A 57,671-nucleotide genomic window follows, 5' to 3' on the forward strand; every position below is an offset into this window, starting at 1 on the left:
TAGCTCAGATTGGTTTCCGCAATGTAGTAGTAAGCCATAATCGTCGTAAATGCGAAGAAAAGCAGTGCGATTGACACAAATCCGCTTCCTAATGCAGGAAAATGCGCATTGATGGCCTGCTGCGTAAATTCAGATCCGATTGCCATGCCTTTTACATTCTCGACCAGAAATCCGCCATTTGGATTTACCACATTGAACTTGCCTGTAAAAAGGATCATTAACGCAGTGGCCGTACACACAAATAAAGTGTCGACATAAACAGAAAATGCCTGAACCAAGCCCTGTTTTACGGGATGGCTAGCTTCTGCTGCAGCCGCCGCGTGGGGTGCTGTGCCCTGGCCTGCCTCATTGGAATAAATGCCTCGCTTAACACCCCAGGAAACCGCCATACCAAATATCCCGGCAAATGCTGGTTCCATGTCAAAGGCTGAACGGATGATCAGGGCAAAAACGGCCGGCACTTGCGTGATATTGATAGCGATAATGACCAGCGCCATGAGAATGTACGCACCCGCCATAAACGGGACAACCAGTTCTGCCACCTTGCCGATCCGCTTTACTCCGCCAAAAATGATCAGCCCAAGCAATATTGTGATGGCCGCTCCCGTCATTTCAACCGGAATGTCAAAGGCAGTTTTCGCACTTGTGGCAATGCTGTTGCTCTGCACGCCTGGCAAAAACAATGCAGTGCTGGCAATGGTGGCAATCGCAAACAATGTTGCGTACCACTTCACGCCTAAACCTTTTTCAATGTAGAATGCCGGGCCGCCGCGATATTGTCCGTCTTTGACCTGCTTGTAAATTTGTCCGAGTGTGGCTTCGACATAAGCAGATGCCGCGCCCAGAAATGCAATGGCCCACATCCAGAAAACTGCCCCGGGCCCTCCCATTGCGATGGCCGTCGCTACACCTGCAATGTTGCCGGTTCCGACCCTTCCCGATATTGCTATGGCAAAAGCCTGAAATGATGAAACCCCTTTTTCTGATGCCTTATTGCCAAAAAGCAGTGTGACCATATCTTTCAAAAACCGCACTTGCAGGAAGCGTGTTACAACTGAAAAATAAATCCCTGTTCCCAGGCAGAGTGCAATGAGCGCATTGCTCCAAATGACACCATTAATTGAATTGACGATCTGCTCCATGTAAGGGGTTTAGAGAGGGTTAGTTAGAATGTTTTGGATCTGCTGCCTAAATAAAACTAAAATTTACGACTCCCGGCTACGGTGACAATGTAATGTTTTAAACAGCAAGGTTGTAATTACGGTCTAAATGGCTGAAAGCGTGCCGTTCTGGTAGGATCTGGTAAATGAAGTTTTGACATTAATGTTGATCGCAACCAATGCGGACTTCGCCCAAGTATTTCCAAACCCCGCAATGGCAAGCGGCATCTACATCCTAAAATTCGCTGACGGAACGTAGGAAAGGTTTGTGAAAGAATGATAGGACCCGGTGCATGATGAAATGAATATTACTTAAGCATATTGTCAGTAACTATTAAAGTGTTATCAACTTGCTGGCAACCAAAGTCAGGATCACTTTCATTGTGCTTGCGTTTTACCCAAAGGGCATTTTGAACGGGATTTTGTTGGTAAACCAATGTCTTTTTACCATCTGCCAGCTTGTATAACTTAAAGCTCTTAAATGTTTCACTCGGGCGGGGAATTGATCCGAAACTTGCGTCTTGCCCGATCAATTTCAGCTGCCCCGGATTAATGACCATTGCTGTGTCAATTTGCTGGTTAAGTTTTGGATCACCAAAATCAACAAGCAGGCTGGCTGTACTCTGATTATCCAGATAGTAAAAGCTCGCGCCAACGCATTCATCAATCAGGTAATCATTTGTTTCTTCTTTACAGCCCACAGTCGCCAGACCGAGAAAGAGCATTACGACAAGATAATTTTTCATAAAAGAGACTATGCATGTTTACCTGTTGACCCAATTTAGATATTCAAGGTTGTAATGACTGCCCGGATAAAAAAAATGCCTCATCAAAAATTAATTGATGGGGCATTTTGCAACTCCTTATATATTATTATAATGCGTTGGTTAATAACGCATCCACCCGATTCAGACACATACCAAATGGCTCCCTGAGCCAAAACGATTGTTGATAAACTAAACAAGCAGAAAAATGCAATGAGAAAAGTCGATAGCCGAAGTGAAGACACAAATAGAGAAGACTTTACATTTGAAGAAAATAAACGTTGAACCATGTAGTACTGAAAGTGGAATTGGAATGATTTTGCAAATAACTACTTTCAGTATGACATTAACCAAACGTATATCCTTGTTATTGAAGACCTTATAAAACTTAAATCTGCTATTTTCAGATCTTAGAGCTTATCGTTTTAAAGGATTGGCTAGCAACCAAATTACTTGTATGCGCTCATCATTTACAGATGACAGCGTGTCGTATAATGACGTTAAAAATGTAAAGTTTATGGGAGTCTTCCCGATCGGTTAATTGGCCCTGCTGTTCTCCGGTTGCGCTTGTCTTGGCTGTTGCGCTGCTGGCGCTGTGCCGCCAAATCTGTACGTTGCAGTCAGCTTAAAGTAGTTATTGCCAAACCGTCTGTTATAATAAACCTGCGTTTTTCCGACATTGTAATCACCTTCGGCTATCGACCGGTTAAAAATATCGTTTGGCACTCAGAGTTCAATTTCAGTCTATTACTGACAAATGACTTCTCGATCCCAGCCGTAACGAGCGATCGCCGGGCATCACGACGGATGCCATAATAACGCTCACCAAGGTGCCAGGCGAGCAACTGCATTTTAATGCCGTGTGTTAAACTGAATGTGTTGCTTGTATAAAAGTAAGCCTGAGGCGTTACTTTTCCGGTCGCATAATCATATTGATCGTCAAAGGACCGTCCGTACGTAACACTGACCGTGTTGATGGATTGCCACCATTTACCGATCGAGAAAGGTCTTGTTAATGATGCAAGAAACGTACGGTCACTGCTTCTGTTGATCGATTTGAGCACATAACTCTCGGGAGTGTTTCCCCGCAAAGCCGCCCCTGAAAGCGGGTCAATGGTGTAAGTGTAACCAATCTTAAATTCCGTTTTTTCCAGATTCAAACCGATTTCAAATGCATGTGCTTTTTCCGGAACAAGATTGGGATTCCCTTCAATGGTGGTAAAAGCGTCCTGATAAATGACAAATGGGTTCAGGGCCTGATATCTCGGACGGGTGATCCTCGCATTGTAGGAGGCCCTGATATTACTGCCATTTTCGAACGGATATGCCAGTTGCAGATTCGGAAAAATGTTCAGATAGTCTTTTCCAAAATCCTGCCCATCACCTGCCGTCGTGCTCAACTTATAAGTCGTCCACTCCGCCCGCACACCGACATTGGCACTCAGCTTCCCGACATTCCCCGAAAAACTGGCGTAAGCCGCTCCGATCGTCTCTTTATAATCAAACAGACTTGACAACTTTGAATCCGGTACATAAGGTCCGTCAGCATTGTTTCCAACCAAAAAACGGGTGTCTGAATTGTTTCCCACATGGCTAAATCTGAGACCAGACTCCAATTTCATGTCTTTTTTAAAATATTTTGAATGATCAGCCTGAATGGCAGCAATGTTCAGATCTTGTGAAAAAGCATTCCACAGGTAACGCAGTGCAGACCCGCCAAACTCTGAAATCACATCCTCATTGCCCGTCCTGAAAGTCGAATACTGGGCGCTTAGGAACACTTGCGAACCAAGTGTATCGGTGGTTTTGGTAAAGTCGGCCAGGATCGTATTGTTTTGTCTGAGTTCGTCTCTTACAATGCTGCTGCCATAATTATTGTCAGTCGTCAGCGAGGTGATCCGGTTGCGGCTCTCAACGGTTCCGCCCAGTTGATCCCTGTTTCCATTATAGGAAATGGATAATACAGAAGCAGGTGAAAAGTGGTAGCTGACACCCATGCCATAGGTCGCATAAACATTGAAATCCCGTTTCCAATCCGTTGTGAGAGCAGAATTTAGATATTCGGAGGAATCCGGACGATTTCTGACGGTGTAAAGCAGTTCCCTTCCACTGCCTTTAAGTAAGGCAACATTGGCAGAAATTGAAATTTTGTTTTTTGCAAAAGCCAGATCGGCAAAGGTGTTGGCATTGGTGCCGGCAAAATCCGATGCGGTCAGGTGCTGGCTAAGTCTGCCGCTCAATCCGTTCCGATCCGGAGCTTTCGTAATAATGTTGATCACGGCCCGCCCGCCGGCATCATAACGTGCAGAAGGATTTGCAATAACCTCAATACGGACAATCTGCGAAGTTGAAATACTCGCCAGGCGCTCGGCGGGAATTAAAGTCCCGTTCAGATAAATGATCGCGTCACCCTTTCCCTGAAAGAGAAATCACGCCCTCATTGACCGTAAGCCCCGGCGTCCGTGAAAGTATCTCGGTGACAGAGCTGCTGCTGGCCAGCACGGTTCCAGCCACATTAACTTCCATGTTGCCATTTTCGCCATAATGCATTAACGGAGCCGAAGCAGTAATAGTGACTTGCCCCAGGTCGGTCGCACTTTCCTGCATGACAATTGTGCCCAGATCTACATCGGCTGTTTGTGCAAAGACCATGTTAATTGTGGTGTCTTTGAAAATAAGCGAGCTCAGCGTCAGCCTGAGATGCACATTGTTCAGGCCAGCAATTGCAACACTTCCGCTAAAAGGACTGTTTTGAATCACCTTTCCAATAGTGTCGGTCAGCAACAAATTGCCGTCAACGGAAACACCCGCTGCGTCGGTAACCTTTGCTGAAATGCTTCGGATTTGCGCGGAAACGGGCAGGCTTAATAAAATTGAAATGACTAGAAGAATGATAGATTTCATGACTTTGGATTAAATGTCCAAAGCTAGTCTGCTTGAAAAACAGGAAGGTTTTGAAGTCGGGAATTCGGAGTTCGGATTTATAATTCCGTACTGACCGCATCAATTAAGTGGTTGATAATCCTTCTCTAAACAGGCTGGGCGTGGTTCCGCGGTATTTTTTAAATGCGGTGAAAAACGTAGACTTTGCATTAAAGCCAACCTCGTAACCGATCTCTTCGAGCTTGATTCCGTTGTTGCTTGCGATCAGCTCACAAGCTCTGGTAACGCGATATTCATTGATATAAACGTTGAAACTTTTGCCCAGATTGTCGTTAAGCAGCTGCGAAAGCTGATGCCCGGAAATGTTAACCGCCTTGGCCAGATCATTCAATTTCAGGTCAGGATTTTTGTAAAGTTCCTGTTCTGTGATGACTTTATGAATCTTGTCCGTAAGGCTGGATGCATGATCTTCGGAGATTTTCTTTTTGGCATAACGCTCCGGTTCGGCATAACCCAGGAATGTTGTATTTGACTTTTTTCGGCTTAGAAACAGAGGAATATTCAGGTAAAGCAGCAATGAAAAGAATATGGCGCCGGTAATGTATACGCTGCTGAATGACCAGAAAAAGACAATGAGATAGGCGATCAAAATAACCGCATTTCCGAAAAAGATAGAAAGGATCGGCTTCTCCGTGGGCGAGAGATTTTCGGTTTTATCAAACAGCTTTGCGATCCGCTTTCTGAGCATCCATCCGGTCAGAACAAAATAGGCGACCCATTGTGCGTAGATGATATGAACAATGTAATGGTTCCAATCCCAGGGATGGCTTTCATAAGGAATTGTTATGCCTAAAATAGTGATTCCCGCCAGCCAGGCACAATAAATATACTTCCAGCGAAGTGGTGTTTTAACCGTGTTTTCAAGCGCCGCCCTTGTGAAATAATAAAGCGAAGGGCCAATTAAAAAGCAGCCAGAAAGTCCGATTTGAAGATAGATCCGGGGGAGATCGGGGTAAAAATAATTGAAAACGGCCTTGGTGATCCGCATGGTAAGAGCCAGCAGCAGCAACCCCAGAAAGTATGATGCAGGCGCTTTAGGCTTTTTGAAAATCAGCAGATAGCAACTTATAATCAGCCCGTTAAACGCGCCCAGTGCGCTAAAAAAGAAAAGGATCTGCTGACCTGGGTTCATGCATTTGACTTGTAAGTAAGAACATCTCAAAACGGGTTTGTAAAAGTAATAATATTAAAGTCTGAAAATAATAATGACCGCTTCCACACAAACAACAAAGCTGAGGTTAACACTTCTTGCCATAATCGCCGTCTTCTGCTTGCAGACATCATCCTTGTTCGCACAGCGTTCTCTGCAGGTGACCAAAATGGATCAGTTCTTGCAAGCAATGTTGGAGAAAAGCAGCATTCCAGGCTTTGCCATTGCGGTTGTGACAAAGGATTCGGTGGTTTTTATGAAAGGCTACGGCGTAAATGCTAATGGTAAGCCTGTGACTGCGGAAACTCCATTTGCCATTGCGTCGCTAAGCAAAGCTTTCACGGCCATGTCGGTCATGCAGCTGGTGGCGTCCCAAAAAGTGGATCTGGATGCTGCTGCACAAAGTTACATTCCCGGTTTCAAACTGGACGATCCGCGATCTCACCAGATGACGGTTAACCATCTGCTGCACCAGACGAGCGGTCTGAATGACAAAGTTTTTCCAGAAATGACTTTCAATCAGCAGCCGTCTTCTTTGGATGCCGCCATTTTCCGCATGAATAGCGTCAGGCTTGGCACTGATCCCGGAAAGCGATATGCATATCACAACCCCAATTATCAGATCCTGGCAAAAGTGGTAGAAAATGCTGCGCACCAACCATTCCAAGATTATTTAAAACAACACATTTTCGAGCCACTTGGGATGGTCAAAACGCATGACTTTGCATTAACAAAATCGTTTTACAATGCGTCTTCGCAGTTTCAGAACGGGCATATTTTCGCGTTAGGCATGCCCATTCGGGTTAAGGAGCCGAACTGGTTTGTAGAAGGTGCCGCAGGAGTTGTGTCAGATGTCGCAGATCTATCAAACTGGCTTCGATTGCAGATGAACAATGGGCGTTGGAACGGAACGACAATACTCGATAGCATCCATCTGAAAGCAATGCATACGGGCTCAAAAACGTCATCTTACGGCATGGGATGGTTTGTTAATCAAGACAAAACGATATCCCACAGCGGCATTCTCTGGACTTACACTTCCGAGCAAATGGTTACTAAAAACGGCTACGGAATTGTGATCCTGTTCAACAGTGGCTTCACTCCTTTTGAAGACTATCACGCATTCATTGAGGGAGTTGCACAAATTCTCAACAACAAAAACCCGGAAACACCTGCATTATCCAGCAGGACATATTCTATCCTTATCAATTTAACCATTATACTTTTCATTATCCTGGCAATAAGGCAATTACTAAGACTCGATCAATGGCGCAAAAAAGCCGTCAACCGCCCTGCCTGGAAAATGCTAATGTTTTCGGTTGCCAGATTACTCCCGATTCTCTTCCTCCTCTGCATCCCCATTTTAGTGACAGCCATCAGCGGCCGCGTCTTAAATTGGAAACGAATTTTCCTAACCGCCCCGGATATCGTAACCGGACTAGCGATCCTTGCATTCATAAACACATTGATCCTTGGCGGGAGGTTGTATTTGTCGATGCGCGGGAGGTCGGTGAAGTGAGAGTCGCCATTGGCTCCCCACTATCAGTCGATTACATAATGTATTTAAAACATCTTATGACCAAAAAAAACCTTAAAACCACCCTTTACATTTCCTCTTTTATTTTGATCGTTTACACAACCTCAAAACTATCTAAAAGCAATTCCGCGGAGGTCAGATATACGGCTGTGAAAACTGATAGTGTTGGCAGCATTGGTGGAGATGTTCCCGCTGTCAAGGAGCTTAATGTGCTTGTCCAGGAGAATTTCCTTGCAAGAAGTTATTATGAAGCAAGCGCTTTCGAAACGACCTCATGGAATAGGTTGTATGCAAACTACAACACAAAGCATCAGGCACTTTTTATTGGTGATGCCGATGGCTGGTCATATGCTTTTTACGCTACGCCCAAGGAGTTGCAGATGATTGCGGATCATGAAATACCAGCATATAAAATTCACCAGTTCCTCAAACCCTTTCCAGAGAGAAACTGGCTGAAATACCAACAAGATCCAGGAGCTATTTTTTTATCTTTTGATTGAATAAGCCTGGTTTTTTAACTTTTTCAATGTGCTATGAAATATGGCTATCAGCCAGCGCTACATTCAATCTTCGCCATAAAACCCTTCTCAATTCCTATGATTATTCTTGAAAAAGATTTGCAAAAGTGTGAGGACTTTGCTGCCGTTGTTGATCGGGAGATCGGGGTTGTCGATAAATGGGAGCTGCTCTCTGAGTTCCTGCATGTTGCGGGTGCTGGGCGTGCTGTAACCCATGGCCCATTTTTCAAACGACCGGCGGGGCACATCGCCCTGAAAAAGGGGAATGACGTGGGCGTGACGGTGATCGCGCTGGATTTTTACAAACAACGACCTGACCACTTCCTTTTCTCCTTCCAGCACCTGAATAATGTTTCCGTTGCAGGAGAGCAAGGCTCCCGTAATGTTGGACGTGGCATTGTTGCTGCGGCTTTGCTCGATGATCTGCTCCAGTTCAGTATCGTCGGGCAGAATTCTGGATGAACTTAAATAAACGATTGAGTACACCATTTTTGATAATCAATTAATCGATTGGGGTTAGATATGGTTAAGACTTAATTTCGTCGGCATTAGCTTGCGTGTAGCCCAGTTGCAATGCAGCTTTTATCTCTTCGAGCCGCAGCGGTTTGGATAAATAATGGTTCATTCCTGCCTGCAAGCAAGCTTCCTTGTCTTCGCGCATGGCATTGGCGGTCATCGCAATGATGAAGGGCTGGCTGATATCTGCGTCCCGGATTTTTCGGGTGGCTTCAAGTCCATCGAGCACCGGCATTTGCACATCCATAAAGACAATGTCAAAAGTGGCCGAAATTGCTTCCTGATATGCCTCGGCTCCGTTGCGGGCAATTGCAGGATTATAACCCAGTTTTTTCAGAATGCTTACAAAAAGCTTTTCATTGATCGCATTATCTTCGGCCAGCAAAATATGCAATGGATAAAGCTGTGCGAACTCAGTGCTCAGGTCCAATGTATTTTGCTGCTCGGGAACGGATTTTAATTTTTGTCCGGATTTCAAAATTAACTGAACCGTTTTTTCGAGATGCGCATGCTTAACCGGCTTGGTAAGCACCTGCGTAAACAGCGCCTTTTCATTTTTGCCGGCATCATCGCCCATGGAGCTTAACAATATGATGGGCAGATCAGGATGCTGTTCCCTGATTTGCATCGCCAGCTCAATGCCGTCCATTCCGGGCATCTGCTGATCCGTGATCACCATATCAAAATGTTTTCCGGCTTGCAAATACGACAGCGCCTGCAAGGCGGATGAGGCCAGCGTCGAGGCCAGTTTCCATTGCTGCATCTGCATTTCGAGAATCCGGAGATTAGTCACGTTGTCATCAACAATCAGCACCGATTTTCCTTCATTCCCTGCCGGGCTCAGCACCACATATTGCCGGGTCGACTGCTTGGGCATGCCCGCCGCGATGGTAAAATAGAAACATGACCCTTGCCCCGGAAGGCTTTCCACCCAGATGTTCCCACCCATTAAACCGATCAGCCGCTGACAAATGATCAGGCCCAAACCTGTGCCTCCATATTTGCGGGTGTGGGAAGAATCGACTTGTGAAAATGCGACAAAGAGCTTGCTGAGCTTGTCTTCCGGAATGCCTATGCCGGTGTCCCGAATGCTAAATTGCAATTCAACCGCGTCGTCGGCTACTTGTTTCGACTGCTTAACGATCAAAAGTATTTCTCCCGACGCCGTAAACTTGATCGCGTTTCCGACCAGATTGATCAGCACCTGCCTCAGCCGGTGACTGTCGGCCGTGATCTGCGAAGGCGTTCCCAACTCAATATCATAAACCAGGTCCAGGCCAATGGCAGCCGCTTTGGAAGCAAACAGGTCGAGCACGCTTTCAATGCATTCCCGAAGGTCGAAATCCAACGATTCGAGCTCCATATTGCCGGATTCTATTTTGGAGAAATCCAGAATGTCGTTGATAACCGTCAGCAGACTTTCACCGCTTTTAATGATCGTGTCCGTATATTCAGCTTGCTCGCTGGTCTGGGCTGTTTGCGAAAGCAGCATCGCCATGCCCATTACGCCATTCATTGGCGTGCGGATCTCGTGGCTCATCGTTGCCAGGAAAACACTTTTTGCAACATTGGCCTTTTCAGCTTCCTGGCGGGCGATTTGCTCCTGCTGGTTCTGGATTTGCAGCTGCGTATTCAGCTCCTGCAAGCGGTGTGATTGATTCAGAATTTCCTGTTTTTGCCAGTTGATTTCTTTGGTCCTGTGCATCGACCTGCAAAACAAGCGCGGCTTGCTGTGATTTGATCACACGCATCCGAAGTCCATATAAGACAAGCAGGAATGCTATGGCCAGCAACGCACAGAGCATTTTAAACCATAATGTTTGCCAGAAAGCAGCCGCAACATGCACCTTCACTTTGGCACCATCTTCGTTCCAGACGCCATCATTGTTGGCCGCTTTGACATGGAAAGTATAGTCTCCCGGATCAAGATTTGTATAGGTTGCTTTGCGCGCCGTTCCGCTCCATGTCCAATCCTTATCAAAGCCTTCGAGCCTGTAAGCGTATTTATTTTGCTCAGGCATGGTGTAGTTCAATGCTGCAAATTCAAATGCTAGCACCGACTGCTCGTAAGTAAGATTAATTTGAGTGGCTTGAATGACCGCTTTTGCCAGAGGCGAGTGCTCACCGGCTGTCACAGGCTTGTTAAACAGCAAAAACTCCGTGATATAAACGGGCGGCACATGCGTGTTATCGGTCAGTTTATCGGGATAGAAAGATGTAAAACCTCTTACCCCACCAAAAAACATTTCCCCGTCTGGCGTCTGAAAAAAGGAGTTGCTTTTGAACTCGTTGCCCTGCAAGCCGTCAGCAAGTCCGAAATTTCTGAACGTTTTATTTTTTGGATCAAAATCACTCAGACCGTTATTGGTGCTCAACCAGAGATGGCCTTTTTTATCTTCCAAAATCCCATAGATCACATTGCTGGCCAGGCCCTGTTTTTCTGTAAAAGCGGTAAACTGATTTTTTTCCGGATCAAAATGATCTAAACCTCCGCCCAAGGTGCCTATCCAAAGGCTGCCATCACGCGACTCCTGGATGGTCTGGATTTTATTATTGGATAAAGAACTTAACTTATTATCATTGGCCTGATAGCGCTTAAAGCTATCGGTTTTGCGGTCCAGCAAGTTGAGCCCCTGAAACGTCCCTACCCAGATTCTGCCAAGTTTATCTTCAAAGACTTTGGTTACAATGTCACTGCTAAGGCTTGCATTATTGGCCGGATCGTGCTGATAATGCCTGATCTGACCCATTTTTGGATCGAAGTAATTAAGCCCGCCATTCCATGTTCCCAGCCAGACCCCACCCTGCCGGTCCGTAAAAATGTTGTTGACATCCGCCGTACTCAGACTATTTGCATTTTCCGGCTCGGGTAAATGATGGGTGAAAGTGTTGGTTCGCGTATCAAAAAAGTCAAAGCCGCCCATGTGGTAGGCCAGCCCAAGAACGTCGTCGGAAATGCGCGTAATGGAAATTACATAATCATTACTTAATGAATTTTTGTTGGCAGGATCGTGCCGGAATGTTGTAAACTTTTTGGTTTTTCGGTCAAACAGGTTTAGTCCTCCGCCATCGGTTCCAATCCAGATTTTATCCGGATTCTTATCGCCGCAAATGCTTAAAACCAAATTATTGCTCAATGTATTGCTGAGGGAATTGGTCTTGCGGTAAGTCGAAAACTTCTTTCGCGAACGCGATAAAAAGTTAACGCCTCCTGAATAAGTGCCTAACCACAAGTTATTGACCCGGTCGCGGTAAATGCAGTAAACAGAATTGTCGCTCAGCGCTGTAAAATCGCCTTCGATGTGGCTAATCCTTTGAAATACGCCCGTTGTCTGGTTAAAAATGCTGATGCCGCCATTTTCTGTTCCGATCCACAGCTTGCCGTCGAAATCCTCGGCAATAGAAAGGATGTCATTATGCGAAATACTCAGGCTGTCGGCAGGATTATGCAGGTAACTTTTGAATGTTTTGCCGCCCGCTTTCAGCACTGAAAGACCGCTTCCGCGCGTGCCCACCCAAATGTTATCCTTTTTATCCCGGTATAGAACCTTGATCCAATCAGAATCCAGTTTGTTACTGCCTTTGTGCTCGACATACGCGCTGTAACGCCTCGTTACGGGATCGAACATATAGAGTCCCACCTTGGTCCCGATCCAGAACTTTCCCGTTGCATCTTCAACAATGCATGTCAGATCCAGCGGCTTTTTAAATGGTCGGCGGCCAGTATCGGCAGGCAAAAACACCCGCGCTTTGTCCCTATCCGCATCCATCAGCACGAGACCCTGATCCGTGCAAAGCCACAGTTTTTCCAGCTTTGTCTTCAAAGATTTTATTGACTGACCGCACACCAGAAATGCCCGTGTAGCGCACAAAACGGTCATTATCGAAATCGTAGCGATTTAATCCGCTGGACGTCGCCACCCAAAGCCGGCCTTTCCGGTCTTCCAGCAGGTCATGAATATAACTGTCATTAATGCTGCCGGGATTGCTTTGGTCGTGCTTATAATGTTTGAAAGTAATGCCGTCAAACCGGTTCAGACCGTCATCGGTGCCAAACCACATGAAGCCCTTTTTGTCCATTAAAATGGAGGCAACGTGACTCTGAGAAAGACCACGGCTCGTTGTGAGCTGCCGAAATCCCATTCCCTGACCAGCAACCGCCAATGGAAGCAGCACAAACGCCAGCAAGCAGATTAAAAAGTTCGAACTTCTTAGAAATGAGTACAATTCAATTTCGATAACGTTGAGGGTATATGCATGTAATATTACAAAAATTCGTAGTATTAATTACTTGTTATCAAATATACGCTTATTAGGTTGGCTGGTTTTGAATGCTAATTTGAAATGTCAGCCAGAAATGTACGCCCTTCCCCTCCCCCCATCTTACAAAATTCACATTAACATAACATTCAACTTCCATTGACTTAACACGAGAAGGCTAATTTGCGGCCTTATTTGGGCTTTTTTTGTGTTTGAACCTGCGAGAAGCCTGAGCCCATATCTTGTAAAAATCAAATTTATAATCAGTTTATGAAAAAACTACTTTTACCCATTGTTCCTGTGGTAATCGCTGGTTCTTTGGTTTTCAGCGCGTTTGGCCCGGCATGGGCGGCGCGGCCAGAGGCACTTGTGTCAACCATTCATGCCGGGACGCATGCACCCAAAATCCGGGTCACCGGGCGAGTGCTTGACGACAATGGCGACCCGCTGCTGGGGGTTACGGTGATTGAGAAAGGAAACAACAGCCACGGCGCCGTGACCGATGTGAACGGGGAGTTCGTGATCGAGGCTGCGGCGGGATCAACGCTCGTATTTTCGTTCGTCGGATTTCTGGCTCAGGAAGTGGTAGTGTCGGATGAAAAGCCCCTGAACGTGCAGTTGAAGCAGGATGCGATGATGCTGGATGAGGTGGTGGCCGTGGGTTACCAGACGCTCCGGAAAAGTGATTTGACCGGCGCGGTTTCCAGCGTAAAAGCGAAGGAACTGAACCTGACAACGCCCACGGTTGGCCAGGCTTTGGTTGGAAAAGTGGCTGGTGTGCAGATTTCACAAGTGAGCGGTGCACCTTATGTCGGCACAAAAATCCGGGTTCGTGGCGTTGGTTCTATCAACGCAAGTTCCGATCCGCTATATGTGATTGATGGCTATCCGGCTGGTAATGATGTATTTATCAATCCCAACGACATTGAATCGATTGATATACTGAAAGATGCGGCATCTGCGGCCATTTACGGTTCCCGAGCGGCGGGCGGTGTGGTTTTGATCACCACAAAACGTGGGAAAGAAGGAAAGGGAAAGCTGGAATATGACTATCAGTTTGGTGTGCATCAGCTGGCTAAAAAGGTTGATATGCTCAATTCTTCGGAATTTGCACAGTTGCTGATCGACGGCCGCAACAACACTTACCGCGACCTGATGGTGAATGGCGGCAAGCCCTGGAATGACGCCATGTTTTCGGACGATAATGCGACGCGTATCAAAAATCTGGGCGGCAGCGCGGGTTCGGTGAGCATTCCTACGGACATTTATGATTTTGCTAATCAACGGCTTATCACACCCAAATACAACACCGACTGGCAGGACGAGCTTTACCGGAATGCGCCCGTGAGCCGTCATAACATTAGTTTCAGTGGCGGGCAAAAAGGGCTTCGTTACGCCATCAGCGGCGGGCATCTTACTCAGCAAGGCATCATTTTGAGCACCAAACAGGAACGCACCAATTTCCGGGCGAACATTGATGCGGATGTAAACAAGAAATTGAAAGTGGGCGCGAACCTGGCCTACACTTACAACACGAACCGCGAGGTGCAGGAAGGCCGGTTCAATCAGGGACCGATATTGGGAGCGCTGGTGTATATGCCTATTTACAAGGCTTATAATGACGACGGGTCGCTTGCCAAGAATGAGGCTGCTGCTGCAAGCGCCGGATTTGGTTTGCAATCCATCGAAAACCCTGTTGCACTCGCCACAGAAACGCACATTAACCGGTCTGGCCAGCGCGGGACTTATAATGGATTTGCAATATTTGAGATCGTCAAGGACCTGAATTTTAAGGTAAATCTTGGTTTGCAGACTTACAATGAGAAGTACGAATATTACTTGCCAACCAGCCTGAGCAGCGGCGCCAACCCGCCGGGATCACCGCAGGCCATTGCAGCTGCCAATGCCGTTTCGCGAAACATTAGTTTCATGGACAAGCTTGCTGAATTTACCCTGAATTACAAAAAGACGTGGGGCAAGCATAATTTCGATGGTTTGCTCGGGTATACTGCACAGCAAAATAACCGCGATGTGATTTCGGTAACCGCACGCGGATTCCAGAATGACCGGATTGAAGAAATTACCGGAAAAGGCGCAGATGCCATTTACTTTGGACTGAATACGGGCAATCCGGAAAGTGACGGAACGGGGAAAACCGACTGGACATTACTTTCCTATCTGGCCCGTGCGGTTTATAATTTTGACAATAAATATTACCTGACGGCATCTTTCCGCACCGATGGCTCCTCGCGTTTCGGCCCTAACAACCGCTGGGGAAGTTTTCCGTCCGTCTCGGCAGGCTGGAATATCTCGAACGAGCCATTCTACAACGACTTGCTGGGCAAGGCTTCCACGATGAAGCTCCGCGCCAGCTGGGGATTGAGCGGCAATAACAACATTGGTAACTACAACTTCCTGCAAACGATGGCCGCTCCGGGCGGTGTTGTTTTTGGGAACGGAACGGTTAATACGGCACTTTGGGCAGAAGGCATTAAAGATCAGAATCTGGGCTGGGAATCCACTTCACAATACAATGTGGGGCTGGATCTGGGGTTGTTTGAAGACAGGCTTTCGATCATTGCCAATTATTATCTGAGCCGTTCTTACAACCTGCTTTTCAACCAGCCGCTTTCAGCCATCTCGGGTTCCTCAACCATTCTGACAAACCTCAGAAACTCGAAAGTACAGAACACCGGATTTGATATCCAGGCTGACGCACGCGTGATTTCGAAGCGCGATTTTAACCTGAACATTAGTGGAAACTTCTCACTCAACCGCAACAAAGTGCTGGATATGGGTGGCGCGAACACGATCCTTTCGACGGGTGCGGAACGCTCTTACATTACGCACATTACCCAGCAGGGACAGCCCATAGGGATGTTTTATGGTTTTAAAGTAAAAGGCATGGTGCGTGAGTCGGATATGGAAAATCTGGCGGCAGACAATGCAGTTTACAATGCTTCGACTCAGAAATTCCCTGAGGGTTATAAGCTGAAAGGCCCGGCGCGTTCAACGGCTTCAACGAACCCGCTTCGTCCGGGTGATCTTTATTTTGAAGATATCAATGGTGATGGTGTGGTCAACGATTCGGACAAGCAGGTGATCGGCACGCCGCATCCGAAATTCACGTATGGTTTTGCGATTTCGGCGAGCTACAAGAATTTGGATTTCAGTTCGTCGTTCAATGGCATTTATGGCAACCAGGTGCTCGATGGCCAGGATTATTACATTTACAACATGGAGGGTTCGGGTAACCAGTACTCCAAGGTCCTGAACCGTTACCGTTCTGAAGCCCAGCCGGGCGATGGCAAAGTGTATCGCGCTGCACGCGGAGGCACGCAGAGCAACAGCACGCGCCTTTCCACATTTTATCTGCAAGACGGCTCATTCCTTAGATGCACCAATCTGACATTGGCGTATAACTTCCCTCAAATAGCCCAGATCAGCAAAAATGCGATCAGTAACCTGCGCATTTATGTAGGCGTTGACAATGCCTTTACATTCACCAAATATCTGGGCTATAACCCGGAAGTGGACTACAACAATGGCTCCAACCTGACGCCGGGTGTAGATTATGGTAAATATCCGCTTGCCCGTGCCTACAACATTGGCGCACGCATCACCTTTTAATTTAGCAGCTATGTTTGACAAAAAATATAAATTAACCCATATCATTACAGCGTTCGCGCTTTGCGTGCTCAGCTCCTGCTCCACTGATTTCATTGACCTGGAAGATCCAAATGCAGTTTCCAATGCATCTTTTTATCAATCGCCCGGCGAGGTGGAAGCTGCTGTAAATGGCATTTATCAATCCTTGCGCAATGGCAACGGAATCGGTGAAACGAGTGCACTTTACAGTGAAGAGCGCTCGGACAACACGGGCAGGAACGATAACCAGTCCAATGCCGGCGAGCCGTTTCAGTTCAATGACTTTTCGCTTTTGCCGAGTAATACATATCTGAAAAGCCACTGGCTGGCTCTATACCAGACGATTACGCGTTCTAATCAGGTTTTGGAAGGAATTGAAAAGGTCAACTTTACCGACGCTGAACTGAAAGAAAAATACAAGGCCGAAGCCAAATTCATGCGTGCGCTGATTTACTTTCATCTTGTGCGCAGATGGGGCGACGTTCCCCTGATCACCAGGCCATTGACTTTTGCAGAAGTTCAGCAAAACACATTCCGTGAGAAGCAGGATGTTGTTTACCAGCAAATTGTCACCGACCTCACCGAAGCCGTAAACAGCCCGCTGCCTAATGTGCAGACAACCGCATTAAAAGGAAAAGTGACCAAAGCTGCGGCAAATGCATTGCTCGGACAAGTCTACCTGACGATGGCGACGACATTGGACCAAGCCAACCGGACAGCAAACTTAACGCAAGCGAAAAACTATCTAACGGCCTGTTACGACTTGCGCACATTCGGGACGCTGAAAGAGATCCCATATGCCGATGTTTTTGATGTTGCCAAAAAATCAACCGTTCCCGAAATCATTTTCCAGGTCGTGAACAAGCAGGGCGACATTAACTTTTCGTCTGCCATTGCGCGAAACAACCAGGCGAAAGGTGAAACGATCAATTCGCTGATCACATCGACCGGCGCAGGCGGCAATGTTACGCCAGACCTCGTTTTGGATTTTGAAGAAGCCGACGTCAGGAAGGAATTCAGCATTAAGTTTGCCAACGACCCGATCGTCCGCGATTATTTTATTACCAAATTCCGCGATGCAAGTCCTGCGGCAACGAACCAGGGTTTTGGCGGAAATGACTGGATATTGATCCGTTATGCCGACGTGATTTTGATGCTGGCCGAAGTCAATATGCACCTGGGAAATGAAGCCGCCGCGATTGGTTTTCTGGATCAGGTAAGAGAGCGCGCCGGCCTGCCATTATATGCTGTGTCCATCCGCAACACAACTTACCGCGCCAAGTATCCAACATTAAAGCTGGCGATCCTGCACGAGCGCCGCACGGAGCTTGCGTTTGAAAATCACCGCTGGTTTGACCTGCTCCGTTTCTTCACAACCGACGAGCTGGTTACCTATTTCAAAGCAAAAAGTCAGGACAGTTTCGGGCTCGCCAAGCTCTCAAACTTCGGCGCCAAAGACCGCTACTATCCCATCCCATTCGACGAGTACAAGCTCGACCCAGCAAGAATGTATCAGAATCCGGGATATTGATTTTGGTAAAATAAAACCGCAAGAAAGGCGTCTCAAACATGAATGAGACGCCTTTTCTTTGGTTATGATGCGCTGCGATACAGAATATTGGAGTGCTACTCCGATTTAACTAAGGTAATGCTGATGTTTGACATGACTATTTAAATTTTCTTGCATCAATGCGAGAGGCAATTAGTCAAAGGTGCATTATCGATTCCTTGTACGATTCGCCTATTGGAATTACTGCGTTTTCGATGAATATTCGCTGGCGTTCGATGAAATGGATCTTGTTGACTGCTACTAAATAGGATTTGTGTACACGCATGAAAAATGGTGTGGGCAGTGCTTCCTGGAATTTTGCCAGAGAAGTGAGACTTAGCAGCTTTTCTGTTCGGGTAAACACTGTCGTGTAATCCTTTCCGCCCTGTAAATAGAATATATCATCATGATTCACCTTGACGAGTTTGTATTCCGTTTTTACAAAAATCACCCCTGGTGCGGACGATGCGGAGCGTAATCCTTTGTGGTCGGTAAAAACCGGTTGTCGTGACTGGAACAGGCGTTGCACTTTTCGAAATGATTGGAAGAAACGATCAAATGATATCGGTTTGAGCAAATAATCAATGACGTCGCTTTCGTAACCCTGCAATGCATATTGCGGATATGCTGTGGTAAGGATCACTTTTGTTTTATCCCTGAGCTGTTTAAGCAATTGGAATCCAGTGAGATCGGGCATTTGGACATCCAGAAAAATAATGTCAACCTGATGCTGCAAAGCAAATTCCAACCCCTGGACTGCACTGGTAAACGTTTGCACCAAATCAAGCTGACTGATCTTTTGAGCATGTGTTTCGATGACGCGCAACGCGATCGGTTCGTCGTCGATGGCAATGGCTTTTAAGTTTCTGGAACGGTTCATCGGCTCGTCAATTGGATTGATTTACATTAATTTCCAGGCTTACGCGAAACGTATCCTGTTCCTGCCACACCCGCAAAGTGTGTTGGCCGGGATAAAGCAGTGACAATCGTCTGCGGACATTTTTCAGGCCGATCCCTCTCGAATCATCTTGTTGTTGAATCACTAACTGGTTTTCCGTTTCAAAATGCAACATTCCCTTCACAACTGAAAGTCTGATCTTCACCGGGCACTTGCCGTCGTGCAGCTGTCCATGTTTAAACCCGTTTTCGACAAATGAGATCAGCAGCAGTGGCGCTATCAAAACACCATTCACATTCCCGTCCACTGTAAAGTCTACATGCGTTTGCTGAGCATAACGCAGCTTTTCCAGCTCAATAAACCCATTTATATAGTCAATTTCCCTCGTCAGCAACACAAGTGTTTCGTTAGATTCGTAGAGCATGTAACGCATCATTTCGCCCAACCGAAGCACCACATCCGGCGTGCGGGCTGGTTCAGTAAGCGACAAACCATACAAATTATTCATGGTGTTGAATAAAAAATGCGGATTGAGCTGGGCTTTCAGATAGGCCAGCTCCATGGTTAGCTTTTCATGCCGCAAAGTTTCCTGATGAAAGAAATCGTTTATTGTTTTTAATAAAAAACACAGAAAAATACCCAAAGCACTAAAAAAGACAGTTTCTCCAAAATAGGCCCATATCCCGATGCCGGCAGGATATTGCCAAATGCCAAATGCTGGTCCAAGGAAAAGCTGTTCGATGCAATATCTTAAAAGAACATCCAGCGCAACTAATCCGAGTAACACGATCACGGCCAGTCCATAATGATGCTGGCGGAGCAAACGGTCGAATAGCCAAAGGCTCAGATAGCACATCAAAATGGTCCGCGCATAACCGATTGGTGTTAGCGGATCGACGAGGTCTGACCAAAACAAGGGGAATGTGACACGCATCTGGTTATGCGATGCCACATTGAAAATAACGCCAAAGAAAATGAACATGGTCCAGAAAAGGCCATGTATGCGCAAAACCGGGCTGCTTCTGAAACGCGACAACATGCTGCAAATAACACCGATTTTAATTTCAGTAACCAAGATAATCCGCCAACAGGCAAAAATCTCCCGCCTCATCTCAATAATGTCCGCCAAGCCGAATTGACATTCCGTAATGCAAAACGGTCTCGCGGATAAGAATCCGGCATTCGCAGATTTGATTGTTCCGACCGCTTAGAGTGACTGCATATTTGATCAAAAATTGATCGATATGTTTGCTCGAAAATTCACTTTGCTTTTAATCGTCTGTTATCTCTTTTACGGAAATGTACAGGCTTGCACCATTTTTACGGCTTCTGATGGTAAAACAGTGCTCGTTGGAAATAATGAAGACCAATCGCCGTCCCTGAAAAGTTATTTATGGTTCAACCCCGCCCGGCGGCAAAAACATGGTTTTGTGACATGGGGTGCAGAAAGAAAATTCCCCGAAGGCGGCATGAATGAAAAAGGGTTGTTTTGGGACGCGGCCGCACTTCCGGAAGAAATTCCGATCACACGCGACGCCTCAAAGCCGGATTACAAAGGATATTTTGTAAATAAAGCCTTGTCTGAATGTGCGACTGTCGACGAAGTTGTGCGGTTGGTTAAGCAATATAACCTGGTCTGGCAGGAGCGCGCGCAGATATTCGTAGCCGACGCGACCGGTGATTATGCGATTATCCATGCCAATTACATTATTCGCAAGTCAGACCAGATGAAACCTTACCAGGCTGTTGCCAATTTTAGTTTGAGCAATAATGAGCTTGTGACAAACAGCTGTCATCGTTACCGCGCCGCGGAAGCAATGCTGGACGGACAGCCTGTAACAGAAGCACTTTTCAAAGCGATTCTTATCAAAACTGCTCAGCACGCTGTCGACAATGCGACGATCTATTCGCAGATTGCTGATTTAAAACAACGTAAAATTACCCTTTTCCAGCGCGATCGCTTCGAGCAGCAGGTGACAATTGTTTTGACGGATGAATTAAAGAAAGGTGCGCACCGGGTGGAGATGAAGAGGCTTTTTCCGATCAGCATTAAAGAAAAGCTGGAAGCTGTTTTGGCAAAGCAAGGCACCAAAAAAGCCGTTACATTATACTGGTCTTTAAGGGAAACGGACCCTGGTCGCTACAATTTTGGCGAAAACGAATTGGATGAACTCGGATTCACCCTTTTGAACTCGGGTAAAGCGGCTCAGGCAATTGAGATATTTGCGTTAAACGAATCCGCATATCCTGAATCAGACCGCGCACTGAGCAGTCTCGCCCAAGCGAATCTCGTGCTGGGAAACCGGGATATGGCCGCACAATTATTCGCGCGCGCCTTGTCGATCAACCCAAATAATCTGTTGGCCACGCTGTTCAACAACCAGCCCGATGGCAATGTCACTTTCCGAATCGGTTCGCTGGAATACGCGGAGACAGTCAGCCTCGTCGGCTCTTTTAATGACTGGGATATTCATGCAAATTCTTTTATAAAAACTGCCGACGGGCAATGGGAATGCAAGCTAAGCCTGAAACCAGGCACTTATGAATATGTTTTTTTAGCAGGAAAAAACAATTGGATGACGGACCCCGGCAACAGGTTAGCAAGCAAGCCGGGTCAGTACTGGCGGTCGGTGGTTATTGTTCACTAATGCTAGGTTACATGCTCAAAACTTAAAAAGCATCTTTCAAATAATCTTAATGCGGACCGGGCCTTTGATATGCTCGACATCAACCGGAATTCCCTTTTGTGTTATTGCTACGCGACCTTCGTTGTGCAAATCAATTGCCACATTAAGCACCTCCTTCATATGGTCACGCCAGACGTCCGGAAAGAGCATGCGTGCAATTTCAGACGGACAAGTGCTTTTCTGAGCGCCGCGATGAATGGCTGTTTCCAGGATCTTTTCGGCTATTTTTTCGTAATGCTGCATGCGTAATTAATGGAACAGGTTTTCGAAAATACGTGGCTAATTGTTCATTTACATGCTGCTCCGTATTTTCTGCAAAAATCCAGATAAGTAAAAATTAATTTCCGCCTCATATCAGCCTTATCTGGCCGCCCTACCTTCGATTCGAAAATAAAACGAATCATTTCAACAAAAGAAAATCATGAAAAAATTAGCATTGGCTGCATTGTTTATTTCCGCATTAACTGCTGGCTCAAACGTTTTCGCGCAAATCCCAGCTCCCGCCGACGGACCCAAATTAGCGGGACCCATTGAAAAAGGCCCCAAACACCGGCCACCACATGCAGGGCAGCCGGCACCTGGCGAAAAAGTACTTCGCGTCGTGAGCACCGTAACCGGAAAAGTTGTCAAAATCCGGGGAAATAACGACTTCGTTTTTGACGGCTTTTATATGATCACCGGAAACGACAGTTTACTCGTAAAATTCCCTGCACACATGGGTTCGCAGATTGCGCCATTGGCCAAGCCGGGCAGTCCGGTTTCGGTGTCAGGAGTTTCGGATACTTTGGCGGGCACGACCAAAGAAATGAGAATGGTGAGCATTACAGCAGGTGGTAAAACGCTGACAGACAGCACACCCATTGCGCCGGCAACCGCGCCACAGGAAACCGCTGTGACCGGAAGCAGCAAGGTTACTGCTTTGCAAACAGATCGTGAGGGACGGGTTAGCGGTGTTTTTATAGATAGCAAAACCATTCTGCGTTTGCCGCCGCACGTTCTGGAACAATTGGGAAATAAAATAGCAACGGGCACGGCAATCGCTTACTCAGGAAGTCAGAAAAACAAGGATCAGGGAGAAGTGGTGCTGGAAGACTATAAGGTGATACATTGCAGGACGATTACAGTGAACGGTCAGCAATATCTGGTTCGATAATTTCTATATAAAACAGGCAGCAAAGACGCTGCCTGTTTTATCACTTTTCCAAATGAGCAAATACATTTCAACCATCGGACTTTTGGTTCTTTCCAACGTCTTTATGACACTGGCCTGGTATGGGCACCTTAAATTTTTCAGCAAAGAAAGTGGTCACAGCTCAACATCACTCTGGATGATCATATTGCTGAGCTGGGGCCTGGCATTTTTTGAGTATTGCTTTCAGGTTCCTGCAAATCGAATTGGCTCCTCGGAAACAGGCGGTCCTTTTTCACTGGTGCAGCTGAAAATCATTCAGGAAGTCATCACCCTGATCGTATTCATGGTATTTTCTGTAACATTTTTCAAAAACACACAATTTACCTACAATCACCTGATCGGCTTTGCCTTACTGGTAGGAGCCGTATATTTCATATTTAAAGCATAATGAGTGACCCCAAATCCCAATTGGCATTTGCCTTTTTTTATAAGGAAACACTCGAACTTGACTCACAGTGAGCAAAATATCGTCAAAATCCTGGATATTAATCCTGCTGCTGGTAATGCTGGCGGCAGGATTTTTCTGGTTCAAATCCCGGAGAGAGGATAAAAATCCGGAAGAAACGCAACATTGTCATGTAAATCATGGCCAACAAAAGCAGTTTAAAATCAGTGGAAAAGTGATTGAATACGGGAGCAATCGCGAAGGCGACATTGACAAATTGCTGCTGCTATCCGATGAAAAAACGATTTGGCTGCATTTTCCCCCACATACTGCACGCCAGGTAACATCAGTCGCGGTGATTAATGCGCAGCTTGATGTTTTGGTAAATCAAAAAGGACCGCATTCCCCGGAACATAAGGAAGAATCTTACGCGCTTCAATCTTTGACAAACAGCGTTTTACAAACGAAAGCCGATCTTGCCAACATTCCGCCACCGATGCCCCGAAAGGGAATTGAAATTGAAATCAAAGGAAAACCTTCGTTCGATCTAAACGCAAACGCCTTTATGCTTGCAGGAAGAATAGTCACATTACCACCGCATATGGCGCACGAATTGTTCCCAATGATCAATCAGAAAAAGACAATTACTGTGAAAGGCTTTATGCGTGACACGACCGATGGTTTTTTGTCAGCATCGCGCCTGCCGGTTGTAAAACCCAATTTGGTGATCATTGACAGTGTGACTTACAAAATACGTTAACCCAATCCCTCACACTATATGAAAATATTAGTTGTTGAAGATGAGCAGAAACTGGCCGGATTTATACACCACGGACTGCAACAGGCCGGATATCAGGTGCAAATTTCAAACAATGGTTCCGAGGCGCTTAATAAGGTGGCTTCGGAAACTTTTGACCTGATATTACTGGACCTGATGCTGCCGGGAATGACGGGCATCGAGATGCTCAAAAACATGAGAGCCTTCAACATTTCCAGTCCCGTTATCATTCTGAGCGCGCTCAGCGGCACCTCACAGGTTGTAGAAGCCCTGGATCTTGGCGCGGTCGACTACATTAAAAAACCTTTTGAATGGGATGAGCTTCTAGCCCGGATCCGGATTTTGCAACGCAAGATCTTTGCCAGCGAAAGCACCAAAATCCGGATCAATGATCTGACGATTGACCTGCTCGCAAGGCTGGTAACGCGTTCTGAAAAGCAAATTATACTCACCGCAAAGGAGTTCGCGCTGCTGGAATATCTGGTGCGGAATCTCAACCGGGTGGTGAGTAAAAATCAGATTCTCGAAAACGTCTGGAATATGGATTTTGATCCCGAAAGCAACATTGTGGAAGTGTATATGCATCAGCTGCGCAGGAAGATCGATAAAGGTTTTGACCAACCGCTTATTCAAACGGTTGTCGGAGTAGGGTATAAACTAACCGGCTCAAAATCATCGCTGTGAAAACGCCCGACTCCTACCCTTTTTACGCCAGCCTCAGGTTCCGGTTCGGACTTATTTTCGGATTTGTCTTTCTATGTTTTCTGCTGGGAACGGGCTTCATTCTTTACACAAACGTAAAAAGTCAGTTTGAAAAAAGCTTCGCCGCGCGTTTGCAAACCCAGGGAAATCTGATAATTCAGGAAACTGAAATCAACCCGCTAACCGTTCCCCTGCCCGCATCGGGAGAATATTTCCGGCTGATTTACGACGCAAATGATAAACATGACACGCTATTTAATAACCTGCCCAAATCATTAAAAACAAATTCAAAACAAACGGATTTATCCCTATGGCGAACGCAGGAGCTTAGCTCAAATTTCGATACGGGTGGGAAAATACGGCTGTTGTATGTGCTTGCTGCGGATGAATTGAATCAAGACATTAACAGCCTCAAAATCATCCTTTTCATTTATTTTCCAATGTCATTTCTAGCCGCATTGATCGCCGGGTTTTTCTTGTCTGGATATCTTTTGCGTCCGATTGAAAATATTGTAAATAAAGCCAATGATGTCAGTTTGCAGAACCAGATTATTTTGCTGGAAGAGCCAGCTGTGCACGACGAGATTCACAAACTGACGATTTCCCTGAATCAAATGCTCGCCAGAATTCAGCAGCAGGCTCAGTATCAAAACGCTTTTTTCGCATCCGCTTCACATGAGCTCAGAACGCCGCTGAGCGTCATGCTGACCGAGTTGCAAACTTTACAAAACGAGCAGACACCAACCGCCTTCAAACCCGTAATCGGCAGTCAGATTGCCGAAGTGCAGCGTCTGAGTAAATTGGTAAATGATTTTCTGTTAATGAGTCAGCTTAGGTCGGGCATGCTGATTTTTACCAAAAGCGAGGTAAATCTTCCGGAAATCACAATGGAAGTTTTGGAACGAATGATATCCAAAGCAATGCTTAAAGACCAGCATTTCAAAATTGAAATCACTCCCGAAGATGGTCAATTCCTGATCAACACGGACCGCTCACACCTGACAACTATCCTGATAAATTTACTGGAAAACGCGATCAAACATGGCAAAACGGACACCACAATCATTGTTGAAATCAGCCATTCAATAAAGGAAATAATGCTGACCATCCGGAACATTTCAAACGCTCCCATTTCAAATGTTCCGCTATTAAGCCAGGAATTCAATCAACAGGATTTTACAAATGATGGCTTTGGCCTGGGTCTCTGGATCATCAGCCGACTTGCCGAAACGGTTGGCGCTGGTTTTGAGGTTCAATTTGTGGAACCGGAATTTGTAGCGAGGCTGTCTTTTAGCGTGAATGCAACATTAGCCCGGCCATAGCAGTAGATCTGTGAAGCAGTTCTGCATTAATCTCAGCAACTTCGCAATGTAACGAAATACTTTTTTGGACTTGTTAACCCGTTCTCAAAGACGATCCACGCACAATCAGCTCGGTTTTTAATATTTTTTCGGTTGGAAGCGAAATGTCACTTTCTGCGTCCACCATCTGCAAAATCCATTGCGCCGTTATTGCTCCGATTTCCATCGTCGGCTGGCGGATCGTTGTGAGGCCGGGGCCAATGTAAGCGGATTCCGGATTGTCGCTGAAACCCACCACGCCGAGTTCCTCGGGGATTCTGATTCCTTTTTCCATGGCCATCAACATGATTTCAATGGCTGCTGAATCATTTACAGCAAAAATGGCATCGGGGCGATTTTCCAATTCCAGTAAATATTTACCATAAATCCTGGCTTTCTGCTGAGAGAACATGCCCTGAATGATCATATTTTCTTCAATACTTTTGCCATACTTCTCCAATGCTGCCCGATAACCACGCAGGCGCTCGCGGCTCACAGACAGATTGAGCGGCCCGCCCAGATGCGCAATGCGCTCATAACCATTCAAAATCAAATGCTCAACGGCCGAAAAAGATGCATCGAAATCATTAACCACAACCTTTGGCGCATCTACATGATCGCAAACCCGGTTAAATAGGATCAGCGGTATGCCTCGCTTTTCAAAGACTTTCAAATGATCAAAGTTGTTGGTTTCCTGGGTTAGCGAAATCAATAAACCGTCGATCCGGTTCGCCAGCATTGCTTTTGTATTCGAAACTTCCACGGAGTACGATTCATTGGACTGCATGATCGTGAGATTATAACCCGCTTCGGTCAGCACATTATGCGCACCAATGATCACATTAGGAAAAAACGGATTGTGAAATTCAGGAACAATCATGCCGATCGTGTTCGTCTTGCTTTTCACCAGGTTATACGCCAGCTGATTGGGCTGATAATCCATTTGTGAAGCCATCGCCAATACAGCCTGCCGCGTTTCCGGACTAATGTCTGCATGCCCGTGCAATGCTCTGGACACGGTTGAATTTGACACACCGATCGACCGTGCGATGTCGATAATGGTCGTTTGATGCCTCTTCGCTTTCCGTCTCGGAACTGATAGCTCTGGATTAGCCAGTGTGAAAAAGTAGTTGCAATCCTTGCAAACATACCGCTGCTTGTTGCGGACATAACCCGCCTTCATAATCGATCCGACTTCCGAACATTTTGGACAGCTTACCATTGTACTTTTTTAATAGTGAACCCACATTGACACGAACAGGCTCATAAATCTAGGAAAAATATTGAATGATTATATTTTCATATTTATAATCGTCATAACCATATATCGGTAACGTATCCGCAAACGTTACCGATATTTTTTGTTTTAAACTCAGAGTTTTTTGGGTTTATCTGCCCTTGACACACCTTGTCGTGCCTTGTATCTTCAAACAAGTAACCGGCCAAAACCGCTAATTAGCTCATTTATCTTTGGCGCATTCAAATTTGATTTGCCAGCTAATATTGACGCATTCTGGTACTATTTCAATAACAACCCTTTTTACCCTTACTATTTATGCTAAGAAAAATACTCGGATTATTTTTACTAATGTCCCTGCAACTGGGCTTGGTAAATGAAGGTTTAGCGCAAAACAACACCGTAACCGGTAAAGTGATTGACGAAAAAGGTGAGGGAATTCCTGGCGCGAGTGTTGCCGTAAAAGGAACTCAGCAAGGCACACTTACGGATATTGAAGGTGTTTACACGCTTGATGTTGCGCCTGCCGCCACGCTGGTCATTTCATTCGTAGGTTATTTACGGGAAGAAATTGCCATTAACAATCGCTCCCGGGTAGATGTCACTTTGAAAGCAGACACAAAAGCTTTGGAGGAAGTGGTTGTAGTGGGTTATGGCACGCAGCGGAAAGTGGAGACCACCGGGTCAATTGCTTCTGTAAAGTCAGATGAACTTACGCAGTTACCGATTACAAATGTGGCTCAGGGGCTTCAATCGCGCGTTTCGGGTGTGCAGATCAGTCAGAACTCCGGCTCGCCGGGCGGCAATATCAGCGTCAGGATCCGGGGCACGAACTCCATTAACGGGAATGCAGAGCCGCTTTATGTGATTGACGGAATTCAGATTTCAAACAGTGGAGGAATCAATGACGTAAGCCCGCTTTCAACCATTAATCCCAATGATATTGAGTCTGTTGAAGTGCTGAAAGATGCTTCTGCGTCTGCTATTTACGGCGCGCGGGCAGCAAACGGCGTGATCCTGATCACGACCAAGCGTGGAAAAGCAGGCAAGACAAATGTGTCGCTCGAAAGTTACTATGGCGTGCAGCAGGTTACGAAAAAACTCGACGTGCTGAATGCTGCCGAATTTGCGCAGCTTGAAAATGAAACCTTTAAAAACAATGCTTACCCGAACCCCGCCAGTCTGGGAGAGGGTGTCGATTGGCAGGATTTGATTTTCCAGAAAGCACCCATTCAAAATCATCAGCTAACCATCAGCGGCGGTTCTGAAAAAACACAGCTTTCTCTTTCTGCCAATTACTTTGATCAGGATGGCGTGATTATTAATTCAGACTTTAAGCGACTTACTTACCGACTTAATGTTGACCACAATATCAGCAAGCGGCTTCGTGTGGGCACGAGCGTGATGGGTAGTTTTTCAAATAACAATGGAATTGAGGCTGCAAGCACAACCATAGGCGATGCCGCAGTTGTCACGGGAAGCGTTTTGGGGGCAGCTATCGGTGCGCCGCCGACTTTGCAGCCTTATAAAGAAGACGGTTCCATTTTCCCGTTTGCAGAACAAGGCAACGGCCAGTATCGCGAGGTGATTAATCCGCTCAATTACACATCCATAATGCGGAAACGTAACATTAAGCGGGCGCTGATCAACATTTACGGTGAGTACACGATCCTTCCCGGACTTACTTACCGCGCGTCTTTCAATGCTGACGTGGACTCGCGACTTTATGACACTTACTTGCCGATTTCGATCATTGCACAGAAAGACCGCAACGATAATTCGGGATCTGCCACCAAATTCAATTCCAATTTCCTGGCTCTGCTCCATGAGAGCGTGCTTTCATACAGCACCAAAATCGCTGCAAACCATAGTTTGAAATTTACAGGCTTGTTTGCAACACAAACTGAGAAATACAACAACAACCAGATCAATGCAACAGGATTTCCAAACGACGCGACCAAAAACGAAGCGCTTCAACTGGCATTGAACCGGACCATTTCAAGCAACCGCAACACGCAGCGGCTGGACTCGTACATGGGCAGGGTCAATTATGGATTCAAAGACCGCTACTTCATCGACATTACTGCGCGGGCAGACGGTTCAAGCAAGTTTGGAGCAAATCACAAGTATGGATTTTTCCCGGCAGTTTCGGCAGCATGGCGCATAATTGAAGAGCCATTCATGAAAGATGCTTCCTGGCTTTCGGACTTGAAAGTGCGTGGAAGTTACGGGCTTACAGGGAATGCGGGCGGCATTGATCCATACCAGTCGCTGGCAACGGTGGAATCGGGCGGCGGTTATAACTTGAATCACACCTATTTTACGGCGATACGCCCTTCCGGCATTTCAAACCCGGACCTGCGCTGGGAAAAGTCCACGCAGACCAACATTGGTATTGATGCCAGCCTGCTCAACAACCGCTTTTCGCTGATCGTCGATTATTATATCAAAAAGACCGAAGATTTGCTCTATATCAAGACATTACCGCTTTCATCTGGTTACAGCAGCATTACAGGCAATTACGGTTCTCTTGAAAACAAAGGGCTTGAAATAGCAGTCAATGCAAACCTGCTTAATGGGCCTTTGAAATGGAGCGTTAATGGCAATCTTACGCTGAACCGCAACAAAGTCCTTGATCTGGACGGAGGCACCACCAACGAGCGATTCATTACGAATTACACAATTCTTAAAGTCGGTGAGCCGCTTGGCGTTTTTAAAACGTATGTTTTTGATGGCATTAACCAGACCGGCGAGGCGATTATCCCCGGCTACGACGGGCGCCTGGGCGGACATAAAGTAAAGGATATTAACAACGATGGCGCTATCAATTCGGCAGATCAGGTCATTACAGGGAATCCGAATCCGAAGTTTATTTACGGTTTTTCAACCAATGTCACTTTTAGAAACTTTGACCTGAGCGCGTTTTTCTCGGGGACACAGGGCAATGACATTTACAACATCAGCAGGCTTTCATTTGAAAATCCGCTGGGCCAGCGCAATATGCTGCAAGGCGTTGAAAATCGCTGGACTCCCGAAAATCCGAGTAATCAATATGTTAGTCCTGCCGTTGCGGGCCGCCTGCCGATTTCGTCCTATGCTGTTGAAGACGGCTCGTATCTGCGTTTTAAAAACCTGATGCTGGGTTATACGCTCCCCGCTATTAAGGGAATAAGCAGGGTGCGGATCTATGTGAGCGGCAATAACCTGTTCACATTCACGAAGTATTCAGGCTTTGATCCTGAGGTAAATACATACGCCGGCTCCAACACGACGATCGGGATCGATAACCTCGTTTATCCGCAGTCTAAGTCATTTCTGGGAGGCATTCAGCTTACTTTTTAAGGGCCCTAAAACATTTGAAATATGACACTTTTGAAAAATACATTCAAGAAAATAATCCCCTTTGCAGCATTGGTGATGGGAATGGGTTCCTGCCAGCTGGACGAAGAAATTTACTCTTCCATCTTCGTTGAATCTTTTTACAAAACAGCTTCTGACGCTGAAAAAGGCTTGCTTGCCGTTTATGACGCATTGGGCGGATTATATGGCGGCCCGGCAGCAACCATGGTGCCCGATTACAGCGCCGATCAGGTTTATCCGAGAGGCGTTGTGGGACGTAACTCACTGACATTATTCACAGTAGAACCAACTTACACCGTTCAGAAAAGTGCCGGCCGAACAAATGAGTCGCCTCAGCAACTCTGGATTTCTTCATATAGTGGCATTGAGAAAGCCAACTGGATCATTGCCAAAGTTCCGGAGGCAACCATGGATGAAACCCGTAAGAAGCAGATCATCGGAGAAGCCCATTTCCTGCGGGCATTTTACTTCTGGACTTTGGCTAAAAACTTTGGAGACGTGGTGATCAAGACAGAACCGAGTGTTACCGAGGCAAAAGCATATTTCCCGAAAAGCCCGAAAGCAGACGTTTACAAGCAGATTTACAGCGATCTGGATGCAGCTTCACAAGCGGGATTGCCCTCATATCCGGCCAACGAAAAGGGACGCCCATCGAAAGAAGCCGTCGATGCGCTCTATGCAAAAGCTGCATTGTATAATGAAGACTGGGCCAAGGCGCTGGAAAAAGCACAGGCGGTAATTGCGTCCGGGAAGTATGCATTAATGCCCAATGTCATGGATGTATACAGTTATTTGAAAGAGGATGAGGCGCGTATAGAAAATATCTGGGCCTTTGAAGCGGATCCGATTACGCCCGGAAACACACACCAGCTCGTTGGACTCACAGGTCCGCTGGGAAGTGCGGGTGTGGAATATGCCAAAACTTCGTTCGGTTCCATGTTCGCATATATGTCGTTTTTCAACTCCTTTGATCCAAAAGACAAGCGCAGGCAATTACTGGATACAACATTTCTTGATAAATCGGGTAAATGGGTTCCTCAAAAGAGCATTACGCCGATTACGACGGATGCCGTTTTGATCAAAAAATACCAGGACCCGGTTTCCAGCACGGGTTTGATCACGAATATTCCGATACTCAGGATCGCGGACATTTACCTGATCGCAGCAGAAGCGGAAGCACGTTTGAATGGCGCATCGGCGAAAGCATACGAGTATATCAATGCGATCCGGACAAGAGCTGGCCTGCCGGGATTAGCCAAAGGACTGGGCAAAGAGGCATTTGTGGATGCGGTTATCCAGGAACGTTCGTGGGAGTTTTTCGCAGAAGGTGACCGCTGGTATGACCTCACAAGGACGGACAGATATCTGACAGTGATTCCTAAGGCTGTGAATTCGGTTTACCCGACTCGCCCGGTGCAGGCTAAAAACAAGTATTTCCCGATTCCGCAGGACGAGATCAATGCCAATCCGCAGCTGGAACAAAATCCTGACTGGAAGTAGCAAAAGCTGATATTCACAAAGTAGGCAATGCGGTTATTTCCTTTATTTAAATTTGATTGTATGAAATTCCCCCTTACCCTGTTACTCAGCATAATTTTCCTTTCGAATGTTGCCGCACAGCGCCGCTCGGCCACCAGCCTGATGAATGATCACATTCATATAAGCTGGGCCAGCGAAAATAAGCTGGACTGGAATGTGAATCAGCTTCAAGTGAAAAAAGACGGAAAGTGGGTGAATGTTTCGGCTCCGTCCGGAGCGGCTCCGTCCGGGGCGGCTCCCAACGGGGCATATACATTGCTTTTTAGTGAAACAAAACCTTCATCTGAACCCAAAGAAACCTTTGAGAAAATCACGGGCGGGAAGTTTCCGGAAGATAATTATCATTACCAGGAAGCGCAATGGAAGGAAAGCACCACCGAAGTTTCTCTGAACACGGCCGGCACTGCGTATCATTTTCTTCCCTCGCATGTTTTGATCAAAAAGAATGAGCTGGAATTTAAAAAAGAAACAGAAGCAGCAACCGTAATTGCCAACTGGAAGCTGGACCCGGAATTTCCTACCGATATCCAGGTTACATTGACTTTAATTCCAAAAAAGAAGGGTTTCTTCTCTCTTGCTACGCCTACTATTGCTTCTATTTCTCCCGAAAACATGGCTTGGGCTTCGGTTCCGGGGTATTTTCAGGGAAATTTTATGCAGCCGAATTTTGCGTTGGCTTATGCATATGGTCACGGTGTTCCGAGCCGGCCGGTCATTTACAGAGAGCGCTGCGCTTCTACATTGAGTCCGCTGGTCAGCACGAAAAATGGCATTACGATTTCGGTGATCCCGGAGCCGGGCCTGGCGCGCGACCCGTGGGCTTCGGATAAAATTACGCAGACGGACTGGCACCTGGGCCTGTCGCACATGAACCGGAAAGGAGAACTTTCACCTACGCTGTATTATCCTGTTTTGGGAGAAGAAAACTCGCAACGGAACATTGGGGAGCAAATCAGTTACTCATTCCGTTACAGCCTGATCGCGGGGGACTGGTTTGCGGCGATCAAGCATGCGGCCAATGACATTTATAAATTTAACGAAACACTCGCGCTGCGCCAGAGCAAGCAGTCGCTGACAGACCGCATTGAAAAAATGCACCATTATCTGACCGATCCTAAAACCTCACTTTGGAACATTGAGGAGTTTAAAGGCAAGCAAATCGGTGCGCAATCTTACCTCGGCGGCGTGGTGGGATCGAATAAGGATGCGATGAAAAATTCGGATTACGGCGCGATGTGGATGCTCGCGAATGCTACAAATGATCCTGAACTGACTCAAAAAGTGCTTCCACCCGCAGAAAACTTCAAGCTCGTTCAGCAGCAGACTGAAAACGGATTTTTCAAGGGTGCCGTGGAAGGGCAGTATTATCTGGCAAAAAGCAAAAAGTTTGTCGAAGAATGGGGCGAGCTCGTGGAACCGATCGCATTGACTTACTATGTGATGCTCGACGTCGGCAACATGCTTTTGTTTGATCCGGCCAACATTGAATTGAAAGAACGCCTGAAACTGGCTGCTGAAAAATTGCTGAGCTGGCAGAATCGCGACGGCAGCTGGGCTGTGGCTTACGACCGTAAAACCGAGAAAGAAATATTCAAAGATATCAAAGACGTGCGGCCGACTTTTTATGGCATGATCGTCGCCTACCGGCTCCTCAAAGACGAAAAATACCTGAAAGCCGCTCAAAAAGGCGCTGATTGGATGATTAAAAATGCGGTCGAAACCGGTGCATTCCTAGGCGTTTGCGGCGATGCGCGTTATGCGCCAGACTTCGCAACCGGGCAATCGGCCCAGGCATTTCTGGATCTTTATGATTTTACCAAAAACAAAAAATACAAGGACGCAGCCATCACCTGCGCGAAAATCTACACGGCTTCCATTTACACCCATCCGATTGCCAATACGAAAGTCAAAAACGTGAATGGCACCGAAAGGCAGGATTGGGAGATCAGTCAAACGGGCCTCAGCTTCGAGCACGGCGGCATTTTCGGCTCGGCAACGCGTCACGGGCCAATTCAGCTGGCAAGTCATGCGGGAATGTTCATCCGGATGTTTCAGCTGACGGGCGAGCCGATGTTCGCTGATATGGCCCGCGCTGCCGCGATTGGCAGGGATGCATTCGTGGACAGCAAAACGAGCGTGGCTTCCTATTACTGGAATGCAATGAACAAAGGCGCAGGTCCTTATCCGCATCACGCCTGGTGGCAGGTGGGCTGGATCACCGATTATTTACTAGCCGAAGCCGAACTCAGATCCAATGGGAAAGTGACATTTCCGCGAGGTTTCGTGACGCCAAAAGTCGGCCCGCACCAGACTTACGGATTTGCAGACGGGACCATTTATGGCAAAAAAGCGAAGCTCGTCATCCGGGAAGGTTTTGCAATGGGAAATCCGCCCGTTACAGACATTATCCTGGCAGAAAGTTCTGACAAAAAAGAGGCTTTCGCAGTGATCCTGAACAACCGGGCTCAGCCAACGGAAGGTAAAATCACCTTCGATCCCGAAAAATGGACGGCAGGAAAAAAGATCAGATCCATTACTCAGGCAGCAACGGAAAAACCCCTTTCCAATGCAAATCAGCCGGTTTCTTTTCAGCTAAAAGGATTTGGAATAGAAACCTACAAGATCACTTTCGAATAAAATATGAATACGACTATTGATACGATTGTAATTGTTGTTTTTTCAGCTTTTGTGCTGGCTATCGGGCTGCTTTTTGCCCGGACGGGACGAAATCTGAAATCATTTTTTGCGGGAGGCGAAGCGGTTCCGTGGTTTATCGGCGGGCTGTCTTTATTTATGAGCTTCTTTTCGGCCGGGACTTTTGTGGCCTGGGGTTCCATTGCTTATAAACATGGCTGGGTTGCCATTACGATCCAATGGACGATGTGCATTGGCGCGCTAGTGACGGGTTTGTATCTGGCTCCGCGCTGGAAACGGACCGGCGCATTAACGGCCGCCGAATTCATCCGTGAAAGGCTGGGCTTAACGGTTCAGAAAACCTATATTTTCATTTTTACGCTTGTTTCTGTTTTTATAAAAGGCTCGGTGCTTTATCCGGTTGCCAGATTGGTAAGTGCCTCGCTTGATTTGCCGCTTGTGCCGTGCACCATCGGGCTGGGCTTGTTTATGATCGCTTACACCGCAGTTGGCGGACTTTGGGCCGTGATGGTGACGGATATATTGCAATTTGTAGTGCTCTGCGCAGCCGTTTTCATCCTGCTGCCCCTATCATTTGATCGGGTTGGCGGTTGGGAAGGCTTCACCCGGAATGTTCCTGATGATTTTTTCAATCTCCTCAATGGTGAATACACCTTTGGTTTTGTACTCGCTTTTATCATTTACCACATTTGTTACATTGGCGGAAACTGGACCATGGTGCAGCGCTATACCAGTGTTGACGGTGAAAAATCGGCAAAAAAAGTGGCTTACCTCTTCGCAGGATTGTATCTGATCAGTCCGGTGATCTGGATGTTCCCGCCGATGATTTACAAAGCCATTAATCCTGCATTAACCGGCCTGGATACGGAGAATGCTTACCTGATGATCTGCAAACTGGTGCTTCCGCCGGGGTTACTGGGTTTGATGCTGACGGGCATGTATTTCTCCACTTCTGCGAGTGCAAATACGGCGCTTAATGTCGTTTCGGCTGTTTTTACCAATGACATTTATAAAGGAATGATTAATCCGGCGGCATCGGATAAGCAGCTGATTACGGTGGCGCGCACTTCATCCTGGTTTTTTGGATTGGGAATGATCGGCATTGCGTTAATGGTGCCGGCGGCAGGTGGGATTGTGGAAGTCGTGCTCAGCATTTCTGCCATTTCGGGTGGGCCGCTGCTTGCTCCGCCACTCTGGGCGCTGTTTTCCAAAAGACTGAATAGTAAAGTAACGCTCTGGGTCACGTGCGTTGGTCTTGCGGTGAACCTGTTTTTCAAAGTTTTGGCCCCGCTCCTGCTCGATTTCAAATTGTCGAGGGGAATGGAAACGATTGTGGGCGTGGGCCTTCCACTCATGCTGCTGCTGGCTTATGAACTTTGGGCGCGCTCAAAAGGCATAATCGCCGACGAATACCGCACTTATCTGGTTTCCCGCGAACAAAAGAGGATTGATAACCTGGTGGAAGCCAGCGTGGAAGAAGCAACAGAAATACGGCGGCAAAACCGGTTCGGGTTGCGCGTGATTGCCGCGGCACTGCTTTTCACAGCACTAATGCTTTACATTCTCAGCACTTTCGCAACATCCGGCGCCATCGTAACAGCCATTATCGCGACCGTCGTCCTCTTCGCAACCATCATTCCTTACAACGCTTCCCGGAAGATCAAAGTAGAACCGGAAGTGATCAACGCCTGAAAATTGTCCATTTGAGCCCAACATACATGAAACGAATTCCTTTATTACTGATTTTCATTCTGACATTTTGCCTTTCAAAATCTGTCTTTTCACAATACAACATCCGGCAGTCAAATACTATTCCGCTTCACGGTGAATGGTCATTTGCCTTGGATCCCGCAGAAATGGGCGTGCCCGGAAAATGGTTTATGGATAAGGTTGCGCAAGGCAGCCGGTTTGACAAAGTGACCGTTCCGCATTGCTTTTCGGTGGATCCGCGCTATGGATTTTATACGGGCACAGTTTGGTACAGAAAGCCTTTTTCATGGAAAATAACCAGTGGAAAACGCGTTATCCTGCATTTTGATGCAGCCTATTATAAAACCCACATTTGGCTAAACAATCAGAAAGTGGGCGATCACGAGGGCGGATATACGCCATTCAGTTTTGATGTAACCGATTTTTTGAAAGATGGTGATAACCTCTTCGCGGTTTCGGTAAACAATAATACGTGGAAAACCGGCACCATTCCCGGCTCGAAAGATAACAATGATGTCAATGATGCATTTATGGGCTGGCTGAATTATGGCGGGCTTGTGCGTCCGGTTTACCTGACCATTGAACCCGAAGTTTATGCGGAGAACATTAAAATCGAAGCGACGCCAGATCTTGAAAAAGGAACAGCGGTTTTAAAAACAAAAATAAGAATCCGGAATGCATCGAAGCAGGCTTTTTCGGCTAAATCAAATCACATTGTTTCTTTCAGAGACAAACCGGTCTCTTTAAACTGGAAAAGTAAATCAGCCAGCATTCCGGCCGGACAAACGGGAATTCTCGAATCTGAAACCACGCTTACTGCTGCGCAGGTGAAGCTTTGGAACCTGGACGATCCTAATCTTTATCACTTAAAAGCATCGGTAGGAACAGACACCATTGCTTCCAATTTTGGCATCAGGAAAGTAGAGATCAAAAACACGCAGCTGCTGCTGAATGGAAAGTCGCTGAAACTGGCGGGTGGTAACCGCGTGGTGGATTATCCCGGCCTGGGCTCACTCGAACCGGACTGGCTTGTTGAGAAGGATTTCAGATTGATGAAAGAAGCCGGCATGGAGTTTCAAAGGCTGACGCATTATACGCCTTCCGAGTATTTCTATGAACTGGCCGATAAATATGGCATGCTGATCATCAGTGAAGCCGGTAACTGGCAGCTTACGCCAAATCAGATGGACAATGATTCGATGCGCACAAAATTCCGCTCGCAGTTTCGGGAAATGGCCGAGCGCGACTGGAATCATCCAAGCATTATCGCATACAGTGTCGGCAACGAATATTTGTCTGAACATCCTGCGGGCCAGCGCTGGACGAAAGATATGATCGCTTATGCGCGCGAGCTGGATGCCACGCGGCTGTACACTTTTGCCAGCATGCGACTGAACATTTTACCCAAAAAACCAGAAGACGAGGCAAGCCAATATGTCGATTTTGTTTCCACCAACACTTATGGAAACCATGCAAAAGTGTTGGATCACATTCATGCGCTGTATCCGGAAAAGCCTATCCTGATCAGCGAATGGGGCGTCCGGGCTGATAATAAATCAGAGAACTGGCTCGATCATAAGGATTTGAAAGAACATCATTTTGGTGAAAGTGAGATCAATCAGGCAAAGCATATTTCCGACATCGCGGCTGAAATCCGCAAGCGGGATTACGTAATTGGCGCTTCCTGGTGGACCTACAATGATTACCAAAGCCGCTTTCATGGCACAAATCCGAATGGTTACCGGCCCTGGGGCATCGTGCGCCCGGATCGCGAGCCGCGGCCTGCCTACAAAATGCACCAGCGTGAAATGTCGCCTGTAATGCTCGAAAAAGTGAGTTTTAATGCCAGCGAACCGGGTGCGCAGCAACTTACGGTTCGTGTAACAGCCCGAAAAGATTTCCCTGCTTATGCCATTAACGGCTACTATTTAATGGTTAACGGCAAGAAAATCCCGGTTGCAAATCTTAACCCGGGAGAAAGCAAAGAGATAAACATTCCCATCATTGGTTTTGACAAAAACCTTCCGATAAGCATATACAAACCGACTGGTTTCAAGGTAGTTGACGAGATTTTAGAATTGAAGTAATTATGATAACAGAAAAATACACCTATAAAAGGACACCAAAAACGATTGCACTTTCTGCCGATCTGGTCATCGTCGGCGGCGGACTCACGGGAACGTGCTCGGCGATTACAGCGGCCCGGGCCGGAATGAAGGTTATTCTGGTGCAGGACAGGCCGGTTTTGGGTGGAAACTGTTCCAGCGAAGTGCGGTTGTGGATCCTGGGAGCGACCTCACACATGGGTAACAACAACCGCTGGGCGCGTGAAAGCGGCGTAATCGACGAGATTATGCTGGAAAATATTTACAGAAATCCGGACGGAAATCCCCTGATTTTTGACACGGTTTTGCTGGAAAAAATCGTCGAGGAAAAGAACATTACGCTCCTGCTGAACACCGCAGTTTATGATCTGGACAAAAATCCAGCCGGAAGTAAGGACGAGGATATGATCAAGGCAGTACACGCATTTTGCAGCCAGAACAGCACGCAATATACCTTGTCCGCTCCCCTTTTTTGTGATGCTTCCGGCGACGGAATCGTTGGTTTTCTTTCGGGTGCAGCATTTCGGATGGGCGCTGAATCTATTGAAGAATTTGGCGAGAAATTTGCTCCGGATAAGTCTTACGGCGAGCTGCTCGGCCATTCCATGTATTTTTATTCCAAAGACATTGGAAGGCCGGTGAAGTTTGTGCCGCCCTCATTTGCATTGCAGGACATTACTGAAATTCCGCGTTACAAAACCTTTAATCCAAAAGATTTCGGCTGTCGGCTCTGGTGGCTGGAATATGGCGGAAGGCTTGATACTGTGCACGATACGGAGAAAATTAAATGGGAATTGTGGAAAGTCGTTTACGGCGCATGGAACTACATTAAAAATTCCGGCTCTTTTCCAGAAGCTGAAAACATGACATTGGAATGGGTGGGCACCATTCCCGGCAAGCGCGAAAGCCGCCGTTTTGAAGGCGATTATATGCTCAGACAGCAGGATATTGTTGAGCAAAAAACATTCGACGACACCGTGGCGTTCGGCGGCTGGAGCATAGATTTACATCCGGCAGATGGCGTTTACAGCGACCAATCGGGTTGTAATCAGTGGCATAGCAAGGGCGTTTATTCCATTCCTTACCGTTGTTATTATAGCAATAACATCAGTAATCTCTTCATTGCAGGCCGCATTATAAGCGCCACGCACGTCGCATTTGCATCCACCCGCGTCATGGCGACGGCGGCTGCGGGCGGGCAGGCTGTGGGTGTAGCGGCTGCTTTATGCAAAAAGTATCAATGTTCCCCTCGCGAGCTGGGCCAGTTACATTTACAGGAACTTCAACTGGAACTCTGGCGGGCAGGACAATATTTACCTCAAACTGAAATTTCAGATCCCGAAAATCTGGTGAATCAGGCGGTGCAGATCACGGCTTCGTCTACATTAAAATTGCAAGAACTTGCACCGTCTGATTTCTGGGTGCCGATCAAAGATTCTGTGGCGCAAATGCTTCCTGTTACTCCGGGAAAAATGCCTGCAATTTCTTTTTGGATAGAAGCAGAATCGGATATGCATTTCGAGGTACAACTGCGAAAAAGCAGCAAAACATTCAATCACACGCCGGATGTGATTTTGGAATCGAAAAACTTCCATTTAGCAAAAGGAAAACAGGAAATCAGCATTGACTGGGAAAGCAATTTTGATGAGCCGTGCTATGCTTTTATGTGTTTTATGAAAAACACAAATGTAAAACTTCAATATTCCGACACCCGAATTTCTGGTGTGGTTTCACTTTTCAATGCGACTAATCCGGCCGTTTCTAATTATGGAAAACAGGAACCCACGGAAGATATCGGCGTGGATACATTTGAATTCTGGTGCCCACAGCGCCGTCCGGCAGGCCGTAACATTGCCATGAAGCTTGGCCATGCGCTGGAAGCTTTTGAAACCAAAAATCTCATTAATGGAAATCACAGACCCATTTCCCAGCCGAATGCATGGGCCGCCGATCTGAACGACCGGAATCCGTTGCTGACCATCAGCTGGAAAGAGCCCATGACCATTTCCCGCATCGAATTGGTGTTTGACACCGATTATGATCATCCGATGGAAAACGTAATTTACGTTCATCCCGAAACCGTCATGCCGTTTTGTGTAAAGGATGTGGAAGTGAGTAATTGTAGTGATGAGATTATCGCTACACTCACGGATAATCACCTGAGCAGAAGGACGATAATGCTGAAAAACCCGGTCACAACACAGCATTTGAAACTGCGGCTTGCCGGTTCAGATCCCAATGTTCCGATTGCGCTGATGGAGGTGAGGTGTTATGGGTTATCTCATGTTCCTACTTTGAGCGACCAGGTATGAGATTAAAACGACCACATTAATGGGAATGAAGCAGGCGACAATGATGATAACGGTTTGGTTTGACAGATTTACGACCGCATATCCAAAAAACACGAAACAAATACCAATCAAAATCAAATAACTGCCACCGAGCCGAGCCGCCTTGTCTTTATCAACAATCCTTGCTCCGTTAGGAACATTATTCAGCAAACGCACATTTTTGCTTCGCCATATGTAACCACCAAACCCAATAATGAGGATGCCAATAAAGAATAAGAACCAATCCATTGCAGCGATTTTTAATGTTGATAGAAAGCCAGTGGTCAGCTTAAATGATTCCCATTTGAGTCAAACTTTTTACGAAGGTGATACTCAGTAATCGGAACAATTGAAATAGACGAGAGAGCAAGTAAGAAACTACACAGATAAAATGAAGTCAAACCGCCGATAACTAAATAAGAACCGGCAGCGAGGACGCAAAAAACAATCGACGCCAGAATCTGAACGCGTGCACTATAACGATTGGCTTCCTTCCATGTCTTGTTATTTTTCAGGGCAAAAGGAGTGCGATATCCAAAAAAGGTATTAGTCTTTTGTAATTCAACGGATTTAGCTACAATAGCGATGAGCAGACTGCATAGCATAAATAGTAAATGACCTAACAAAATGATGTCCATATTAATGTCAGATGTTTATAAAAATAAGATAGCGCTGTCAAGCTTGCAAAAGCAATTTTTTTAAAGTTTTCTTGATTAATATCCTCAAAGTGCTAAAACCACTTGCTGCATTGTGACAGTCCTGATAGTATTGTGGAAAATCACTTAAATATTGTGTAAGCTCCCTTAATAGCTACACTTTGCCTTGTTAAAATTTGTTTCCACTCCATTGATATCCAGTGTATTTCTATAACGTTTGTCAAGTGGAGTGCCAAGAAAGTAATGATATTGTGTGGAAATTGCCCAGCGATTTTGTTTGACACCTACGGCAACGGAGATCGCCGGATTAATATTATTAGAAGTGGAGTTTCTGATGGTGTTTTTATAACGCCAATACTTATTTTTAAATAGGACAAGTTTGTCTGCCTTTATGCCCAAATCTGCAAAAAATTTGATTTTAGAATCTCGCACAAAATACTTTCGCAACGAAATAGCACCGGAGACATAGTGATGCGTTTCCTTAATGTCAACACCAAAGCCAGATTTCGACAGTGCCCCGGTAAGAATGTTGTCTTTCACATGCGCAAACTCAGCGCCCACTTCAGGAATTAGCGACCATGATGAAAATAATGCTCTTTCGGCCCACAACGTTCCACCAAAGTTCGCTAATGAATTTGCCGTGTAAGCCTGGGTGGACGTAGTTTGATCGGAATATCTAAAATTCCGCGTCACTCCAAACCTTTCACCAATTATTCCAGCAGACACGCCAAAAGTAAGCTTTTTAGCCTTCTGAGAATAGGCAGAATTGAGGCTGATGATTTGCGAAAAAAGCAAAGCAATTAAATAGTGAAGTAGTTTTTTTCTCATAGCGCAAGCTAATTTCGGTTCGACATTATATAAAACTTGTATCTGCCATATTGATAAGAGCCAAAATAATAAAAAACTCACCCTTATGTTCAATCGCTCAGTCCTCTACTCACTTCTACTCCTTTTTACATTTTCCTGCACCATCCAGGATCACGCTCCGCAAACTGGAGGCGGTGACGATGATGTGAGCAGAACGAAATTTGTCTCTTCATTAACAGCACCCGGCAGATATTGGCGGGTCGAGGAACTCCACATAAAAGTGGGTGATACGACTAAACACATCAACTTCTATCCTTTTACAGATGCTGTTGATTACGTTATTGCGACCAGCGTTGTTCCCAATGCAGGCTACCGTTTTGACTCACTTATTGTGGATGAAGTCTTAGGTTCAGGCCCGTATGGAAATGCCCCTTACCCGAAAGTAACTGGTATGGAAGTGACCTTTCTGGGCACAACAAATGACGGTTCTTGGACATGGAACAATGATCTTCAGACCGTCGAAATGAAACTTCCTGGTAACCTAAGTGCAATCATAAGATCTGCATCCCGTTCAAAATTCTACCCAACAAAAGCAATTCTTGATAAAAAGGTTCCGCCGCGTTTTGTAACGCTTAGTGAAGCACAGAGCGCATCAGAACCTGGAAGAATCTCCGTCCTTGTCGAAGAAGATGATGTAATTTCAGGAAAAGTCTATTACAATTTAGTGCTCAGGTCATCATGGATTATAGAAAGGGATGGCGGCACTGATAAAGTCCCTGTTTACAAGGCTCATTATTAAAATTGGATGAACTTTGGAAATTTCCGGGCCTCGCGCTATTGCTTTAAAGCAAGCCAAATCCAAAGCACTCCGCTTAAAAATGCCAGGCCGCCTGTGAGTAATCGATTTTTGGGAGGTCTCGGGACTTCCCGAAAAGATCGTTTCTGACTATACGCTATCCAAGCCTGGGTTATATACGGCCATAAATGAGCAAGCATCAGAAAACAGTACACAATTACGATTAGGCCGTACATCGTTTTAACGCTTAACATAGGCGGACGGTTATGTTATTATCATAGTCTAAATTAAACAATTATCTCCTACTTCTTCCTTAATGTGTCCTACCAGCGTTGAAAATAATAGATTTTTATGTGCCAGTTGAGCAATATAGAATTTATCCAAGTTCCCCATTTTCGGCGAACGCATGGGTAAAGCCCACATGAGTTCGATCGATTATACATTATGAGAAACCAGATGTTAATTAGCTAGTCATTTTGTAATAAATATAATCTGTCAATGGGGGCTCAATGTCAATGTTTCGAAGTTCCGTTGCAAGTTGTCCTCGGTGATAAGTTGAATGCGTAATGATTTGCAAAATGATTTCCTGAACAGAATGAACAAAGGTTGCACCGGTTTTAGTCTGATATTCAACTGACCTGGAAGCATCCGTTTCTTTTTGAATTTGCAAAGTCACTGCTGTATTCGAGCTGTCGATTTCAGATAGTTTGGCTAAATGTTGAAGTTCCCATGGCCCGTAACTAACCGGTGATGGTCTGATCTTTCCATTCCAAATATGATGAACATGCAGAATATGACTCATGAGTTCCAGGCACCTGTCTGAACCCTTTTCATGGTCTGCGGATAAGATATTAATGATCTGCTGGTTCGACCAGCTGTTATATTTAATCAAGTCTTCAATAAATGTATCCATATCAATTCAGAAAGTCCGCGCATGGGTTCATAAGCACGAAATAATGACTTCTGAAAATGATTTGTAAGCTCCCAGCATAAAAATTTGTGACATAAGTAGCATTAATTATTGTACGGCGACATTGGGTCTGGTGACACAAATGCGGAGCAGACCAGACGCTTCACTGGACTCAACAATTCGGCGAGCAGAACTGACATTTCACAGTGTTATCAATGCATTTCAAATGTTTAATTGTTTTTCCATGAAAACTCACTCTCCACCTTTGTGCCAGAGATTTAATGTTAGTCGTAATCAAAAACTTAGCCATGAATTTAAAAGAAACGCTCACCTGCGGAACGATGATGTTGTTCTTGCTTGCCTGTCAGAATAAGTCAGAATCCACAAGCACATCTGAAAAAAGCACCCTCAAATTAACATTTAACGGAAAAACAAAGACTTATCACGACGCCAGCATTTCCGAAGGAAAACTTGGATCAATCGAAAGCATTGGGATCACCGCGGGCTCTGACGGGTCTGATTATCTTTCATTAACTGCCTACGGATCGCAGGCAGGCACTTATCCCTACAAACAAGACATTAACAATTACAAGCAAGTAAGTCAGGTTGAATACAAGACTGGCGGGACAGTTTTCAATAACTATTTCGCCCAGATGTGCCCGGACAAAAGCGGCTATCGCTCCACAAAAGGAGAAATAACGATCCTCGAATACGAGCCAGGTAAACACGCCAAAGGAACGTTTTCCGGTGCATTGATTGATGCCAATGGCGAAGAGCAATGCAATCCAGACAGCGCCTCGTTCAGTGGGGAATTTGACATTGTTGTTGATTGAAATAATACAACACTGAAACATGTGTTGCGCCAAAAGCAACTCTCCAATTGACTTCATTACAATAATCCAATGATGAAACCCCTTCGATTTTTCACAACAATTTTTCTGACCGCTTGGACATTTACAGCCTGTCAGCAAAATCAATCCGACCCCCAGCCAGATCCGGTCATCCCAACCCAGGGAACACCCACTGAAATTGGCAAACCCATTGGAGCCGCGGTTTCCAGAAAGATCGGCCCGGCCGGGGGCAGCATTGCAACCGAAGACCAGACGTTAACCCTGACCATTCCGGCGGGTGCATTGGCCCGAGACACGACCATTACTTTGCAGCCCGTCGAAAACAAGGCCTGGGGCGGAACCGGGCCCGGATATGTGCTTGGGCCTGAGAATTTGGAATTTGAAAAACCAGCCACATTGACCTGGAATTATACGGATCAAGATCTGGTCGGCTCTGCGCCGGAGGCATTAGGCATCGCTTTTCAGCAAGCCGACCGCAGCTGGCAGGGACGGCGCAATGTGGTTGCGGACAAGGCTCAGAAAAAAGCCTCCACTCCTATTAAAAAGCTGCTTCCGGTCGCATTTTACGAGGCATATTACATGACCCCGTCTGAGGGCTCGCTTGTCCCGGCTGAGCATGTGGATTTGAAAATATTTTTCCATCCGGGCCGCGAGGATGAAAGTGGGCTTACGCCACTCTCAATGCCTGAATTATTGAGAAAAGAAGATGTGAGAAATTGGAAATTGAACGGGAAGGACGCAACCGGTAATCCAGACCCACAGCTCGGGACATTAGGCGTGACCGGAAACGGCGCCTCGGCCACCTATATTGCCCCCAGCCGGGTCCCCAACTCAAATCAGGCAGCGGTCAGCGTCGAAGTTGTGCTTAAATCCAAAGCCAAACTGATCCTGATATCGAATTTCGTCATCGAAGCCGCCAATGGTTTCCAATTTGCTGGTGCCAAGGTGGATAGTGCCGAGGTGGGTGCTATATCGGTCGTCGAAAAAGAGTTTTTCCAGATCAGTTTGTCCGAACGAAACTTGAATGACCAGCGCCAGGCGGTGTTTACGCTGAGCATGCTGCCGTTTTCTGGCGTGGGTTCCTACGAGGTTACTGATGATCGCACTATTTCGATCACTGCCATGGATCGCGACCGTAAATCGTGGTCAGATTCTTACCATCCCCGAACCGGCAAAAAAGTGATCGGCCCGCTCTCGGTTTTCATTATGGCGTATGATAAACAAAACAAGCGCGTTGCTGGCAAGATCTCGGGAACATTGCATTACTATGACGAAAAAACGGACCAGCACAAATCAACGCAGATAACGGCCCGGTTTAACGCCGCAAGTCCATATTAGGGCTTATATAAATGGATTTTCACAAGCTAAGAACATGCAATTCCACATCTCACCACTATCCGAAAATGACTTCACCGCAGTTACCTCCGTTTGGGAAGCGTCGATGCGTGCCAGCCATCATTTCCTTTCAGAGGCCGACATTCAGTTTTACAAACCATTGATATTGAGTGTAAACTGTGCAATGCGTTCATTACAAATGCGTTCTGTCAAATCTTTCAGCAGTTTCACACGATTGGCCAAGTATTCCAATTCTTCTTTCTCAATCTTATAATTCATGTTATATCTCGACTCAATGTAAGCCTTTTGCAGAAGTTCGAACAGTCGCTTTTCTTCCGGGGAATGCTTAGGAAAGACCGCTCCAAAAGCAGAATTGAGTTTTTCAACTTGGTTTCCTAATTCTTTAATATCATGAATTTTTGGCTTGTAATCTGTAAAAACCAGCAAGACTGTGGTATAGTATCTTTCGGTCGCCTGGTGAAGTTGGAAGGCTGCAACTGCAAAATCGCCTTCACCAAAATTAAACTCAAAAGTTCTCAGGAAACTATTCGCATTTTTAAACCAAGGCTGAAATTGTTCTTCTGCTTTTTTCTGCCTTTGCTCTGGATTCATAACCTTCGGCTCAGATAACGTGAATTCTCCCGAATCAAAAAGCATTATTCCTTCCTTCAATATATCGACGAAGAAATATTCATTTCGCTCGATCTTATCATTTACAAAGCCAATACCGTGATGAATAAGACTGACGCGGGTTTGCTCGCCATTTCCATTAACCAATTTTTTAAGATCCCACCATTTCTCGTCAGCCTTTGCCGATTTTCTGCCCTTGGTAATGACAAGAATATCATAGTCGCTCACATATTCAGTATTCTCCTGAAAATCTTCAACCCAATCACCACGCGCATGGCTGCCAAAAAGAATAATCATTTCAGCCGGGACTTTTTCAAGGATGATTTTGGTAAGGGCTCTTAGTTCGTCTTGTTTGTCTTCCGGGAGGTGCGTGAGGGTGGTTTTCATGTTAAATTCGTAGTGCGGTGATGTCCATTTATTCAAGCTGAATGACAGTTCAGTTAAATGTTATGTCCTAGGAAAATGGTTGAGCAGCATCAAAACTTCAGACACAATAGCCAGGTGCCCGGCTTTCCCAAGATACTGATTAAACTTTTTCGTCACGCGGGTTAACTTTGTATAGTATGTGTCCAGTCTGAGTATCAACGAATTGAATCTCTTCAAACTGGTTGAGATCACTCTTATTTTCAACGCCTAGCAGAGCAGGATATATCTGACTTTCGAGCTTACCTGCGTAAACTTCAAAATCACTTTTTGTGTCATACCCCACAAAAATATTGTTAGCGGGATGCGCATTAGGAAAAAGCGTCCTGATAAAATCACGAATGGATGGCGAAATACTGAATGAGTATCCGTCCATTTGCTTGTTAACCCTGATTTTGATTGCGTCCATTGCCAAATATTTTATATTCAAAGATAGGAAATTAACTGAAAATAGGTTGGGCGACTCGCTTCGTCGTCATAGGCGATCAAAAGCAACACCTCATCTTCCCATTGTTTACCTCAACATTCATTCCATTTTTAAAATTTTTTAAAAAAAGTTTCAACCTCATTACTAACACTGCCCACACTTAAACCAATGCGATAACAACCTAACTGTCACTCACTATTGCCGAAACCGGGAAAGCAAAGTGCCTGATAGTAACATCATAATCAGAGCGTTACGAGCGGTTACTAGCAACAGGAGCGGCCTTTGATGGCATGCTTTTTCTATCCGGTAACATAACTGCCACGTAAATCAAAAGCCCGGTTCACGACGGGTGCCTCTAAAAACACATATTACATGATTATCGCTACCCCATTTTACACACGCCTTGCGCAGGTGCTGATCAGCATTATCTGCCTTGTTTACATCGCCATCATCGGCCAGACATTGCTGGCTCCGCTCATCTTTGCGCTGCTGTTTTCGCTGTTGCTCTTGCCATCATGCGTGTTTTTTGAACACCGTTTACATTTTCCCCGCGCATTGTCCTCGCTGTTATCTTTGCTGGCATTGATCGCGGCTATTGCTGGCGTATTTTTTCTGCTAGGCTCGCAGTTGACTGCACTTGCTCAAGACTGGCCGGCGTTCAAACAGCAGGTGCTCGACACAACAGTTGATCTGCAAAAATGGATCGAAGTTACATTCCATGTCAACAGTGAGGAGCAGATGAATTACATCAATGATTCAGCATCAAAGGCGGTGAACACCGGCACGAGCATTCTCGGACACACCATTATGTCTGTTTCCTCCATCGTGCTTTTCCTCGTTTTCACGTTCCTGTACACCTTTTTCATTCTCCTGCACAGAAGATTGCTGCTCCGTTTTGTTGTCTCGGTTTTTGATCAGGAGCATAGTGTAGTTGTATACGACATTGTTAATCAGATTCAATATATCGTCAAAAAATACATCTTCGGACTGTTCTTGCAAATGCTGTTGGTAACCGGACTTACGTGCATTGCATTCTGGGCGCTGGGTGTGAAATATGGTTTCTTGCTCGGGCTCATCACCGGAATTTTGAACCTCATCCCATACATCGGAATATTGACCGCCCTGATATTATCCAGCCTGATCACCTTCGCCACAGCCGGAACGAGCCAGCTGATTTTTGTCGCCATCGCCATCGTGGTAATCCACCTGATCGACAGCAATTATATCATGCCAAAAATCGTCGGTTCGAAGGTTAAAATTAACACGCTTGTCGCGCTGGTAGGACTCGTTCTTGGCGAGATGATCTGGGGCATCACGGGAATGTTCCTGTCTATTCCGGTCATTGCCATTTTCAAAGTGATTTTCGACCGTGTAAATGGACTGAACCCTTGGGGAATGCTTTTAGGCGAAGATGACAGCGAACCTGATGCGAAACCTGCCATCAGGGAAGTTGTTGAAGATGAGCATAATAAGGGTAAGGAGGTTAATTAATGTAGTCCGGCAAGCAATTTCTTGCTCTACCACTTTTTTATCACTTCCAAAATGCGCCATAAGCCACTTTGCCGGTTTGCTGCCTGCTAACGAAACGATTTTATTCAAAATGTCAACGCCAATTTTTGATTGAGGATAAACCAAACCAGGAATTCCGGGCGGGAGCTTTTGACATTTCTCCACGTAGGGTCTCATTTTGTTTTCATAAGAATCGAATGCTTCCTGAAATGTTTTTGCAGTAAACAATTCTCCGGCCAATATGTAAGCGCCCGACATGGCCAGATCCGTCCCTTTGCCGGCAATGGGCGTTGCACAATAGGCTGCATCGCCAACGATGGCAACCCTGCCCACGCTATATTTGGGCGCCTTCACCTGGCTGATCCTGTCAAAATAAAGATCTTCGGTCTTTTTAATTTCTTGGATAAAACGTTCGGACTCCCAGCCACTGCCTTTAATGCGGTTGATCAGCGCCGTTTTCTGCTCTTCCAATGAAAGGTCCTGGTATTCATCTTCGCCTGCGGTAAATGTTATGGATGCCCGTGTTTGGCCATAATTATCTGGACGGATCAGGTAAACTATCCCGCGTTCAGTGTTGCACCAACGGGCCCAGGTGCTGTCCGTTGCCGCTTTGGCAATGGTTAAATAGGCCGTATACAAGCCCAGATATTTGAATGCAGGCTGGCTGCTGAATGCGAGCTTACGCGTGGAGGAACCGATTCCTTCGGCAGAAATTACCAAATCAAAGAACTCCTCGTTGCCGCTTGCGAAAGTAACATTGACACCTGCTTCCGTTTGCAAAAGCTTAGTAATGTGCTCATTGAACCGGTATTCAACGGCTTCTTTGGTGTGATCGTAAAGGATTTGAACCAAATCACCACGCAGAATTTCCAGCTCCTGTGTCATACTTAAAGAGCTTTCTTTTGGAAAATCGGCCACCGTTTCGTTGCTCGTGTTAACAAAGCGAATGCCAACCTCAGTTGTATTTTTTGACCGAATGAGCTCTTCAATACCCATCTTACGCGCAATTTCCTGCGCCGGACCTTTCACGTCTATGTTTTGTCCGCCAAGTCTGAGCTCAGCCGCGCGCTCGGCAATAGTTACCTTAAATCCGTAACGGTTAAGCCAGTAAGCGAGTGTCGGGCCGGCAATGCTAGCGCCTGTAACCAGAATTTTTTGGTTATTCATATTTGTCTAATCTGTTTTGTGTTTAATTGAATTCCTTAAAATATCTGGGCTCGGAATGCAGTCGTTTTAGATTTTCCGGAAAGCTGACGGGGATTGTCCGACTACTTTTGAGAACAGCCTGATAAAATATTTAACGTCACCAAAACCTAAATTAGCAGCAATCTCCTTCACAGTTTTGGTCGTGTATCTCAGCTGTTTACGGGCATCACCAATCACTTCCTGGTGCAAAAGATAAGTGGCAGAATATCCGGTAAATGCTTTAACTGTATCATTGAGGTGGCTGACTGAAATATGCATCAGTTCAGCATAAGCCGCCGGTCGTCGCAAACTTCTCGCATGTATTTTGATCAAATCTTTGAATTCCTGGACGATCTGGGCAGGGCGCGAATCTGGCTGGTCATCAGATGACTCACGCAACAATTGCAGGTTAGCCCCCTGATAAAAGAGTGCGTTGATCAGGGCATGCAACATTTGGTGATGAAAAGGTCCTGGTGTGTTTGCTTCCGATGCCTCGTGGATTAACAAGAGCAACTGATCCGTAAAAAGCAGTTCACTGTGGTTCAGATCAAACAATGCAATTTTTTGGATCGATTGCTCTATGACGGACCTTGTTTTTGTATCTAAATGCTTGCCGTCAAAGAACATGACCCACCCGAAGATTTCGTTTGAATAAACACACTGATGAACCTGCCCAGGTTGCACCAACAGCAGCGACGAGCCCTGCATGTTGACGACCTGCTCTTCCACAAGCAATGTCATCTCGCCGGATTTCAGAAGGAAAAGGCCGTACGAATCATGGCGGTGGGGGTCAAACGCCGACACTTCATCTTCAACCGGAACAAATGAAGGCAGCATTGGTGATATAACCAATCCATAACGGCCCTCAGCAAGTTCAAATAAGTGTATTTCTTCTTTCAGCATAACCATTGACTTGTGCAGATCAAAGGTAGATAAATAGAAGACGGCTTTTGTCCGACAAAATACGGCATTAAGTGGACAAGTCGCGGAACATATGGTGTTTTGAAAAACCGTGCATGCCCATTCTTGCAAGACACTTTATGGATGAAAATCGTTTTTTGACTACATTCGGCAAATCCATCACCATAAACAATGAAACCATGTATTTACTCCACGGAAAATTAAATGCGAAGCCTGGCCAAGCCGAAGATCTTGCGAACATTCTACTCGAAGCGTCCCAACTTGTATCCACAGCAAAAGGTTGTAAAATCTATGTTGTGGCAAAGGATGCAGCTGACTTAAATGCGGTATATGTTACAGAAATCTGGGACAGCAAAGAAGATCACGACAATTCATTAAATGTCGAAGGAGTAAGAGAATTGATCATTAAAGCCATGCCGATTTTTGATGGAAAGCCTACCAGAGGGCAGGAATTGGAGATCTTGGGAGGAGCCGGCGTGTAATGTGATTGCACCACATGTCTGCTGCGCAAAGCCGGCTGACTCATCTTCTAGAAAGCCGAAGTAGCGCCTTGAAAAATTTGAGCAATCCGTCAGACCTTTTGAGGCAAGAATACATTAAGGAACTAAAACGTGCAGATGAATTCCGAAAGGTTTAATACCGCAAGCGTCTTACTCTACGCGTTCAATTCACTCAACACCAACCGCTGCAATTCCGCCTGAGGCAGCAAAAGCTGATACTCCGCCACGCCAATCGGCTTGTTAATGTCCTGCAAAGCTATTTCAACATCCAAGTGATCTTTATCAGCACAAAGTATAATGCCGATCGAAGGATTTTCATTCTCGCTTTTTTCGAGACGGTCGAGTAAGGATAGGTAGAGATTCATTTTGCCGACATATTCCGCCTTGAAACTGCCAATTTTCAGTTCAATCGCCACAAGGGAACGCAGGCCGCGGTGGAAGAAAAGCATGTCTACAAAATATTCTTTGCCATTGTATTCTAGCCGGTATTGGTTGCCAATGAAACTAAATCCTCTGCCCAATTCAAGTATGAATCCTCTGATTTTCGCAATCAGTCTGTTTTCCAGTTCCAATTCTTTAATAGGTTCCGTAACACCCAAAAATCCCAGATTGTAGGTGCTTTTGAAAACTTCGTTGGCATAATCGGCATGCGCTTCGGGGAGTGTCTGGTCAAAATTGTGCGTTTTGATCTGCTTTTGTGCCTGGCTGTAACTGTCCATCTTAATGGCATTGAGCAATAAGTCTCTCGACCAACCTTTACTGAGGGTTTCGCTTGCGTAGAATGCGATCTGAGAATCATCTTTTACCTTGTTGATTAACAGCAAATTATGTCCCCACGGCAAAACTGCGACAGCCTGTCGCAGTTTTGTATCTGCCTGATAGTATCGTTCATAGAAGCGTTTCATATCCCAAAGATTTCGCGGAGATAAACCCATATCCGGAAACTCGTTTTTCAAGTCAATGGATAATTGTTTCACAACACTGCTTCCATAACCTTCTTCCAGCTGCCTTTCCGAAAGCAATTTTCCCAGATTCCAATAAACGGACTGTGTGCTGCTATTTACCTGACGGGCAATATGTATACGTGCTGTCCGAATCTGGCCAATTGCTTGGCTCAGCATTTCACTGTACTCTGCGTCGTTAAAGCTCGATAGCGTTACTTTATCTTTATTCATGCGAAGGCGGCAGACATCGATTTGGTTTTACTTACTCACTCAGGTTCGGTTTCCGGTCCCGCCAAATTTAGCTTTTTATATTGATTAGTCATTTTCGACATGCTACTGAAAAAATCCAACTCCTAATGTCGCACACTATTCCCTATCCTTATTGCCAAATCAACACCCTAATAATCAACGACGCCACCGTAATAATCACAATCCCCGCAACATCAAGCAGCAACCCAGCATTGCGCATATCCGCAGCGCGGATGCGGCCGCTTCCGAAGACGATGGTGTTGGGCGGGGTGGCTACGGGGAGCATGAAACCCAGTGAGGCGGCCATTGTCGCGGGCACCATGAGCATTAATGGTGGGAGGCCGGTTACTTTTTGAATGGCTATTAATATGGGTAACACCAATTGTATGCAGGCGACATTGGAAGCGAGTTCGCTGATGACGCAAATGATCACGCACATGCCAGCGATGATAAAAACCGGGGACGCATCCTTTAAAAAAAGCAGTTCCTGAGCCAGCCAGGTGCTTAGCCCCGACTGATCGCATCCTTTTGCCAAAGCAAAACCACTGCCCAGCAAGAGGATGATGCCGATCGGAAGCTTCTTGGCTTCTTCCCAGCTCATCAGCATTTTTCCTTTCTCATTTCTGGAGGGGATCAGAAATAGTAAAACTGCCATCACAATAGCCACCGTGCTATCCGTAATAAACGATGCTTGTGTACCCAAAAGTCGGCCCCAGCCTTTTAAATGAAACGATCCGAAGTCAATGTCTTTTCTGCCAAACCACAAATATGCGGTAATCACAAAAACCGCAAATACGACCTTTTCCTCAAAAGCCATTTTACCCAATTGCCGTAGGGAAGCAACAAAATAACTGCGGTCGAAAACCACGTTTTTTGCCTCACGGAGAAAGGTGAATTTGAGAATGAAAAACGCCGCAGCCAACAGCATTAATGCAACCGGAAAAGCCAGGACAAACCAGCTGACAAAATTCATGTCACCTGCATCTTGGTAAGCATCCAAATAGATTTTGTAAAATGCAAGATTAGTGGCCGTTCCCACCAATGTGGACATGCCACCGATGGATGCCGCATAAGCAAGCCCTAACAGCATTGCCTTGGCGATCGCATTTTTTTGAGCAGCAGAAATTTCGTGTTTTTCCACCTGAACGATAATACCCAGCACCGCGGAGAGCATCATCATGACGGTGGCCGTGTTGGACACCCACATGGAAATGAAAAAAGTAGCGACCATCACGCCGCCAAGCATCGTGGCTGGATTCGCCCCGAGTTTTGATAAAATGGACAATGCGATCCGCTGATGCAGGTTCCAGCGTTCAATAGCGAATGCCAGCAGCACCCCTCCGATGAATAGGAAAATGGTTTGATCCATATATTGCGCCGCCACCGTTTGCGAATCGGCTATGCCCAGAATCGGCATCAGGATGAATGGCAATAACGCCGTCACGGCGAGGTCAGTTGCTTCGGTGAGCCACCAAATGGCCACCCATACTGTTACCGCGGCCATTCTGGTCACTTTGGGGTGCCCGGGATTTAAGTCAGCGAAAAACAGGACAAGAAAAAACGCAGCCGGTCCGGCAAGCAGCGCAGCAAATTGGGCAGGTTTCAAGGAATTTCAGTTAAGAGTATAAAGGAGGTTGTTGCTATGCATTAAGGCTTTTGATAAAAATCAGCTTTTTCCGGTGCGAGTGGCTGCTTGCCTAAAATGATATCGGCTGCCTTTTCGGCAATCATCATGATCGGTGCATACAAGTTACCGTTGGTTATATACGGCATCACACTGCCATCCACGACGCGCAAACCTTCGAGACCGTGAACCCGAAATGTGAGCGGATCCAACACCGACATGCTGTCCGTACCCATGCGACAAGTGCAGGATGGATGCAGCGCAGTCTCCGCATCGCGCCTGACCCAATCCAGAATTTCCTGATCGGTCTCCACGCCAGGCCCGGGAGAGAGTTCACCGCCGTTATATTCACCCAATGCTGACTGGTTCAAAATATTCCGGGCACAGCGGATCGCCTCCACCCACTCCTTCCGATCTTTATCCGTTGACAAATAATTGAAACGAATGGCTGGTTTTTCCTTTGGATCCGACGACTTGATCAGGACCGATCCGCGGGCATCCGAATTCATCGGGCCGACATGCACCTGATAACCGTGACCGCCTGATGGAAAACTGCCATCATACCGGATCGCCACAGGCAGAAAATGAAATTGAAGGTTCGGGTAAGCAACCGTTTCATTGCTTCTGATAAATCCGCCTCCCTCAAAATGATTGGTCGACGCCGGTCCTTTGCGAAAAAGCATCCATTGCAGACCAACCCGCGGTTTATTATACCATTTCAGCGCCGGGTAAACGCTCACCGGCTTTTTGCAGGCATATTGGATATATACTTCAAGATGATCCTGTAAATTCTGGCCCACACCGGGAAGGTCGTGCAGCGAATTGACGCCCGCCGCCTTCAATGTTTCCGGGTTCCCGATTCCCGACAATTGAAGCACCTGGGGAGAATTAATGGCGCCGCCGCAACAGATAGTTTCCGTAGCATTAACCTTGTGCAAAGTATTTCCTTTCAAAAATTCCACACCGGTTGCGCGCTTTCCCGAAAACAGAATTCTGGTTGTAAGCGCATCACAGATCACTTCCAGGTTTTTGCGTTTTCCCAAAACAGGATGCAAATATGCATCGGTAGCCGACCAGCGCTTTCCGTTTTTGATATTACGGTCAAACTTTCCAAAACCTTCTTGCTGGAATCCATTCACATCATCCGTTAGCGGATATCCTGCTTGTTTGGCTGAATTGAAAAATGCTTGAAACAACGGGTTAGTAGCCGGCCCGGTCTCCAAATGCAGCGGCCCGCCGCCACCACGCCAGCCGTTGACTCCGGCGGTTCTGTTTTCGGATTTTTTGAAATAAGGCAGGCAATGGGCATAATCCCAAGTTTCCATTCCGGGATCCTTTGCCCATTTTTCATAGTCCATTGGATTACCGCGGATGAAAATCATTCCGTTAATGGAGCTGGAACCGCCCAGCAGTTTTCCACGTGCGTGATACACCTGCCGGTTATTCAAAAACGGCTCGGGTTCGGATTGATATTGCCAATCGTAAAATCTGCTGCCGATCGGATAGGTCAGCGCCGCTGGCATGTGGATGAAAATATCCCACCAGGAATCCGTTCGTCCCGCCTCAATGACCAGCACTTTATGGTCCGGATTTTCACTGAGCCGGTTTGCCAGCACACAACCTGCCGACCCACCGCCAATGATGATCGTGTCAAAATTTTTATCCATTGTCTTTCAACGACTTATAATAATAAATACAAATTCCGATCACGATTAAACCAGCCGTGTACATCCATGCGGAATACTGGTGATACCATTCCAAACCATACGTTTCAGGCCGCGGCCACGACACATTGACCACCATAAATGTGCTCCAAACGAGCGCGAGAATGTTGATCGGCAAGCCCCACTTGCCCAGATCAAATCTGGCCGTACTATCGCTGTCAGCACGAGCTGACATTAATCTGTTTTTGAGTTGAAGTGCAACCACAATCCAGTAAGCCAGATTGGCCCAGAGTATGGCAATTGAAGTTACTAATGCGAATACATTGGGAAATTGAATGTTCACCGCCAACACGATGATCGCTCCCAAACCACAAATGAGCGTCGCTAGAACAGGCGTTTGGGTTTTTAAAGAAACTGCTGATAAAGATTTGCTAAAAGGTAGATAACCGTCACGCCCCATCGCATACATTAACCGGACAGCCCCGGAGTGAACAGCCAAAGTGCACACAGTAATGGCAAAAATAACGCAGCAAAGAAATAGACTTCCCGTAGTTTCCCCCAAAACCGATTTCACCAAACCGGGTAACCCGCCGCGAATATTTCCCAGATCCGGCATATTGAAATCCTGCACTGCCATGAGCGCGAAAAGCAATACGAGTAATCCCGCAGTCCCGGCCGCTAAAAGTGCCTGCAAAATGGCACGGGGCGCTTTTGTACGCGGGTTATGTGTTTCTTCGGCCAATGTTCCGGCAGTGTCAAAACCGTACAAAACATAAGAGGCTGTCAATGCCGTGGCTGCCAGAAAAATCTTCAAATCTGGAAAAGTGCTGCCCACAGATTTGATTTGTTCAATGTGAACAACCGCCTCGACGGGAGATCTTACCCTGTTTAGAAAAAGCAGAAATATTAAAAGCACAATCCCAACCAGTTCCGCAATCGCACCAATGTTGTTAATCAGCACCATCAGCTTGATGCCTTTCGCATTGACGAGCGTACTGATAGCAATTAGAATGGACCCGAGTAAAATGCCGTTGATAGCAACCGATTCTGCATCATCTGATGTTCCAATCATTTGAAAAACATCTGAAATTTGCGGCAAGCTGACTTGTAATGCCATAGCCACGGCAGCAAGGGTGACAATGAGACAAGCCAGGTAAATCCACCCTGTCATCCACCCCAAAAAAGGGTTTCCTGTAAATTTTGCCCATTGATAAACCCCACCGGACAACGGAAAGCGCGAAGCCAGTTCAGCAAAGCAAAGCGCCACCAGCAACTGA

At 46.2% G+C, this 57,671-nt stretch carries 47 protein-coding genes (2 of these 47 only partly in view); 21 read left to right on the forward strand and 26 right to left on the reverse strand.

Going from position 1 to position 57,671, the window contains the following annotated elements; genetic code table 11:
- From AC0IYG_RS21135 to AC0IYG_RS21165, 7 genes are all read right to left on the reverse strand, one after another.
- Positions 1-1,142 carry the 5' portion of an alanine/glycine:cation symporter family protein gene (locus AC0IYG_RS21135; protein ID WP_471713048.1) on the reverse strand. 280 nt of this gene lie to the left of the window's left edge, so the window shows 1,142 of its 1,422 coding nt (coding positions 1-1,142); it begins with the start codon at positions 1,140-1,142; the stop codon falls past the left edge of the window.
- Between the two features lie 123 nt (positions 1,143-1,265).
- Positions 1,266-1,388 carry a hypothetical protein gene (locus tag AC0IYG_RS21140; RefSeq protein ID WP_471713049.1) on the reverse strand — a complete coding sequence of 41 codons (123 nt, stop codon included), beginning with the start codon at positions 1,386-1,388 and terminating at the stop codon, positions 1,266-1,268.
- 80 nt (positions 1,389-1,468) lie between these two features.
- A complete protein-coding gene (locus tag AC0IYG_RS21145) occupies positions 1,469-1,906 on the reverse strand; it encodes a hypothetical protein (protein WP_471713050.1) in 438 nt (145 codons plus the stop codon).
- Positions 1,907-2,461: 555 nt separating this feature from the next.
- Positions 2,462-2,650, reverse strand: a complete 189-nt coding sequence (locus tag AC0IYG_RS21150) for a hypothetical protein (protein WP_471713051.1) — start codon at positions 2,648-2,650, stop codon at positions 2,462-2,464.
- The gene (locus AC0IYG_RS21155; RefSeq protein WP_471713052.1) at positions 2,620-4,203 is read right to left on the reverse strand and encodes an outer membrane beta-barrel family protein; all 1,584 of its coding nucleotides are present in this window, start codon (positions 4,201-4,203) and stop codon (positions 2,620-2,622) included. Before AC0IYG_RS21155 ends, AC0IYG_RS21150 begins: the two co-directional genes overlap by 31 nt.
- 127 nt (positions 4,204-4,330) lie before the next feature.
- Positions 4,331-4,828, reverse strand: a complete 498-nt coding sequence (locus tag AC0IYG_RS21160) for a hypothetical protein (RefSeq protein WP_471713053.1) — start codon at positions 4,826-4,828, stop codon at positions 4,331-4,333.
- A 103-nt stretch (positions 4,829-4,931) separates the two neighbouring features.
- Positions 4,932-5,999 (reverse strand): helix-turn-helix domain-containing protein, encoded by a 1,068-nt coding sequence (locus tag AC0IYG_RS21165; RefSeq protein ID WP_471713054.1) that lies wholly within the window; start codon positions 5,997-5,999, stop codon positions 4,932-4,934.
- A gap of 187 nt (positions 6,000-6,186) precedes the next feature.
- Between AC0IYG_RS21165 and AC0IYG_RS21170 the strand changes: the two genes are divergently transcribed.
- Both AC0IYG_RS21170 and AC0IYG_RS21175 read left to right on the forward strand, forming a co-directional pair.
- Positions 6,187-7,536: a serine hydrolase domain-containing protein gene (locus tag AC0IYG_RS21170; RefSeq protein WP_471713056.1), complete on the forward strand. Its 1,350-nt coding sequence runs from the start codon at positions 6,187-6,189 to the stop codon at positions 7,534-7,536.
- 167 nt (positions 7,537-7,703) lie between these two features.
- Positions 7,704-8,054 (forward strand): hypothetical protein, encoded by a 351-nt coding sequence (locus tag AC0IYG_RS21175; protein ID WP_471713057.1) that lies wholly within the window; start codon positions 7,704-7,706, stop codon positions 8,052-8,054.
- A gap of 87 nt (positions 8,055-8,141) precedes the next feature.
- On the opposite strand, the gene AC0IYG_RS21180 is transcribed toward AC0IYG_RS21175, so the two are convergent.
- From AC0IYG_RS21180 to AC0IYG_RS21195, 4 genes are read right to left on the reverse strand one after another with little or no spacing between them, the layout of a single operon-like run.
- Positions 8,142-8,561, reverse strand: coding sequence for a BLUF domain-containing protein (locus AC0IYG_RS21180; RefSeq protein ID WP_471713059.1), 420 nt, complete (start codon positions 8,559-8,561; stop codon positions 8,142-8,144).
- Between the two features lie 37 nt (positions 8,562-8,598).
- Positions 8,599-10,233: a response regulator gene (locus AC0IYG_RS21185; protein ID WP_471713060.1), complete on the reverse strand. Its 1,635-nt coding sequence runs from the start codon at positions 10,231-10,233 to the stop codon at positions 8,599-8,601.
- Positions 10,166-12,412, reverse strand: a complete 2,247-nt coding sequence (locus AC0IYG_RS21190; protein WP_471713061.1) for a ligand-binding sensor domain-containing protein — start codon at positions 12,410-12,412, stop codon at positions 10,166-10,168. The genes AC0IYG_RS21185 and AC0IYG_RS21190 overlap by 68 nt, the downstream gene beginning before the upstream one ends.
- On the reverse strand, positions 12,345-12,776 hold the full coding sequence (locus AC0IYG_RS21195) for a ligand-binding sensor domain-containing protein (RefSeq protein WP_471713062.1): 432 nt from the start codon (positions 12,774-12,776) through the stop codon (positions 12,345-12,347). The genes AC0IYG_RS21190 and AC0IYG_RS21195 overlap by 68 nt, the downstream gene beginning before the upstream one ends.
- Before the next feature lie 342 nt (positions 12,777-13,118).
- On the opposite strand from AC0IYG_RS21195, the gene AC0IYG_RS21200 reads away from it, so the two are divergent.
- Together AC0IYG_RS21200 and AC0IYG_RS21205 are read left to right on the forward strand one after the other, a co-directional pair.
- The gene (locus tag AC0IYG_RS21200) at positions 13,119-16,478 is read left to right on the forward strand and encodes a SusC/RagA family TonB-linked outer membrane protein (RefSeq protein ID WP_471713063.1); all 3,360 of its coding nucleotides are present in this window, start codon (positions 13,119-13,121) and stop codon (positions 16,476-16,478) included.
- 10 nt (positions 16,479-16,488) lie between these two features.
- Positions 16,489-18,027 (forward strand): RagB/SusD family nutrient uptake outer membrane protein, encoded by a 1,539-nt coding sequence (locus tag AC0IYG_RS21205; protein ID WP_471713065.1) that lies wholly within the window; start codon positions 16,489-16,491, stop codon positions 18,025-18,027.
- Positions 18,028-18,202: 175 nt separating this feature from the next.
- Here the strand turns inward: AC0IYG_RS21205 and AC0IYG_RS21210 are convergent, their stop codons facing one another.
- The gene (locus tag AC0IYG_RS21210) at positions 18,203-18,925 is read right to left on the reverse strand and encodes a LytR/AlgR family response regulator transcription factor (RefSeq protein ID WP_471713066.1); all 723 of its coding nucleotides are present in this window, start codon (positions 18,923-18,925) and stop codon (positions 18,203-18,205) included.
- Between the two features lie 7 nt (positions 18,926-18,932).
- Positions 18,933-20,018 (reverse strand): sensor histidine kinase, encoded by a 1,086-nt coding sequence (locus AC0IYG_RS21215; protein ID WP_471713067.1) that lies wholly within the window; start codon positions 20,016-20,018, stop codon positions 18,933-18,935.
- 169 nt (positions 20,019-20,187) lie between these two features.
- On the opposite strand from AC0IYG_RS21215, the gene AC0IYG_RS21220 reads away from it, so the two are divergent.
- A complete protein-coding gene (locus AC0IYG_RS21220) occupies positions 20,188-21,591 on the forward strand; it encodes a hypothetical protein (RefSeq protein WP_471713068.1) in 1,404 nt (467 codons plus the stop codon).
- A 36-nt stretch (positions 21,592-21,627) separates the two neighbouring features.
- Here AC0IYG_RS21220 and AC0IYG_RS21225 read toward each other — a convergent pair whose 3' ends face one another.
- Entirely contained in the window at positions 21,628-21,873 is a 246-nt protein-coding gene (locus AC0IYG_RS21225) for a DUF3253 domain-containing protein (protein ID WP_471713069.1), read from the reverse strand.
- A gap of 178 nt (positions 21,874-22,051) precedes the next feature.
- On the opposite strand from AC0IYG_RS21225, the gene AC0IYG_RS21230 reads away from it, so the two are divergent.
- The 5 genes from AC0IYG_RS21230 to AC0IYG_RS21250 all read left to right on the forward strand — a co-directional run bounded on the left by AC0IYG_RS21230 (position 22,052) and on the right by AC0IYG_RS21250 (position 26,009).
- Entirely contained in the window at positions 22,052-22,783 is a 732-nt protein-coding gene (locus AC0IYG_RS21230) for a hypothetical protein (RefSeq protein ID WP_471713070.1), read from the forward strand.
- Positions 22,784-22,835: 52 nt separating this feature from the next.
- A complete protein-coding gene (locus AC0IYG_RS21235; protein ID WP_471713071.1) occupies positions 22,836-23,210 on the forward strand; it encodes a DMT family protein in 375 nt (124 codons plus the stop codon).
- Between the two features lie 67 nt (positions 23,211-23,277).
- Entirely contained in the window at positions 23,278-23,967 is a 690-nt protein-coding gene (locus tag AC0IYG_RS21240; protein WP_471713072.1) for a hypothetical protein, read from the forward strand.
- An 18-nt stretch (positions 23,968-23,985) separates the two neighbouring features.
- Positions 23,986-24,669, forward strand: a complete 684-nt coding sequence (locus tag AC0IYG_RS21245; RefSeq protein WP_471713073.1) for a response regulator transcription factor — start codon at positions 23,986-23,988, stop codon at positions 24,667-24,669.
- Entirely contained in the window at positions 24,666-26,009 is a 1,344-nt protein-coding gene (locus AC0IYG_RS21250; protein WP_471713074.1) for a HAMP domain-containing sensor histidine kinase, read from the forward strand. Before AC0IYG_RS21245 ends, AC0IYG_RS21250 begins: the two co-directional genes overlap by 4 nt.
- 73 nt (positions 26,010-26,082) lie before the next feature.
- Here the strand turns inward: AC0IYG_RS21250 and AC0IYG_RS21255 are convergent, their stop codons facing one another.
- Entirely contained in the window at positions 26,083-27,249 is a 1,167-nt protein-coding gene (locus AC0IYG_RS21255; RefSeq protein WP_471713075.1) for a LacI family DNA-binding transcriptional regulator, read from the reverse strand.
- Positions 27,250-27,582: 333 nt separating this feature from the next.
- On the opposite strand from AC0IYG_RS21255, the gene AC0IYG_RS21260 reads away from it, so the two are divergent.
- From AC0IYG_RS21260 to AC0IYG_RS21285, 6 genes are all read left to right on the forward strand, one after another.
- A complete protein-coding gene (locus tag AC0IYG_RS21260) occupies positions 27,583-30,606 on the forward strand; it encodes a SusC/RagA family TonB-linked outer membrane protein (protein ID WP_471713076.1) in 3,024 nt (1,007 codons plus the stop codon).
- A 75-nt stretch (positions 30,607-30,681) separates the two neighbouring features.
- Positions 30,682-32,124 (forward strand): RagB/SusD family nutrient uptake outer membrane protein, encoded by a 1,443-nt coding sequence (locus AC0IYG_RS21265; RefSeq protein WP_471713257.1) that lies wholly within the window; start codon positions 30,682-30,684, stop codon positions 32,122-32,124.
- A 60-nt stretch (positions 32,125-32,184) separates the two neighbouring features.
- Positions 32,185-34,800, forward strand: coding sequence for a glycerophosphoryl diester phosphodiesterase (locus AC0IYG_RS21270; RefSeq protein ID WP_471713077.1), 2,616 nt, complete (start codon positions 32,185-32,187; stop codon positions 34,798-34,800).
- Between the two features lie 3 nt (positions 34,801-34,803).
- Positions 34,804-36,510 carry a sodium:solute symporter family protein gene (locus tag AC0IYG_RS21275; protein ID WP_471713078.1) on the forward strand — a complete coding sequence of 569 codons (1,707 nt, stop codon included), beginning with the start codon at positions 34,804-34,806 and terminating at the stop codon, positions 36,508-36,510.
- A gap of 26 nt (positions 36,511-36,536) precedes the next feature.
- Positions 36,537-38,615 (forward strand): glycoside hydrolase family 2 protein, encoded by a 2,079-nt coding sequence (locus tag AC0IYG_RS21280; RefSeq protein ID WP_471713079.1) that lies wholly within the window; start codon positions 36,537-36,539, stop codon positions 38,613-38,615.
- Positions 38,616-38,617: 2 nt separating this feature from the next.
- Positions 38,618-40,945 (forward strand): FAD-dependent oxidoreductase, encoded by a 2,328-nt coding sequence (locus AC0IYG_RS21285; protein WP_471713081.1) that lies wholly within the window; start codon positions 38,618-38,620, stop codon positions 40,943-40,945.
- A gap of 302 nt (positions 40,946-41,247) precedes the next feature.
- On the opposite strand, the gene AC0IYG_RS21290 is transcribed toward AC0IYG_RS21285, so the two are convergent.
- Together AC0IYG_RS21290 and AC0IYG_RS21295 are read right to left on the reverse strand one after the other, a co-directional pair.
- Positions 41,248-41,601 carry an SdpI family protein gene (locus AC0IYG_RS21290; protein ID WP_471713082.1) on the reverse strand — a complete coding sequence of 118 codons (354 nt, stop codon included), beginning with the start codon at positions 41,599-41,601 and terminating at the stop codon, positions 41,248-41,250.
- A 165-nt stretch (positions 41,602-41,766) separates the two neighbouring features.
- Complete coding sequence (locus AC0IYG_RS21295; protein WP_471713083.1) at positions 41,767-42,447, reverse strand: hypothetical protein; 681 nt, start codon at positions 42,445-42,447, stop codon at positions 41,767-41,769.
- 85 nt (positions 42,448-42,532) lie between these two features.
- On the opposite strand from AC0IYG_RS21295, the gene AC0IYG_RS21300 reads away from it, so the two are divergent.
- Positions 42,533-43,225: a hypothetical protein gene (locus AC0IYG_RS21300; RefSeq protein ID WP_471713084.1), complete on the forward strand. Its 693-nt coding sequence runs from the start codon at positions 42,533-42,535 to the stop codon at positions 43,223-43,225.
- 460 nt (positions 43,226-43,685) lie between these two features.
- Here the strand turns inward: AC0IYG_RS21300 and AC0IYG_RS21305 are convergent, their stop codons facing one another.
- Complete coding sequence (locus AC0IYG_RS21305) at positions 43,686-44,135, reverse strand: DinB family protein (protein ID WP_471713085.1); 450 nt, start codon at positions 44,133-44,135, stop codon at positions 43,686-43,688.
- A gap of 305 nt (positions 44,136-44,440) precedes the next feature.
- On the opposite strand from AC0IYG_RS21305, the gene AC0IYG_RS21310 reads away from it, so the two are divergent.
- Together AC0IYG_RS21310 and AC0IYG_RS21315 are read left to right on the forward strand one after the other, a co-directional pair.
- Entirely contained in the window at positions 44,441-44,965 is a 525-nt protein-coding gene (locus AC0IYG_RS21310; protein WP_471713086.1) for a hypothetical protein, read from the forward strand.
- Between the two features lie 69 nt (positions 44,966-45,034).
- Positions 45,035-46,321 carry a hypothetical protein gene (locus tag AC0IYG_RS21315; protein ID WP_471713087.1) on the forward strand — a complete coding sequence of 429 codons (1,287 nt, stop codon included), beginning with the start codon at positions 45,035-45,037 and terminating at the stop codon, positions 46,319-46,321.
- Positions 46,322-46,468: 147 nt separating this feature from the next.
- Here the strand turns inward: AC0IYG_RS21315 and AC0IYG_RS21320 are convergent, their stop codons facing one another.
- Positions 46,469-47,371: a HEPN domain-containing protein gene (locus AC0IYG_RS21320; RefSeq protein WP_471713088.1), complete on the reverse strand. Its 903-nt coding sequence runs from the start codon at positions 47,369-47,371 to the stop codon at positions 46,469-46,471.
- A gap of 103 nt (positions 47,372-47,474) precedes the next feature.
- Positions 47,475-47,780, reverse strand: coding sequence for a hypothetical protein (locus AC0IYG_RS21325; RefSeq protein ID WP_471713089.1), 306 nt, complete (start codon positions 47,778-47,780; stop codon positions 47,475-47,477).
- Positions 47,781-48,170: 390 nt separating this feature from the next.
- Between AC0IYG_RS21325 and AC0IYG_RS21330 the strand changes: the two genes are divergently transcribed.
- Positions 48,171-49,289, forward strand: a complete 1,119-nt coding sequence (locus tag AC0IYG_RS21330) for an AI-2E family transporter (protein WP_471713090.1) — start codon at positions 48,171-48,173, stop codon at positions 49,287-49,289.
- Here the strand turns inward: AC0IYG_RS21330 and AC0IYG_RS21335 are convergent.
- Together AC0IYG_RS21335 and AC0IYG_RS21340 are read right to left on the reverse strand one after the other, a co-directional pair.
- On the reverse strand, positions 49,200-50,474 hold the full coding sequence (locus tag AC0IYG_RS21335; protein WP_471713091.1) for an FAD-dependent monooxygenase: 1,275 nt from the start codon (positions 50,472-50,474) through the stop codon (positions 49,200-49,202). The two genes, AC0IYG_RS21330 and AC0IYG_RS21335, sit on opposite strands and share 90 nt — an antisense overlap.
- 66 nt (positions 50,475-50,540) lie before the next feature.
- Complete coding sequence (locus tag AC0IYG_RS21340; protein ID WP_471713092.1) at positions 50,541-51,395, reverse strand: AraC family transcriptional regulator; 855 nt, start codon at positions 51,393-51,395, stop codon at positions 50,541-50,543.
- A 197-nt stretch (positions 51,396-51,592) separates the two neighbouring features.
- Between AC0IYG_RS21340 and AC0IYG_RS21345 the strand changes: the two genes are divergently transcribed.
- A complete protein-coding gene (locus AC0IYG_RS21345; protein ID WP_471713093.1) occupies positions 51,593-51,895 on the forward strand; it encodes a putative quinol monooxygenase in 303 nt (100 codons plus the stop codon).
- Positions 51,896-52,068: 173 nt separating this feature from the next.
- Here the strand turns inward: AC0IYG_RS21345 and AC0IYG_RS21350 are convergent, their stop codons facing one another.
- From AC0IYG_RS21350 to AC0IYG_RS21365, 4 genes are all read right to left on the reverse strand, one after another.
- Positions 52,069-53,088, reverse strand: coding sequence for a PDDEXK nuclease domain-containing protein (locus AC0IYG_RS21350; RefSeq protein WP_471713095.1), 1,020 nt, complete (start codon positions 53,086-53,088; stop codon positions 52,069-52,071).
- 148 nt (positions 53,089-53,236) lie between these two features.
- Positions 53,237-54,712 (reverse strand): SLC13 family permease, encoded by a 1,476-nt coding sequence (locus AC0IYG_RS21355; protein WP_471713096.1) that lies wholly within the window; start codon positions 54,710-54,712, stop codon positions 53,237-53,239.
- A 41-nt stretch (positions 54,713-54,753) separates the two neighbouring features.
- Positions 54,754-56,397, reverse strand: coding sequence for a choline dehydrogenase (gene betA / locus AC0IYG_RS21360; protein ID WP_471713097.1), 1,644 nt, complete (start codon positions 56,395-56,397; stop codon positions 54,754-54,756).
- Positions 56,390-57,671, reverse strand: partial view of an amino acid permease gene (locus AC0IYG_RS21365; protein WP_471713099.1) — the 3' portion only. The gene runs 206 nt beyond the window's last position; only the last 1,282 of its 1,488 coding nucleotides appear in the window; its start codon lies beyond the right edge, outside the window; the stop codon is at positions 56,390-56,392. Before AC0IYG_RS21365 ends, betA begins: the two co-directional genes overlap by 8 nt.

Source organism: Dyadobacter sp. AC419, from assembly GCF_979253085.1.

Coding starts and splice junctions, on each gene's coding strand:
- AC0IYG_RS21165 (WP_471713054.1), bottom strand. CDS start 5,999: ATGAACCCAGGTCAGCAGATCCTTTTCTTTTTTAGCGCACTGGGCGCG.
- AC0IYG_RS21345 (WP_471713093.1), top strand. CDS start 51,593: ATGTATTTACTCCACGGAAAATTAAATGCGAAGCCTGGCCAAGCCGAA.
- AC0IYG_RS21310 (WP_471713086.1), top strand. CDS start 44,441: ATGAATTTAAAAGAAACGCTCACCTGCGGAACGATGATGTTGTTCTTG.
- AC0IYG_RS21160 (WP_471713053.1), bottom strand. CDS start 4,828: ATGAAATCTATCATTCTTCTAGTCATTTCAATTTTATTAAGCCTGCCC.
- AC0IYG_RS21205 (WP_471713065.1), top strand. CDS start 16,489: ATGTTTGACAAAAAATATAAATTAACCCATATCATTACAGCGTTCGCG.
- AC0IYG_RS21235 (WP_471713071.1), top strand. CDS start 22,836: ATGAGCAAATACATTTCAACCATCGGACTTTTGGTTCTTTCCAACGTC.
- AC0IYG_RS21305 (WP_471713085.1), bottom strand. CDS start 44,135: ATGGATACATTTATTGAAGACTTGATTAAATATAACAGCTGGTCGAAC.
- AC0IYG_RS21225 (WP_471713069.1), bottom strand. CDS start 21,873: ATGCAGCATTACGAAAAAATAGCCGAAAAGATCCTGGAAACAGCCATT.
- AC0IYG_RS21270 (WP_471713077.1), top strand. CDS start 32,185: ATGAAATTCCCCCTTACCCTGTTACTCAGCATAATTTTCCTTTCGAAT.
- AC0IYG_RS21255 (WP_471713075.1), bottom strand. CDS start 27,249: ATGGTAAGCTGTCCAAAATGTTCGGAAGTCGGATCGATTATGAAGGCG.
- betA (WP_471713097.1), bottom strand. CDS start 56,397: ATGGATAAAAATTTTGACACGATCATCATTGGCGGTGGGTCGGCAGGT.
- AC0IYG_RS21260 (WP_471713076.1), top strand. CDS start 27,583: ATGCTAAGAAAAATACTCGGATTATTTTTACTAATGTCCCTGCAACTG.
- AC0IYG_RS21230 (WP_471713070.1), top strand. CDS start 22,052: ATGAAAAAATTAGCATTGGCTGCATTGTTTATTTCCGCATTAACTGCT.
- AC0IYG_RS21300 (WP_471713084.1), top strand. CDS start 42,533: ATGTTCAATCGCTCAGTCCTCTACTCACTTCTACTCCTTTTTACATTT.
- AC0IYG_RS21290 (WP_471713082.1), bottom strand. CDS start 41,601: ATGGACATCATTTTGTTAGGTCATTTACTATTTATGCTATGCAGTCTG.
- AC0IYG_RS21210 (WP_471713066.1), bottom strand. CDS start 18,925: ATGAACCGTTCCAGAAACTTAAAAGCCATTGCCATCGACGACGAACCG.
- AC0IYG_RS21340 (WP_471713092.1), bottom strand. CDS start 51,395: ATGCTGAAAGAAGAAATACACTTATTTGAACTTGCTGAGGGCCGTTAT.
- AC0IYG_RS21275 (WP_471713078.1), top strand. CDS start 34,804: ATGAATACGACTATTGATACGATTGTAATTGTTGTTTTTTCAGCTTTT.
- AC0IYG_RS21145 (WP_471713050.1), bottom strand. CDS start 1,906: ATGAAAAATTATCTTGTCGTAATGCTCTTTCTCGGTCTGGCGACTGTG.
- AC0IYG_RS21325 (WP_471713089.1), bottom strand. CDS start 47,780: ATGGACGCAATCAAAATCAGGGTTAACAAGCAAATGGACGGATACTCA.
- AC0IYG_RS21280 (WP_471713079.1), top strand. CDS start 36,537: ATGAAACGAATTCCTTTATTACTGATTTTCATTCTGACATTTTGCCTT.
- AC0IYG_RS21295 (WP_471713083.1), bottom strand. CDS start 42,447: ATGAGAAAAAAACTACTTCACTATTTAATTGCTTTGCTTTTTTCGCAA.
- AC0IYG_RS21335 (WP_471713091.1), bottom strand. CDS start 50,474: ATGAATAACCAAAAAATTCTGGTTACAGGCGCTAGCATTGCCGGCCCG.
- AC0IYG_RS21180 (WP_471713059.1), bottom strand. CDS start 8,561: ATGGTGTACTCAATCGTTTATTTAAGTTCATCCAGAATTCTGCCCGAC.
- AC0IYG_RS21140 (WP_471713049.1), bottom strand. CDS start 1,388: ATGCCGCTTGCCATTGCGGGGTTTGGAAATACTTGGGCGAAGTCCGCA.
- AC0IYG_RS21170 (WP_471713056.1), top strand. CDS start 6,187: ATGGATCAGTTCTTGCAAGCAATGTTGGAGAAAAGCAGCATTCCAGGC.
- AC0IYG_RS21285 (WP_471713081.1), top strand. CDS start 38,618: ATGATAACAGAAAAATACACCTATAAAAGGACACCAAAAACGATTGCA.
- AC0IYG_RS21220 (WP_471713068.1), top strand. CDS start 20,188: ATGTTTGCTCGAAAATTCACTTTGCTTTTAATCGTCTGTTATCTCTTT.
- AC0IYG_RS21330 (WP_471713090.1), top strand. CDS start 48,171: ATGATTATCGCTACCCCATTTTACACACGCCTTGCGCAGGTGCTGATC.
- AC0IYG_RS21350 (WP_471713095.1), bottom strand. CDS start 53,088: ATGAATAAAGATAAAGTAACGCTATCGAGCTTTAACGACGCAGAGTAC.
- AC0IYG_RS21315 (WP_471713087.1), top strand. CDS start 45,035: ATGATGAAACCCCTTCGATTTTTCACAACAATTTTTCTGACCGCTTGG.
- AC0IYG_RS21265 (WP_471713257.1), top strand. CDS start 30,682: ATGGGAATGGGTTCCTGCCAGCTGGACGAAGAAATTTACTCTTCCATC.
- AC0IYG_RS21245 (WP_471713073.1), top strand. CDS start 23,986: ATGAAAATATTAGTTGTTGAAGATGAGCAGAAACTGGCCGGATTTATA.
- AC0IYG_RS21200 (WP_471713063.1), top strand. CDS start 13,119: ATGAAAAAACTACTTTTACCCATTGTTCCTGTGGTAATCGCTGGTTCT.